The organism is Candidatus Zixiibacteriota bacterium (genome assembly GCA_035574315.1).
Lineage (GTDB): Bacteria > Desulfobacterota > Binatia > UBA9968 > UBA9968 > DATLYW01.
The window spans coordinates 57,672-113,807 of sequence record DATLYW010000028.1 but is presented as its reverse complement, the minus strand read 5'-3'; the positions used below and the strand labels follow the sequence as shown (position 1 = coordinate 113,807).

The 56,136-nt window shown below is 65.7% G+C and carries 54 protein-coding genes (2 of these 54 running past the window's edge); 33 read left to right on the top strand and 21 right to left on the bottom strand.

Going from position 1 to position 56,136, the window contains the following annotated elements:
* Window positions 1-480, top strand: partial view of a fumarylacetoacetate hydrolase family protein gene (locus VNN77_09255; GenBank protein HXG51576.1) — the 3' portion only. It extends 408 nt beyond the left edge of the window; 480 of the gene's 888 nt are visible here — the last part of the coding sequence; the start codon falls outside the window, past its left edge; the stop codon is at window positions 478-480.
* Window positions 481-494: 14 nt separating this feature from the next.
* The gene (locus tag VNN77_09250) at window positions 495-1,604 is read left to right on the top strand and encodes an alanine--glyoxylate aminotransferase family protein (GenBank protein ID HXG51575.1); all 1,110 of its coding nucleotides are present in this window, start codon (window positions 495-497) and stop codon (window positions 1,602-1,604) included.
* An 82-nt stretch (window positions 1,605-1,686) separates the two neighbouring features.
* On the opposite strand, the gene VNN77_09245 is transcribed toward VNN77_09250, so the two are convergent.
* Window positions 1,687-2,622 (bottom strand): AgmX/PglI C-terminal domain-containing protein, encoded by a 936-nt coding sequence (locus VNN77_09245; GenBank protein HXG51574.1) that lies wholly within the window; start codon window positions 2,620-2,622, stop codon window positions 1,687-1,689.
* A 701-nt stretch (window positions 2,623-3,323) separates the two neighbouring features.
* Here VNN77_09245 and VNN77_09240 point away from each other — a divergent pair.
* Complete coding sequence (locus VNN77_09240; protein ID HXG51573.1) at window positions 3,324-4,151, top strand: alpha/beta hydrolase; 828 nt, start codon at window positions 3,324-3,326, stop codon at window positions 4,149-4,151.
* Between the two features lie 444 nt (window positions 4,152-4,595).
* Window positions 4,596-5,714: a HAMP domain-containing protein gene (locus tag VNN77_09235; protein HXG51572.1), complete on the top strand. Its 1,119-nt coding sequence runs from the start codon at window positions 4,596-4,598 to the stop codon at window positions 5,712-5,714.
* Window positions 5,715-5,956: 242 nt separating this feature from the next.
* Here VNN77_09235 and VNN77_09230 read toward each other — a convergent pair whose 3' ends face one another.
* The 5 genes from VNN77_09230 to VNN77_09210 form a co-directional block, all read right to left on the bottom strand.
* Entirely contained in the window at window positions 5,957-7,057 is a 1,101-nt protein-coding gene (locus VNN77_09230) for an NAD(P)-dependent oxidoreductase (protein ID HXG51571.1), read from the bottom strand.
* 11 nt (window positions 7,058-7,068) lie between these two features.
* Window positions 7,069-7,608, bottom strand: a complete 540-nt coding sequence (locus VNN77_09225; GenBank protein HXG51570.1) for a carboxymuconolactone decarboxylase family protein — start codon at window positions 7,606-7,608, stop codon at window positions 7,069-7,071.
* A gap of 27 nt (window positions 7,609-7,635) precedes the next feature.
* On the bottom strand, window positions 7,636-8,484 hold the full coding sequence (locus VNN77_09220; GenBank protein ID HXG51569.1) for an alpha/beta hydrolase: 849 nt from the start codon (window positions 8,482-8,484) through the stop codon (window positions 7,636-7,638).
* Between the two features lie 58 nt (window positions 8,485-8,542).
* Complete coding sequence (locus VNN77_09215; protein ID HXG51568.1) at window positions 8,543-9,535, bottom strand: ABC transporter substrate-binding protein; 993 nt, start codon at window positions 9,533-9,535, stop codon at window positions 8,543-8,545.
* Between the two features lie 92 nt (window positions 9,536-9,627).
* The gene (locus VNN77_09210; protein ID HXG51567.1) at window positions 9,628-10,809 is read right to left on the bottom strand and encodes an MFS transporter; all 1,182 of its coding nucleotides are present in this window, start codon (window positions 10,807-10,809) and stop codon (window positions 9,628-9,630) included.
* Between the two features lie 471 nt (window positions 10,810-11,280).
* On the opposite strand from VNN77_09210, the gene VNN77_09205 reads away from it, so the two are divergent.
* The 3 genes from VNN77_09205 to VNN77_09195 all read left to right on the top strand — a co-directional run bounded on the left by VNN77_09205 (window position 11,281) and on the right by VNN77_09195 (window position 14,560).
* Window positions 11,281-11,985 carry an alpha/beta family hydrolase gene (locus tag VNN77_09205; protein ID HXG51566.1) on the top strand — a complete coding sequence of 235 codons (705 nt, stop codon included), beginning with the start codon at window positions 11,281-11,283 and terminating at the stop codon, window positions 11,983-11,985.
* A gap of 114 nt (window positions 11,986-12,099) precedes the next feature.
* Entirely contained in the window at window positions 12,100-13,134 is a 1,035-nt protein-coding gene (locus VNN77_09200; GenBank protein HXG51565.1) for a tripartite tricarboxylate transporter substrate binding protein, read from the top strand.
* Window positions 13,135-13,291: 157 nt separating this feature from the next.
* The gene (locus VNN77_09195; GenBank protein ID HXG51564.1) at window positions 13,292-14,560 is read left to right on the top strand and encodes a HAMP domain-containing sensor histidine kinase; all 1,269 of its coding nucleotides are present in this window, start codon (window positions 13,292-13,294) and stop codon (window positions 14,558-14,560) included.
* Between the two features lie 231 nt (window positions 14,561-14,791).
* On the opposite strand, the gene VNN77_09190 is transcribed toward VNN77_09195, so the two are convergent.
* Genes VNN77_09190 through VNN77_09180 form a run of 3 tightly spaced genes read right to left on the bottom strand, consistent with a single transcriptional unit; the run spans window position 14,792 to window position 18,087 of the window.
* Window positions 14,792-15,610: an enoyl-CoA hydratase/isomerase family protein gene (locus tag VNN77_09190; protein ID HXG51563.1), complete on the bottom strand. Its 819-nt coding sequence runs from the start codon at window positions 15,608-15,610 to the stop codon at window positions 14,792-14,794.
* A 51-nt stretch (window positions 15,611-15,661) separates the two neighbouring features.
* Complete coding sequence (locus VNN77_09185; GenBank protein HXG51562.1) at window positions 15,662-16,870, bottom strand: CoA transferase; 1,209 nt, start codon at window positions 16,868-16,870, stop codon at window positions 15,662-15,664.
* Between the two features lie 2 nt (window positions 16,871-16,872).
* Window positions 16,873-18,087: a CoA transferase gene (locus VNN77_09180; GenBank protein ID HXG51561.1), complete on the bottom strand. Its 1,215-nt coding sequence runs from the start codon at window positions 18,085-18,087 to the stop codon at window positions 16,873-16,875.
* Between the two features lie 158 nt (window positions 18,088-18,245).
* Between VNN77_09180 and VNN77_09175 the strand changes: the two genes are divergently transcribed.
* The 3 genes from VNN77_09175 to VNN77_09165 all read left to right on the top strand — a co-directional run bounded on the left by VNN77_09175 (window position 18,246) and on the right by VNN77_09165 (window position 22,145).
* Entirely contained in the window at window positions 18,246-19,289 is a 1,044-nt protein-coding gene (locus VNN77_09175) for an ABC transporter substrate-binding protein (protein HXG51560.1), read from the top strand.
* A gap of 129 nt (window positions 19,290-19,418) precedes the next feature.
* On the top strand, window positions 19,419-20,861 hold the full coding sequence (gene glmL, locus VNN77_09170; GenBank protein HXG51559.1) for a methylaspartate mutase accessory protein GlmL: 1,443 nt from the start codon (window positions 19,419-19,421) through the stop codon (window positions 20,859-20,861).
* Between the two features lie 276 nt (window positions 20,862-21,137).
* On the top strand, window positions 21,138-22,145 hold the full coding sequence (locus VNN77_09165) for an ABC transporter substrate-binding protein (protein ID HXG51558.1): 1,008 nt from the start codon (window positions 21,138-21,140) through the stop codon (window positions 22,143-22,145).
* 21 nt (window positions 22,146-22,166) lie between these two features.
* Here VNN77_09165 and VNN77_09160 read toward each other — a convergent pair whose 3' ends face one another.
* Window positions 22,167-22,637: a hypothetical protein gene (locus VNN77_09160; protein ID HXG51557.1), complete on the bottom strand. Its 471-nt coding sequence runs from the start codon at window positions 22,635-22,637 to the stop codon at window positions 22,167-22,169.
* A gap of 133 nt (window positions 22,638-22,770) precedes the next feature.
* On the opposite strand from VNN77_09160, the gene VNN77_09155 reads away from it, so the two are divergent.
* The 4 genes from VNN77_09155 to VNN77_09140 all read left to right on the top strand — a co-directional run bounded on the left by VNN77_09155 (window position 22,771) and on the right by VNN77_09140 (window position 27,398).
* Window positions 22,771-23,862 carry an NAD(P)-dependent oxidoreductase gene (locus VNN77_09155; protein ID HXG51556.1) on the top strand — a complete coding sequence of 364 codons (1,092 nt, stop codon included), beginning with the start codon at window positions 22,771-22,773 and terminating at the stop codon, window positions 23,860-23,862.
* A 204-nt stretch (window positions 23,863-24,066) separates the two neighbouring features.
* Entirely contained in the window at window positions 24,067-25,068 is a 1,002-nt protein-coding gene (locus VNN77_09150; GenBank protein HXG51555.1) for a tripartite tricarboxylate transporter substrate-binding protein, read from the top strand.
* A 343-nt stretch (window positions 25,069-25,411) separates the two neighbouring features.
* Window positions 25,412-26,917 (top strand): tripartite tricarboxylate transporter permease, encoded by a 1,506-nt coding sequence (locus VNN77_09145; protein ID HXG51554.1) that lies wholly within the window; start codon window positions 25,412-25,414, stop codon window positions 26,915-26,917.
* 1 nt (window position 26,918) lies between these two features.
* The gene (locus VNN77_09140) at window positions 26,919-27,398 is read left to right on the top strand and encodes a tripartite tricarboxylate transporter TctB family protein (GenBank protein HXG51553.1); all 480 of its coding nucleotides are present in this window, start codon (window positions 26,919-26,921) and stop codon (window positions 27,396-27,398) included.
* Window positions 27,399-27,449: 51 nt separating this feature from the next.
* On the opposite strand, the gene VNN77_09135 is transcribed toward VNN77_09140, so the two are convergent.
* The 4 genes from VNN77_09135 to VNN77_09120 all read right to left on the bottom strand — a co-directional run bounded on the left by VNN77_09135 (window position 27,450) and on the right by VNN77_09120 (window position 31,699).
* Window positions 27,450-27,926, bottom strand: a complete 477-nt coding sequence (locus VNN77_09135; protein ID HXG51552.1) for a hypothetical protein — start codon at window positions 27,924-27,926, stop codon at window positions 27,450-27,452.
* A gap of 332 nt (window positions 27,927-28,258) precedes the next feature.
* Complete coding sequence (locus VNN77_09130) at window positions 28,259-30,184, bottom strand: TRAP transporter fused permease subunit (protein HXG51551.1); 1,926 nt, start codon at window positions 30,182-30,184, stop codon at window positions 28,259-28,261.
* Window positions 30,174-30,713, bottom strand: a complete 540-nt coding sequence (locus VNN77_09125; GenBank protein ID HXG51550.1) for a hypothetical protein — start codon at window positions 30,711-30,713, stop codon at window positions 30,174-30,176. The genes VNN77_09130 and VNN77_09125 overlap by 11 nt, the downstream gene beginning before the upstream one ends.
* On the bottom strand, window positions 30,710-31,699 hold the full coding sequence (locus tag VNN77_09120) for a TAXI family TRAP transporter solute-binding subunit (protein ID HXG51549.1): 990 nt from the start codon (window positions 31,697-31,699) through the stop codon (window positions 30,710-30,712). Before VNN77_09120 ends, VNN77_09125 begins: the two co-directional genes overlap by 4 nt.
* Window positions 31,700-31,980: 281 nt before the next feature.
* Between VNN77_09120 and VNN77_09115 the strand changes: the two genes are divergently transcribed.
* From VNN77_09115 to VNN77_09090, 6 genes are all read left to right on the top strand, one after another.
* Entirely contained in the window at window positions 31,981-33,108 is a 1,128-nt protein-coding gene (locus VNN77_09115) for a hypothetical protein (GenBank protein ID HXG51548.1), read from the top strand.
* Window positions 33,105-34,154, top strand: coding sequence for an extracellular solute-binding protein (locus VNN77_09110; protein ID HXG51547.1), 1,050 nt, complete (start codon window positions 33,105-33,107; stop codon window positions 34,152-34,154). Before VNN77_09115 ends, VNN77_09110 begins: the two co-directional genes overlap by 4 nt.
* A complete protein-coding gene (locus tag VNN77_09105) occupies window positions 34,155-34,850 on the top strand; it encodes an NUDIX hydrolase (GenBank protein HXG51546.1) in 696 nt (231 codons plus the stop codon).
* A 362-nt stretch (window positions 34,851-35,212) separates the two neighbouring features.
* Window positions 35,213-35,713, top strand: a complete 501-nt coding sequence (locus VNN77_09100; protein ID HXG51545.1) for a peroxiredoxin — start codon at window positions 35,213-35,215, stop codon at window positions 35,711-35,713.
* A complete protein-coding gene (locus VNN77_09095; protein ID HXG51544.1) occupies window positions 35,714-35,953 on the top strand; it encodes a glutaredoxin in 240 nt (79 codons plus the stop codon).
* 138 nt (window positions 35,954-36,091) lie between these two features.
* Window positions 36,092-36,973 (top strand): polysaccharide deacetylase family protein, encoded by an 882-nt coding sequence (locus VNN77_09090; GenBank protein ID HXG51543.1) that lies wholly within the window; start codon window positions 36,092-36,094, stop codon window positions 36,971-36,973.
* A gap of 289 nt (window positions 36,974-37,262) precedes the next feature.
* Here VNN77_09090 and VNN77_09085 read toward each other — a convergent pair whose 3' ends face one another.
* Entirely contained in the window at window positions 37,263-38,435 is a 1,173-nt protein-coding gene (locus VNN77_09085) for a threonine synthase (protein ID HXG51542.1), read from the bottom strand.
* Between the two features lie 135 nt (window positions 38,436-38,570).
* Window positions 38,571-39,290, bottom strand: a complete 720-nt coding sequence (locus VNN77_09080; protein HXG51541.1) for an SIMPL domain-containing protein — start codon at window positions 39,288-39,290, stop codon at window positions 38,571-38,573.
* A gap of 108 nt (window positions 39,291-39,398) precedes the next feature.
* Between VNN77_09080 and VNN77_09075 the strand changes: the two genes are divergently transcribed.
* Window positions 39,399-40,691 (top strand): MFS transporter, encoded by a 1,293-nt coding sequence (locus VNN77_09075; GenBank protein HXG51540.1) that lies wholly within the window; start codon window positions 39,399-39,401, stop codon window positions 40,689-40,691.
* Between the two features lie 54 nt (window positions 40,692-40,745).
* Complete coding sequence (locus tag VNN77_09070) at window positions 40,746-41,570, top strand: ATP-binding cassette domain-containing protein (protein ID HXG51539.1); 825 nt, start codon at window positions 40,746-40,748, stop codon at window positions 41,568-41,570.
* Between the two features lie 12 nt (window positions 41,571-41,582).
* Here the strand turns inward: VNN77_09070 and VNN77_09065 are convergent, their stop codons facing one another.
* On the bottom strand, window positions 41,583-42,329 hold the full coding sequence (locus tag VNN77_09065) for a DUF3750 domain-containing protein (GenBank protein ID HXG51538.1): 747 nt from the start codon (window positions 42,327-42,329) through the stop codon (window positions 41,583-41,585).
* Between the two features lie 108 nt (window positions 42,330-42,437).
* Between VNN77_09065 and ispF the strand changes: the two genes are divergently transcribed.
* From ispF to VNN77_09025, 8 genes are all read left to right on the top strand, one after another.
* On the top strand, window positions 42,438-42,920 hold the full coding sequence (ispF, locus tag VNN77_09060; protein ID HXG51537.1) for a 2-C-methyl-D-erythritol 2,4-cyclodiphosphate synthase: 483 nt from the start codon (window positions 42,438-42,440) through the stop codon (window positions 42,918-42,920).
* Window positions 42,921-42,989: 69 nt separating this feature from the next.
* Window positions 42,990-43,337, top strand: a complete 348-nt coding sequence (locus VNN77_09055; GenBank protein ID HXG51536.1) for a hypothetical protein — start codon at window positions 42,990-42,992, stop codon at window positions 43,335-43,337.
* A 6-nt stretch (window positions 43,338-43,343) separates the two neighbouring features.
* On the top strand, window positions 43,344-43,859 hold the full coding sequence (locus tag VNN77_09050) for a Rieske 2Fe-2S domain-containing protein (GenBank protein HXG51535.1): 516 nt from the start codon (window positions 43,344-43,346) through the stop codon (window positions 43,857-43,859).
* Window positions 43,860-43,869: 10 nt separating this feature from the next.
* On the top strand, window positions 43,870-44,640 hold the full coding sequence (locus VNN77_09045; GenBank protein HXG51534.1) for a cytochrome b N-terminal domain-containing protein: 771 nt from the start codon (window positions 43,870-43,872) through the stop codon (window positions 44,638-44,640).
* 22 nt (window positions 44,641-44,662) lie between these two features.
* Entirely contained in the window at window positions 44,663-45,430 is a 768-nt protein-coding gene (locus VNN77_09040) for a cytochrome C (GenBank protein ID HXG51533.1), read from the top strand.
* Window positions 45,430-45,597, top strand: coding sequence for a hypothetical protein (locus tag VNN77_09035; GenBank protein HXG51532.1), 168 nt, complete (start codon window positions 45,430-45,432; stop codon window positions 45,595-45,597). Before VNN77_09040 ends, VNN77_09035 begins: the two co-directional genes overlap by 1 nt.
* Before the next feature lie 9 nt (window positions 45,598-45,606).
* A complete protein-coding gene (locus VNN77_09030) occupies window positions 45,607-48,294 on the top strand; it encodes a c-type cytochrome (protein HXG51531.1) in 2,688 nt (895 codons plus the stop codon).
* A gap of 71 nt (window positions 48,295-48,365) precedes the next feature.
* Window positions 48,366-49,076 carry a carboxypeptidase regulatory-like domain-containing protein gene (locus VNN77_09025; GenBank protein ID HXG51530.1) on the top strand — a complete coding sequence of 237 codons (711 nt, stop codon included), beginning with the start codon at window positions 48,366-48,368 and terminating at the stop codon, window positions 49,074-49,076.
* Window positions 49,077-49,135: 59 nt separating this feature from the next.
* Here VNN77_09025 and VNN77_09020 read toward each other — a convergent pair whose 3' ends face one another.
* Complete coding sequence (locus tag VNN77_09020; protein ID HXG51529.1) at window positions 49,136-49,822, bottom strand: class II aldolase/adducin family protein; 687 nt, start codon at window positions 49,820-49,822, stop codon at window positions 49,136-49,138.
* A gap of 215 nt (window positions 49,823-50,037) precedes the next feature.
* Between VNN77_09020 and VNN77_09015 the strand changes: the two genes are divergently transcribed.
* Together VNN77_09015 and VNN77_09010 are read left to right on the top strand one after the other, a co-directional pair.
* A complete protein-coding gene (locus VNN77_09015) occupies window positions 50,038-50,307 on the top strand; it encodes a hypothetical protein (protein ID HXG51528.1) in 270 nt (89 codons plus the stop codon).
* Between the two features lie 80 nt (window positions 50,308-50,387).
* Entirely contained in the window at window positions 50,388-51,734 is a 1,347-nt protein-coding gene (locus VNN77_09010; GenBank protein ID HXG51527.1) for an FAD-dependent oxidoreductase, read from the top strand.
* 96 nt (window positions 51,735-51,830) lie between these two features.
* On the opposite strand, the gene VNN77_09005 is transcribed toward VNN77_09010, so the two are convergent.
* The 3 genes from VNN77_09005 to VNN77_08995 are packed head-to-tail and all read right to left on the bottom strand — an operon-like array spanning window position 51,831 to window position 53,946.
* The gene (locus VNN77_09005; GenBank protein ID HXG51526.1) at window positions 51,831-52,523 is read right to left on the bottom strand and encodes a DNA polymerase ligase N-terminal domain-containing protein; all 693 of its coding nucleotides are present in this window, start codon (window positions 52,521-52,523) and stop codon (window positions 51,831-51,833) included.
* Window positions 52,520-53,296: an exodeoxyribonuclease III gene (locus tag VNN77_09000; protein HXG51525.1), complete on the bottom strand. Its 777-nt coding sequence runs from the start codon at window positions 53,294-53,296 to the stop codon at window positions 52,520-52,522. The genes VNN77_09005 and VNN77_09000 overlap by 4 nt, the downstream gene beginning before the upstream one ends.
* Before the next feature lie 50 nt (window positions 53,297-53,346).
* On the bottom strand, window positions 53,347-53,946 hold the full coding sequence (locus tag VNN77_08995; GenBank protein ID HXG51524.1) for an ABC transporter substrate-binding protein: 600 nt from the start codon (window positions 53,944-53,946) through the stop codon (window positions 53,347-53,349).
* Between the two features lie 209 nt (window positions 53,947-54,155).
* On the opposite strand from VNN77_08995, the gene VNN77_08990 reads away from it, so the two are divergent.
* On the top strand, window positions 54,156-56,136 hold the 5' portion of the coding sequence (locus VNN77_08990; GenBank protein ID HXG51523.1) for a mechanosensitive ion channel domain-containing protein. 371 nt of this gene lie beyond the right edge of the window; 1,981 of the gene's 2,352 nt are visible here — the first part of the coding sequence; the start codon lies at window positions 54,156-54,158; its stop codon lies beyond the right edge, outside the window.

Below are 56,136 nucleotides of genomic sequence, written 5' to 3'. Positions count from 1 at the left end.
ATTTCCAGGCTGGTCGACTTCGAATGCGAGCTGTGCGCGGTGATCGGCAAGCGCGCGCGGCGCGTGAGCGAAAGCGACGCGCTGGACATCGTTTTCGGCTACACCATCTGCTGGGACATCAGCCAGCGTGACCCCTGGGGAAGAGGCATGCAGAACACGCGCAACATCCGCAAGGGCTTCGACACGTTCACGGCCCTGGGGCCCTGGATCGTCACGCGCGACGAGATCGACGACCCGCAAAACCTCTCGATCCGCGTGCTCCAGAACGGCCGGGAGGCGATGACGGCGCATACCAGCGACATGATCTGCACCCTGCGCGAGCACATTCGTTTTCTCACCTCGTGCCTCACGCTGCGCCCGGGAGACCTCATCACCACCGGCACGCCCGCCGGCGTGAGCAAGCTCAGTCACGGCGACCACCTCAAGGGCAGCATCGAGAAGATCGGCGAGATGGAGCTCGACGTCAGGGCCGAAGAATAGGAGAAAAGACCGCGATGCCGGCCGCTCCCAAAGCCAATCCGCCGTCGCGCGCGCTGCTCGGGCCGGGGCCGAGCCCGATTCATCCGCGCGTGCTCCAGAGCCTTTCCCTTCCGGTCGTCGGCCATCTCGATCCGGCGTTTCTGCAGATCATGGACGAAAGCATGGCGATGCTGCGGGAGGTCTTTCAGACCCGCAACCGGCTCGCCTTGCCGATGTCGGGCACGGGAAGCGCCGGCATGGAAACCTGCCTGGTCAATCTCATCGAGCCGGGCGATTCGGTGTTGATCGGCGTCAACGGGGTCTTCGGGACGCGAATGGCGGACGTGGCGGAACGCTGCGGCGCCCGGGTCGATCGGATCGAGGCGGAGTGGGGAACGGCGCTCGATCCCGAGCTTTTCCGCGCGGCCCTGAGAGCCAAACCCTACAAGCTCGTGGCGCTGGTCCACGCCGAGACCTCCACCGGAGTCCTCCAGCCGCTCGACGAGATCAGCGGCGTCGTGCGCGAGCACGGCGCGCTGCTCGTGGTCGACGCCGTGACCTCGCTCGGCGGCGCGCCCGTGCGGGTCGACGAGCTGGGAATCGACGCGTGCTACAGCGGCACGCAGAAGTGCCTGAGCTGCCCCCCGGGGCTGGCGCCGGTGACTTTCAGCGAGCGGGCGATGGAGGTGGTGCGCCGGCGCAAGACCAAGGTGCGAAGCTGGTATCTCGACCTGTCGATGATCGAAAAGTACTGGGGCGGGGAGCGGGTCTACCATCACACCGCGCCGATCTCGATGAACTACGCCCTGCACGAGTCGTTGCGGCTCCTCCTCGAAGAGGGGTTGGAGGCGGCATGGCGGCGGCACCGGGAAGTGCACGAGCTGTTCATTCGCGAGATGCAGCAGATCGAGATCGAGCCTGCGGTCGACGCAAAGATTCGCGCGCCGATGATCAATGCCATCCGCATTCCGGAGGGCGCCGACGACGCCGGGATCCGCCGGCGACTCTACGACGAGTTCAACATCGAGATCGGCGCTGGGCTCGGGCCGCTCAAAGGCAGGATCTGGCGGATCGGGTTGATGGGCCACGGGGCGCGCCCCGAAAATGTCGAGCTGTTGGTGAAAGCCTTGAAACGCGTGCTGTGATGGCGACCGGCTGAATCCTGCCTTGCTGCCGAGGCGCGGAGTCCGCGCCCCCGGCGCCTGTGCTGCGAAGCGAGACGCCGAATCACGGGTTCGCGTCGACGGGTACGACGAACTCCTTCCTGAGGTAGCCGGTAAGGCCGCCGTCGTTGTAGCGGACCTCCACCCAGTCGCCGGTTCTCCTGAGCAGCGTGACCTTCGTCCCGATGGTGAGCCGTGTAAGCGACTCGGAGGAGAAGTTGGGCTCCTTGCGCAGAGGGGTCGCGTACTTGATCTGGTAGAGGGCCTCGGGCCTCGATCTTTCGCCTGCCGCGGGCACGGCCCTGGGCTGCGGCTGGGCCGGCGCAGGGAGAACCGGCTGCGGCGCGGCCTTGCGGAGCGCGGCCTGGTTTGCGGGCGCGCTCCCCGCCGGTGCTGCGGCGGCCTGCTCTCCGGCGGGCCGGGCGAGCGCCCTTTCCCAGCTCACCAGCGTCACGATTTCCATCCCTTCGCGGACGAACATCAGCGGGCAGCGAATCACCGCGGGCTCGGTTACGATCTCAGCGAAGTTCCATCCGGAAACCTCCGCGATCGCCGCACGCTTGAACCGGGTGTCGGAGAGGCGGGAAGCGATTTCTTCGACCGCGCCGACCGCGCCGTCCGCGCCCACCCGCAGCTGGAGCACGAGACTGCCCATCAAGATCGGGTTTTTCTCCCCTTCCTCCCGGTAGATCTCGCGCAGCCTCATCAGCTGACTTTCGATCCGGGCGGCGATCTTTTCGATGTCGGGAGGATCGCCCTTCACCGCTCGAACGTCGAGGCCAAGCTCTCTGGCGAGGTAGACGACGTTTCCCAGGGCGACGTTCCATGTCGGTCGCTGCCTTTTCGGAGGAGCCTCCCGCTCCGAGCCGGCCGCAGGAGGACCGGGTTCCTGCGGCGCAACGCCGATCCGGAAAGCGAGAGCGATCAGCGCGAGCCCGAACAAGCCGGCCGCGACCGCGATCGTGACGCGCTTGCTCGAAAACCAGGGTTGTCCGGCCATGTTGTACCTCCGATGCGACGTCCCTCGCGAACGAAGCAACTACCGTACCGCCAGGAGCCGAAGGCGCGCTCGCAGAAGGGAATTCCCCGGCTTTGGAAACGCATTGGGGAGCGCGAGAGCCTTTTAGATCCCGGCAAAAGCCTCGCGCCGCGGATTTCGCGACGCAATTGTCCGTTGCGGTTCGACTGCCGCCAGACGAGAAGGGTCGCCGACGACCCCGCGCCGGACAATTTTCGACCGGCCGGGCGGAATCGACCGCCGCATCAGTGAGTTTCAAGTATGTAGACGGCGTACGTGGCGGCTCGTGGCCGAGGCCCGCTTCGTCGGGTTCAAGTGTTCAAAAGTTCCAAGGTTCAATGTGAAAACCAGAAATCGGAAATCGTTATTCTCCAGCTCCCGGCCCGCGTTCGATGGATGTCCGTCTACCAATGATCTCCTTGGTGAGTTGCGAGGCTCCGGCCCCCCAGCGTTCCGACGACATCCTCGAGATTTTGCTTGATCGACGGCGCGCCTGCAGCCTAAGATCGGCTCTCTCGATACGGGTTTCTCCTGGCGGGGGTCTCCAGAGAGACTCGGAAGGAGCACGCCGTGACCCGCTGCGGAGCGAAATTTTCGGCGGTATCGGTCGTTGCCGATCACCCGGAACATTCACCGACGCGGCGATGACCCGAAGCGGCACGTAAAAGGAGGAAGGAGGTCCCATGCCCATCGCTCAGCTTTTCACGGGCGTCGACCTTTACTACGAGTCCCACGGCAGCGGGGAGCCGTTGATCTTGATCCCCTCGACCGCTTACTCAGCGGAGGTCTGGAAACCGTCGCAAATGCCGCTCGCCGAAACGCTGCGGCTGGTGCTTCACGATCCCCGCGGCTGCGGACGCTCGGTCGCGGCGCAAGCGATCTACACGATCGAGCAGATGGCGGCGGACGTGGCCGCGCTGATGGAGCACCTGCAGATTCCCGCGGCGCACGTTCTCGGCCACTCGATGGGCGGCCGGATCGCCCTCTCCCTGGCGCAGAACTTTCCCGGCCGGGTAAAGAGCCTGATCCTGGCGGCGACCGGATCGGGGCCGGCGGGTCGCGCGGGCTCGGATTGCATCCCCGGGCTGCCGCACCGCTGGGTGCTGGAGCTCGTTGAAAAAGGGTTCGAGAAGTTCGTCTACGAGGAGATCTGCGAGTCGGACACGTTTTTCACGAAGACGTACCGGACTCGTTTCCCCGAAAGGGTCCAGGAGTTCTACCGCCGGGCCTGGGCGACTCACGCAAAGCTGCCCGAGTTCATTCGTCTCTGCATTGCGCGTCACAATTGGGAGGGAACCCACCGGCTCGGCGACGTGAAGGCGCCCGCTCTCGTGGTGGTCGGAGACCAGGACACGGGAGGAAGCGACCACGTGGCGCAATCGGCCGTCCTGCAGCAGAGAATTCCGGGCGCGGAGCTGCGGATCCTTCACGGCCAGTCGCACGGGTTTTTCTGGCAAGCCCCGGAAGAAACCAACGCAATGATCCGGGAATGGGTCGAGCGCCACCGATAGCAAGTAAAAGCAGCTCGTCGGGACGTAAGCGTCGGCCAACAAGGGCCGAGACCCTGGCTACAGACAGGTCCATGTTCAAGCCGTGCAAAGCGTTCAACCGCTTCGCTTCGTTCAGGCCGTGCCGCGCAAAGCGCGGCAGAAGCTCGCAAGTCGTTGCAGCCCCGGTCTTCGGTCCTCTTCGAACCTCGAGCCGCGAACGTCGAGCCGTTTTGGATGCGAGATACGGGCGGCGAAACGCGAGGCGTGCGAGGGGTTGGACGGCTGGAGGGGACACGTGCGTGCCCGTTTGCCCGGCGAGCCGTTCGGTCGGGTAAATGCGCCCGTTTGTGTGCGCGCGTCATGCTTGACCCGCGCTGAAAATGCCCCTATTCTGTGCGTTGTTCAAAGCTGGCACACCACTTGCTCGTGATCGGGCAAATGGTTCCGGCGTCGGGGAAAATAGCCGTGCGTAGGCCCAGAGCCCCCTTTTTCGTCCTCCTCCTTTTCCCCCTCCTGATGACCGCGGCGTTGCTCGCGAGCTCGCTCGACCTGGTATCGCTCCTGGACCTTCTCGCGAGCAAGAAGCCTATCGGCTCGCGGACGCCGTTGCCCTCTCCGTGGAACGACTTTCGAAGCCAGGCCGAAGCGCTCGTGGCCGTGGTCTTCAACTGGAAGCTGATCGTCTTCGGCGCGCTGACGACGGTCGCCGCGGCGATCGCGGGCATCTCCACGTGGAAGGCGATTCAGCTGGCGCGCGAGCTGCCGAAGAGCAGCGCCGCCGCCGCGACGGAGAAGGCGGCCGTCGCGGAAGCGGGGGCGCCCTCCCGAATCGGCAGACAGCTGCTGGGCGCCTCCCTCGCGTTCAGGATCGCCCGTTCGCTGGCGACGTTGCTCGCGGTGGTGGGACTGCTCGTCATCGGCGCGGTCTCCTACCGGGTGTCGGAAGCGATCGAGGCGCAGGTCACCGGGCGTGCGTTGATCACGGCGCGCACTCTCGCGGACGTTGCCGCTCCCCAGATCGCGGCGAAGGACCGCCTCGCCCTGAGCGCGCTCGTCGGCAGGTACGGTATCGGCAACGAGGTGGCCTACATCGTGATCGCGGATCCGAACGGCGACATCCTGGCGCATAACCTGGCGGAGACCCCGCAGGAGTTCGCCCGGGTCATGCCGGTTTTCCCCTCGCCGCAGAGCGCGGTCGATTTCAGGGGCGAATCGGTGATCGAGTCGCGCGCGATGATCGGCGGCGGACAGCTGGGCATTCTCTATTACGGGGTCCGGCGAAGCGCAGTCACTCGTGCCATTCGCAGCACGCTCTGGCCGATCATCGCGCTGGTGCTGGCGCTCTTTGCCGCCGGCATCCTCCTGGCGGCGCTGCTCGCCCGGCGCATCGCGCGGCCCATTGTGGCGCTCAAGGCCGGGGCCGATCGGATCAGCCGGGGAGAGTTCGACGAACCGGTGGGCGTGCAGTCGGCCGACGAAATCGGCGATCTTGCGCAGTCGCTCGAGCGCATTCGCTCGAGCCTTCACGCGGCGATGGTCCGGCTCAACCGCCAGCTGCGCGGTTCGGCGGAGCGCGAGCCGTAACGCGCCGCTGCTACGATCTCATCGGCAGGTAGATATCCATCGAAAGCAGGCCGAGACCTGGAGAATAGCGGTTTCCGGTTCCTGGTTTCCACATAGAACCCCGGAGCTCCTGGCATCTCGGTTTGAACCGCAGCGAAGCGATTGAACGGCTTGAGCGGTTTGAACTTACTTGAACATCTGAACCCCGCCAAGGTCCCGGCCGCGAGCCGACACGATGCGACATCTCAATACTTCCAGAGTCGCTAATAAGCTTCCTGCAGTGCCCGCGCCAGGCGCGTGAGCATCTCTTCGAAGTCCGCCAGCGCGTTGGCGCGTGGCGATCCTCCCAGGTGGGGCGTCACGATGACGTTGCGCAGAGCGAGCAGCGGGTCGTCGGCCCGACCGGGCTCCTCGTAGTGCGTATCGAGCCCGAACCCGCCGAGCCTGCCCGAGGCGAGCGCTTCGATCAGCGCCCGGCGGTCGACGAGGTGCGGCTGCGAGACGTTGACCAGCAGCGCTCCGGGCTTCATCGCCTCGAGCTCGCGCCGGCCGATGATGCCGCGGGTCTCGGGCCCTCCAGGCAGGTGCAGGGTGACGAAATCGCTCTCGGCCAGCAGTTCGCGCAGGTTGCAATAGCGCGCCTGAAGCCGCTCCTCGTCGTCGGCATCCGCGCGCCGGCGCTGGGTGTACAAAATGCGCATGCCGAAAGCCGCCGCGCGCGCGGCGACCTCCCGGCCAATCTCGCCGAATCCGACGATCCCCAGCACGCGACCGTAAAGCGTCTTCAGTCCCGTGATCCGGCCCCAGTTTCCGTTGGGCGTGTGGGCGCGGTCGTAGCGAGTCGGGGAGTATCCCGCCGCGCGCAGCTGCTCGTCGCTCACCCGGTTCGCGGTCTCGGGGATCTTGCGGGCGAGGGCGAGGAGCAGCGCGAACGCATGCTCGGCCGTGGCGATGTTGGCGCGCCGGCGGATCGTGAGCACTCTCACGCCGGTCTGCTCGCACGCGGCGCGATCGATGCCGCGGGTGAGCGTGCCATATTTCTGGATCAGCTTCAGTGTCCCGCCCGCTGCCTGGATTTCCGCGGCGCCGACGGGCAGCCCTTCGACGACGATCACCGCCGCGCCGGGAAGACCGGCGCGGAGCTCGTCGGGATCGCGCGCCAGCCGAACCTCGGCCGGATAGAGCGGCGTCACACGGCGTCGCAACCGCTCGCACCAGCCGGCGAAGTCGGGCTCGTCGTGCTCCATGAAATGGGCGAAGGCCGCCACCCGCTCTGGCGGGGCAAGCGGATCGAGGATCACCTGAAGGAGGCGCAGGAAAGGGTCGTCCTCGACGGCCAGAATCGGGCGCGGCGGCTGAGCCATGGGGTCGAGCGCTACTCGCGTCCGGGCTCGGGATCGACTTCGAGCGCCTTCAAAAATCGGGTGAGCATGTTGTAGGCGCCGACGAGCATCGTCAGCTCGACGATCTGGCGCTCGGTGAAGTGCGCCCGGAGCCGGGCGAACACTTCGTCGGGGACCTCTACCGTGGTGGTCATCGCGTCGACGTAGGCGAGCAGCGCGCGCTCCCGCTCGCTGTAGAGCGACGGCGATCTCTCCCAGTCCGCGAGCCCCTCGACCTGTCGAGGCGTCAGACCCTCCCGCAGGGCGTACGCCGGCGCGTGGGCGCGCACGACGTAGTCGACCTTGTTGAGCAGCGCGATCCGGATCACCGCCAGCTCGCGGCACCGGCCGTCGATCTCGGTGCGCCACCGCACCGCCTGGTTGAGCTCGAACCAGGCCTCCGCGAGCGCCGGGCTGTGAAGCATCAAGCGGTAGATGTTGATCAGCCTCCCGCCGCGTGCGCCGCGGATCTTGTCGATGAGCCCGGCCAGCTCGGGACGACTCCGTTCGTCGATCGAGGAAACGCGCGCCATCGGTCCCTGCCTCGAAACCCGCCCTCTTCAGGCACCCAACCGGCGGGCGATGAAGTTCTTGACGACCTCGACGGCGCGGTCGGTTTGCGGCCCGGGCCTGGCGACCCAGCGATGCTCGCAGCCGAGGAACAGCTCGTATTCGATCTCGCCGCCGGCCTTGCGGTAGGCGGCGACGAAGCGCTCCTGAACCTCCGGCAGCACGTTGTCGTCCAGCTCTCCCTGCATGATGAGCATGGGCGGCAGCGCGACGGCTTCTCCGCGTTCGAGGATCTTCTGGGGATTGCCGTCCAGGATCGTCTCCCAGGGGTTGAAATAGATTTCGCTGTTCCGGATCAGGTTCTCGCGCTGCATCTTCTTCGCCTGCTCGTAGCGCGCGAGCGGATCGCTGATCGGAGAACGCGCCACCGCGTATCTCAGCGTCGCATCCATGGCCGGGGCTTCCGGCAGCGGCAGCGCCGCGTAGGCCGGGTGGCGCGGCCGCATGGCGCAAAGCTCGATCACGTGTCCGCCGCTCGAGCTCCCCAGGCCGCCGAGCGTGGCCGGATCGCCGTTCCACCCGGCGGCCTTCGCCTTGAGCCAGCGGATGCCGTAGTGAGCGTCGGCGACCGAAGCGGGATAGGGCGCTTCGTCGGCCAGACGCAGGTCGATCGCCACGACCAGGATGCCGCTCGCGGCCAGCCGCTCGTCCATGGGCTGGTTCGCGGTGCGGTCCTGGTCGTTCCACGCGCCGCCGTGCAGATCGATCAGCACGGGGAAAGGCCCGGCACCCTGCGGCTGGTAGATGCGCGCCATCAGCACCCGCGAAGGACAGCGCCGGAACTCGACGTCCCACGTTTTGACCTCGAATCGCCCTGCCGGATCGTAGCTCGCCGCCATGGCTCCCCTCGCTTTCGAATCTGCGAACTCGCGAACGCTCACGCCTGTTTCCCCGTCGCTAGCGCCGCCCGTAGAGCTTGTCGATGAAGCCGCTCTTGCGCATCTCGTCGACGAAGCGGAGGTCGACGAGATCCTCGGCTTTCGCCTTGCCGGCGCGCGGGTCGGCGAGCGCCTGGATCTCGAGAGTGTTTCTGAGCCCCTCCACGGTCGGGTAGGTATCGTCGACCAGCAGCTGGACGTTGGCCGCGTAGGCCCCTTCGAGCACCTCGCGGCCGAGTCCCCTGGTGTACTTTTGCATGACGCGGATCGACTCTTCCTTGTGGGTCTTGTAGTAGTGGCCGGATTCCGCGAGCGCTCGCACCACCCGGCGCACCTCGTCGGGTTTCTCGCGGATCCTTTGCCGGGTGGTCACGCTGCAGTTGAACTGGAACGGAACCTTCAGTTTGGCCATATCGATGATGACCTTGAGGCCGGCCTTCTCCGCCTGGATGCGCTCGCCGTCGGTGACGACGGTGAAGTCGGTCTGGCCGTTCAGCACGGCGGCGAGGCGGGCCGGCGCCCCGCCGACGGTCACGGCCTTGATGCTGTTGTAGGGAATCCCGACCTTCATCAGGGCCAGCCGCAGGGCGAAATCCGCCGAGGTGCCCGGGATATGGACCGCCGCCGATCGCCCTTTGAGGTCTTCCGGGGAGCGGATGCTCGCGCTCCCGACGATGAAGTAGGGCAGGGTGTTCATCTGGCTCTGGATGATCGCGATCTCGGCGCCGGCCAGTCTGGCGTTGATCACGGCGGTCCCCACCGCGCCGCTATAGCCGAGGTCGCCGGCGATGAGGCTCTGGATGCCGCGCACGCTGCCGTTGATGAAGACGAGGTCCAGATCCAGACCGTGCTTCTTGAAGATCCCCGCCTCCTTCGCGAGCCAGTAGATCACCGACGAGCTCGTGGAGTCCGAGATGTAGGCGATGTAGGTCTTAGCCTCGGCGCCGGGGGGCCTGGCCGAACCGAGCACGAGCGCCGCAACCACGCACCACGACACGAGCCTGAATCTCATTTCCGCTCCTCCTTTCCGGTGCCGCGAACCGAGTCCAGCCGATCCTTATCGCATCTCGAACCGCGCAACAAGGCTTTTCCAGCCACGCCTCCTCACTTCAGGCTGCGCCAGTTGGCGATCGCCACCCCCAGTCCCGCGAGGGCGAAGCCGGCCATGAGCAGATACATGCGGGCGTAACCCAGGGTCTCGACCGCCGCCCCCGCTATGAAGCCGCCTGCGCCGTAGCTCAGCGGATAGGCGATGGAAAAACTCGCCATGGAGCGGCCGCGATGGCGCGGGTTGGCGCGTTCCATCGCGAAGGCGAGCGTCGTCGAGCTGCCGATCGCCACGCCGAGGATGTAGAGAATTCCGCTGATCAGCAGCCCCGCGAGGCTGGAAGCGCTCACGACCAGGAGGAAGGCGAGGATCTGAAGAATGAAAGCCGAGAAGAGGGCCGTGCTCCGGCCGATGCGGTCGGAGAGGCGGCCGAGCAGCGGACGCGAGAGCATGCTCGCGGTCCCGCTCACCACGTAGAAGAAGCCGATCGATCCGAGGCCGATCTCGCGCGCATAGAGAACGATGAAGCTGTTGATCGCCGGCATCGTCAGCTGAAGGCAGAAGTGCAGCGCCGACGGCAGCAGCACGTCGCGCTCGACGAGTCCGAGCAGCGCCCGCGGCCCGGGCTCGATTTCATCGGCTTGCGTCTCCGGCTTTCCGGAGCCGACATGGCGCCGGAGCAGGGCTCCGCAGCCGGCGGAGACGGCCGCGAGGGCGGCGGCTCCGATGAAAACCGCCCGGAAGCCGCCGAACGGAGCGTCGAGCAACCACAGCGCGGCCGCCGGAAAGAGCACGGCGGCGCTGTTCTGCACGCCGCTGTAATAACCCGACGCCTCGGCCCGCCGGGAGCGCGGTGCCGCCCGCGCGAGCAACGAGTAGCCTCCGGCATTGAGCCCGGCCCAGCCGATTCCGCGCAGGCCGTTCGCGAGCATCGTGACGGCGACAAAAGGCACGAGGCAGAGGAGTACGCTCGCGGTCTGGAGCAGGTTTCCGCCGACGATGACGCGCGCCTCACCCCGGCGATCCGCCCAGTGGCCCATCAGGGGTCGGACGACAACGCTGGTAACGGCGAACGACGCGAGCACGAGCCCGACGGTGAAGGGGGTCCCTCCCAGATGGGTGATGTAGAGCGGCAAGGTCGGCAGCAGCGTGAAGTGCTGCGCATAGCCGAAGATCTGCGCGAGGCAGAGAAGCGCAAAGGCAGCCGTCCAGATCGATTCGGAAGATCTCGCCGGCATGGCTCATTCGTGTGTCTGTGACTATGGAGACGACGTATCGTAGCGGCTCGTGGCCGAGACCCGCTTCATCGGGTTCAAATGTTCAAAAGTTCCGGGGTTCGATGTGAAAACCGGAAACCGGGAACCGAAAGACGGAAATCGTTATTTTCCAGGCCGCGGCCACTTTCAGTGTGAGAATGCTCATGCCGGCCGCCCGCTCCGAGGGCATGGGGCATCCTGGGCTCAATAGCCAAGGGCCGCCGGGATGTCAAGATAAGAAACAATTGTTGAACCGCCGCGCAGGATCGACTAGATTCAAGCTGCCTGACCGCGATGTTCCCGGAGGGACGTCGGGGCGGCCGCGATCCGCCGGCGGATGGAACGTCGTGAGAGAGTCGGCGGTTCGGACGACGGAAGCAGCGCTGGCCTTGCCAAGAGGATGCGCCGAGGAGATCGCTGGAGCGAAACGCGAACGCGCGGGGCTCTCGAGCCGTGAACGCTGCAGATCGTTCGGCAGGAAAAGAAATCCAGTTCATCGTCAGCGAAGCGGCGGGCGCGGTGTCGGGGCTTCTCCTGAAGCCGGACGGCGCAAGCTCGCTGCTCGTTCTCGCGCACGGAGCGGGCGCAGGGATGCGCCACAAGTTCATGGAGGGCATGACGCGCCGACTGGCCGCGCGCGGGATCGCCGTCCTCCGGTATCAGTTTCCCTACATGGAAAGGCGCGCCAAGCGGCCCGATCCGGAATCCGTGCTGCTGGACACGGTGCGCGCCGCAATAACCACCGGGCGCAAGTGCTCGGGGGGGCTGCCGCTCTTCGCCGGCGGCAAGTCGATGGGGGGTCGCATGGCTTCGCTCGTGGCCGCGCGCGACCGACCGGAGGACGTGCGCGGGCTGATCTTCTTCGGCTATCCCTTGCACCGCGCGGGAAGACCGTCCGGCGACCGGAGCCGCCACCTGTCGGAGATCCAAACGCCGATGCTTTTCCTGCAGGGCTCGCGTGACGCGCTCGCGGATCTGAAGCTGCTCCAGCCGGTTTGCGCGGGCCTGGGAAAGCGAGCCGAGTTGTTCGTTCTCGAAGGCGGGGACCACTCCTTTCGCATGCCAAAAAGCGCCGGGCGATCCGACGAAGAGGCGCTCGATACGGCCGCCGCCAAGACCGCGTCCTGGATCGCCGCGGTGCTCGCGCGGTCCCGCTGAACTGCCACACCGCTGAACTCTGCCGTTGACACCGGCAAAGCCCATCGGTTACGCTCGGCGCGGCGTGCGGTTGAGGCACGGCAGGACCGGTTGATCCGGGCGGGGGGAAAAGCGATGAGCGCCGGAACGTGGATTGTTGCGCTGCTCGCGGCGGCGCTGGCGGCGGCCGCCGAGGCCCAGACTCCTTATTACCAGGGCAGGACCATCCGGATCGTCGTCGGCTATCAAGCCGGGGATACGCACGATCTCTGGGCGCGGACCTATTCTCGCTACATGGGAAAATATCTGCCCGGCAGTCCCGATTTCGTCGTGCAGAACATGCCGGGCGCGGGCTCCATGGTCGCCGCCAACCACATCTACAACGTGGCGAAACCCGACGGCCTGACCATGGGGCTGATCGCGCCGGGGCTCTACCTGGCGCAGATCACGGGCAACAGGGAAGTGAAGTTCGACTGGGGCAGGTTCACCTGGATCGGCACCCCGGAGCACAACGGAACCCTGTTGTTCATGCGCGCCGACGCGCCCTACCGGTCCATCGAGGACATCCGCAGAGGCAAGGAGCCGCCCAAGTGTTCGGCGACGGGGGTGGGCACGAGCGGTCACCTGATCCCGCGCCTGCTGGAGGAGACGCTCGGCCTCAAGTTTCAGCTCGTCACCGGCTACCCGGGGGGTGCGGAGCAGGATCTGGCGCTGGAGCGCGGCGAAGTGCAGTGCCGCGCGATCACCGTGGCCGCCTTCTTCGGGCGCGAGCCGTTCATCGGCTGGCACAAGAGAGGGTTCGTGCGCATCTTGATTCAAACGTCGCGCAAGCGCCATCCGAAGATTCCCGACGTGCCGACGCTCTGGGAGCATATGGAAAAGGAGAAGACGGGCGACGGCGCGCGCCGGCTGGCGACGATTGCGCTCGGCGCGGGCGGTTTCGGCTCGTGGCCGGTCGTCTCTACGCCGGGCCTTCCTCCGGACAGGGTGAAGATGCTGCGCGATGCTTACGCCAGGACGCTGCAGGACCGAGAGCTGGCCGAGGAGGCGAAGAAGCGGGGATGGGAGCTGCGGCCCGTTGCGGGAGAAGAGCTGGAGGAGCTGGCGCGGGAAGTGAGCTCCCAGCCGGCGGACGTGGTCGAGCGGATGAAAAAGCTCATGGGCCGCTGACGCGCTGGGATTCGGCGCGGTGGGGGAGGCCTGCCGCGGAGCCGCGGTCCACCCTGTTCAACCCGGATTCCGCAGTCAGTCTCGCATTGACGCGGGCCGCGACGGGCAGCGCCTTCCGGGAGCTTCACCGCGCCACGCAGGACGAGATCTACGTTCGATGAACGACGCGAGAATCGATCTCTTTCCGTTTACCGCGGAGGTGGTCGCGGCGCGCTTCGGCATGCCGGTCAAACCCACCGTCATCTTGATCCGGTGGCCGGTGGTGATCGTCTGCTGTTACCTGGTTCTCTATCCGGCGACGCCGCGAATTCCCGAGGCCGCCCTCTACGGCTTCATCGTCGCCTACATCGCTTCCAACGTGGCGCTCTATTTCGTGTCGGAGCGCCGCTTCGAGCAGGCCGCGTTCTACTCGCCTCTGGTGATCGCGGACACCGCGTTGCTCACGTTGTCGCTGGTCATCAACGGCAACGTCGAAGCCGAGTTCTACCTCACCTATTTCTTGCTCATCATCATCTGCTGCATCTTCGAGGACCCCAAGATCCTCGCCGCGATTTCCGTTCTGGCGCCGGCGGTCTACATGTTTCTGCTGTTTCGTTCGCCCCGGGATTTCCAGCCCGACGTTTTTCTGCGGCTGCCGTTCCTGTTCATCGTGGCGCTTTTTTACGGCTATTTCACGCAGCTGGTCCGCGCGCAAAGGGCGCTCAAGGAGGAGGCGGAAAAGCGCGACCAGGGAAAGAAGGAGGCGCTCGACATCGTGTCGCACGAGTTTCGAACGCCGCTCAATCTGATCAGCGGGTACGCGCAGGCGCTGAAGCGCGGCACGCTGGGCCCGGTCAATTCCGAGCAAGCCGAGGCGCTCGCCAAGATTCTCCGTCAGTCCGATAACCTGCTCTACATGGTGAACAGCATCCTCGAGCTGGCGCGCCTGGAAGCCGGCGAGCTTTCGGTGCAGCCGGAAGAGATCCCGCTGGCGGAATACCTGAACGAGATGAAGGTCGCCTACGAGGTGCCGCTTTCCAAGCCGATCCTGTTGACGTGGTCGATCCCGCCCGATCTCCCGACCATTCGCTCCGACCGGGCCAAGCTGACGGTGATCCTGCAGAACCTGATCAACAACGCGATCAAGTTCACCGACGCAGGCAACGTCTGGGTTTTCGCGCGCCACGACCGGGACAGGGGGCAGGTGGAGATCGAGGTCAGAGACACCGGGATCGGCATCCCCAGGGAAGCCCACCGATGGATCTTCGACAAGTTCCGCCAGCTCGACCCGTCTTCCACGCGCACCCGCTCGGGAGTCGGGCTCGGGCTTCACATCGTAAAGGTGTTTACCGATCTCCTGGGCGGAACCATCCGGTTGGAAAGCCATCCGCAGCGCGGCTCGGCCTTTACCATCGCTCTTCCCCTGTCGGCCCCGCCGTCCGCATGAGAACCGCCTTCGGCGGCCGTTCAAGCCGTTCGAGCCATTCAATCGCTTCGCTCCGTTCAAGCCCTTGGCGCGAAGGGCGCGGCGGAAACGCGAGACTCCGGACCCCCTGGACTCGGGACGCCGGCGAAACCGGACCAGGCCCGGCGTTCTTGGCGCGCTGAGGTTTTTCTGGTCACGGCTCGCGCTGACGCCGAGGGCCTCGAGCCTCGACCTTCGACGGAAACCGGAAACTTACGGTACCCCCGGAGGCTTGTCCTTGGGATCGTAGTATTCCTGCGTGAACTGCGGCTGGCGCTTTTCGGTGAAAGCCGCGGAGCCCTCGTCGTAGTCCTTGCTCTGGCGCAGGTGCTGGTAGAACTGGCGGTGCAGCTCGAACCCCTTTTCCCAGCCCTGAATTTCGTAGAGCAGCTTGTAGATGTACTCCTTGGTATGGGCCGCGATGAGCCGGCCGTTGCGGTTGATCGTCGCGCACAGCTCCAGACAGTCATCGATCAGGCGGTCGGGCTCGCAGATTTTTTGCACCAGGCCCAGCCGGAAAGCGGTTTCGGCGTCGATCATCTGCCCGGTGAGCGCGAACCAGAAAGCCCAGCCGGTCGGCAACTGGCAGACGTAGCTCGGCCACGCGGCCATGTGGGACCAGCGGACCTCCGAGCAGCCGAACCGGGCCGACGGGACGCAGTAGCGGATGTCGCAGGCGAGCGCGAGATTGAAGCCTCCGCCCACGGCGTAGCCGTTGATCGCCGCGACGATCGGTTTGTGCATCTCCAGGGCGCGCAGGTTGGCGTACTGGCGCGGTCCCGAGCGCGGTCCCTTCATCTCGCCGCGCGCGAACGCGAGGTTTTCCTTCAAGTCGCCGCCGACGCAAAACGAATCGGCCGTCCCCGTGAGGATGATCGTCCACACGTCGTCATCCTCCCTGGCCCGCTTCCAGGCGTCGTCGAGCGCCCAGTAGAGGTCGCGGCCGATCGCGTTCTTCTTCTCCGGCCGGTTGAGGCGGATGAGCGCGGTGTGCGGCTCCCGTTTTTCGTAGACGACGATCGGTTCGGACATGACTCCTCCTCGTGCAGGCCCCGGCGCGATCGCCGCGCCGCGCGCGCCGGTTCAGTAGAGCACTCTTTCCTCTTCGAGCCGGGCGATCTCCGCGTCGCTCAGCCCCAGCAGATTCCTCGCGATCTCGCGCGTATGCTCGCCCATGAGCGGCGCCGGGCCGCGCACCCGGCCCGGTGTTTCCGACAGGCGAACGGGGACGCCTTCGGTTACGACCTTGCCGGCTTCCGGCTCGTTCAACGCCACGAGGAACCCGGTCGCGCGGTACTGCGGGTCGCGCTCGAACTGATCCTCGACGTCCTGCACGACCGCGGCGCAGACGCCGATCGCTTGCAGCGTCTCCATCACGTGATAGGGATCGTGCCGACTCGTCCACGAGGTTACCCAGCGGTCGAGATCGTCCCTGTGGCGCACGCGCCCGAGGTGGGTCGCGAATCTCGGGTCGGGCTCGAGCCCGGCTCGTTCGAGAAGCGCGGCGAACCGTTGCCACTCGTCCTCGCGCTCGACCGAAATCACGCACCAGCGATCGTTTCCCGCGCAGCGGTAGGCGCCGTAGGGCGCCGCGACGAGGCTGTGGTTGCCCGTGGGCCGCGGCTCGGTCCCGTTGACCGAGTATTCGAGGTAGCGGGGCCCGAGCAGCGACGCGCCGATCTCGACCTGCGCGCTGTCGATCCACTGGCCGCGCCCGGTCTTCTTGCGGTGGATGAGGGCGAGCACGACGGCGAACGCGCCGGTGACGCCCCCCATGAAATCGGGGTGCTGTGTGCGCGGCTCCGCGGTCGCGGTTGTCGCGCCGGGGTAGTTCCACAGGTAGGTGGTTCCCATCGTGTTGCCGACGTTGGGGCCGTACGTGAGGTCGGCGGCGTGCGGCCCGGTGCAACCCATGCCCTTGACCCGGATCAGGATGCAGCGCGGGTTGATCTCCCTCAGCCGCGGATAATCGAGTCCCCATTTCTCGAGAACACCCAGGCCGAAGTTTTCCACCAGCACGTCCGCCTTCCGCAGAAGCTCGCGCACCAGCTCGCGCCCCTTTTCGGTCTGCATGTTGACGGTGAACGATTTCTTGCCGCGCTGGAGCTTGATGAAATCCGGCTTCTTGTTCCAGAGCGCCGGGTCCTCCCCGCGGTGGCCGTCCCCCCGGAGACGGGTTTCGCAGCGGATCACCTCGGCGCCGAACTCGCACAGTACGCGCGCAACCGTCGGGCCGGCGGCCCCGGTGGTCAGCTCGACGACCCGAATTCCCTCGAGCGGCAGTCGCGTCATCGTCAGATCACCCCCTCGGCCCGCAGGGCAACCAAGTCCTCCTTGTTCATTCCCAGCTCGCCGCAGTAGATCTCTTCGTTGTGCTCGCCGACGAGCGGAGCGGTCCGCGTCACGCGGCCCGGGCTCTCGCTCAGCCTCGGAACCGGGCCGAAGTGGAGGTACCTGCCCACGGCCGGGTGCGCCATCTCGGTAAAGATGCCGCGCGCCTTCACCTGCGGGCTGTTCATGAACTCGCCGACCGTGTTGATCGGCGTGACGCTGATGCGCCGCTTTTGTCCTTCCTCGTAAAGCTCTTCCTTGGTATGGCGCAGGCAGAATTCCGAGATCGCCTTGTGCACCGGCTCCGGGTGCCTGCGCCGGTAGGCCATCTTCTCGAATTCCGGCCCGGAAATCGACGGCGGGCGGCCCATCCAGTCGACCAGACGGCGCCACTGCTCCACGGGGATGATGAAGATGCGCGCGTAGCCGTTCTTGGTCGGATAGGGATCGTAGAGATCGGTCTCCTCGCCCTTGCGCGACGCGCGCGCCGGCTTGGCGCCGCTGTGGCTGTAGTGGGGGACGAAGTAGCCGGCGATGTGCGCCGCGCATTCGTGCATCGAGACGTCGACGTGCTGCCCCCGGCCGCTTTCCAGCCGGTGGTAGAGCGCCACCGCGATGCCGAAGGCGCCGTACGTCGAAGCCATGCCGTAGGCGATCTCGCCGGGCGGCTGCAGGGGCGGCTCTCCGGGCTCGCCCGCGAGATAGAGCAGGTTGCCCAGCGCCAGGCCGGCGATGTCGTTGGCCTTGTAGTCGCGCCAGGGGCCGCTCTGCCCGAACGGCGTGATCGAGGCGACGACGAGACCGGGATTGACCGCGCTGAGCTCGGCGTACGTAAGGCCCAGCTCGGCGCAGCGCGCCGGACGGAGCGTCTCCAGGACCACGTCGGCGCGGCGCGCGAGCTCCAAGAAGATGGCCCGCCCGTCCGGATGCGCGACGTCCAGCGTGATGCCGCGCTTGTTGGTGTTGTAGTGGAGAAAGTAGAGGCTCTTTTCGGGATGAGGCACGCCGTCCTTGAAGGGGGGGATACGCCGCGCCTCGTCGCCGCCCGGCGGCTCGACCTTGATCACGTCGGCGCCCATGTCCGCGAGCAGCTTGCCGCAATGGAAGCCGAGCGGGCCCGCGAGATCGAGAACTCGATAGCCGGTCAACGGAGGAGCTGTCTGCTCGAGATCGGTCATCGGCGGCTCGCGCCGGGCTTGCCGGCGAATCGGTGCCGCCACTGTTACTCGGATCGAGCGACCGTGTCAAGGCGCGAAGCTTTCTTGACGAGCGGGGCACGGGCCTGCTATAGGGGCGCGAGACCGCTCGCGCGCCCCGCGGCGCGGGAGAGCCGATCGTGCTGAACGGAAAGCTCCGCATCGCCCCTACCTGCTATCACGTCCTTCACCAGGTGCCGGTGAGCGTCGCGCACGAGATGAGCTATCTTTACGACGAGGGGTTGCACGACGCCGAGGGCGGGCCCGCCTACGAGCTGCTGCACGACTCGATCGTTCCTTTCGGCCTGGAAAAGCTCGGCATCTCGCAAGCGATGAAAGAGAAGTCGGTCGACATCGCGCTCGACGTTCAGTCGCGCACTGTTTTTTTCCAGCGTGCTCGGGGCGCCGATCTCTACATCATCGCGGGCTGGAGAAACCAGCACACCAACGTCTGGATCGCCCCGCCGGGCATCCGCTCCCTCGCCGATCTCAAGGGAAAGCGCGTCGGCATCAGCGACTTCAACAGCATTCGCCACTGGGCGATCCAGATTCAGCTGAAGAAAGCCGGGCTCGACCCGGAGCGCGACGTCGAGTGGGTACGGATCGGGGTCGCTCCCGTGCTGCACATGGAGGCGATCCGCAGCGGGCGTGTCGAGTGCGCCCCGGTGCCGACCTGGCGCGCCGAGGAGCTCCGGCGGGACGGTTGCAACGTTCTCGTCGCGCCGGCGGACCAGTATCCCCGGGGCCGGCCCGAGCGGGTCATCGCCGCGACGGGGCGGATCCTCGAGCAGCGGCCGGACATGGTCAAGAGCTTTCTCAAGGGCATGATCCGCTCCTACTGGTTCATCCGCGACATGCCGCGCAACCACGAGTACGTGACGCTGCTCGAAAAGAGGCTTCGCCTTTCGAGCCCCGATCCCGAGGAGCGCGATGTCGACCGCCCCGCGCGCACCGCCGTGGACCTCGAGGCGATGCCGTTCCCGATCGACGGGAAGGCCACCGGGTTCGAGGAAATGCTGCAGGAAGAAGAACGGCTCGGAGAGCTGAACTACGACGTTCCGCCGATCCGGGAGGTTTGCGCTCAGGACCTGGTGAGCGAGGCCTTTCGTGAGCTGGCGGAGCGCAAGGAGCTCGAAGCGGAATACCGCCGCGCGCGCGCCGTCGCGGAAAAATGGGGGTACTGACGCCGCCCGAACTTCGACGTCCCAGGTCGCCGGTCCAGCGCCCTCGGTGCGAGAGCCCGGTGCTCAAGCTCCCGGTTTGAAAGCTTGCGCGGCTCGAAACTCGGGACGCCGGACCCCAGACCCGAATTCTTGAAATCACCGGTCCTCCTCATCGATTTCGGCAGCACCTATACGAAGGCGGTCGCCGTGGACCCGAAAACCGCTGCCGTGCTCGGCGAAAGCCGGGTCCCCTCCACCGTCGAAAGCGACGTGGGCGAGGGACTTGTTGAAGCGCTCAGCCTCTTGCACGAACGCCACGGCGTCTTTTCACGCAGGCCCGACAGCCTCGAGGTCCTGGAAGAATGTTCGGCGCTCGCGTCGAGCAGCGCGGCGGGCGGCTTGAAAATGGCCGTCGTCGGTCTGGTTCCGGGACTGACCGTCGAGGCGGCACGCGCGGCGGCGCTCGGCGCGGGCGCCAGGCTGATCGGAGCCTGGTCGTTCAAGCTCGATGAGGCAGCGCTCGCCGAGATCGAGAGCCGGCGCCCCGATATGATCCTGCTCACCGGAGGCACCGACGGGGGCGATTCAGCGACGATCGTTCACAACGCTCGCCTCCTCGCCCGCTCTTCGCTCACCGCCCCGGTGGTCCTGGCGGGAAATCGCGCCGCCGCGGGCGAGGTCCGCAGCGCATTCGAGAGCGTCGGGAAAGAAGTCCGGGTCGTGGCCAACGTGATGCCGCGTCCGGGCATGCTCGACGTCGAGCCGGCACGGCAGGAAATCCGGCGTCTCTTCATGGAACACATCATCCGGGCGAAGGGGCTCGACCGGATCCGTCCGTGGATTTCCTCCGTGACGCCGACACCGATGGCGGTCCTCGAAGGGGCGAGAATCGCCGCCGAAGCGATCGGACGCGGCGAGCTGCTCGTCGTCGACGTCGGCGGCGCTACGACCGATGTTCACTCCGTCGGCTGGGGCAAGGCCCCCGGGCCGGGGCTGGTCGAAGCGGCTCTGCCGGAGCCGTTCGCCAAGCGCACCGTCGAAGGCGACCTCGGGATTCGGTGTAACGCCCGGACGATCGTCGAGCGCGTGGGATGGGCGGATTTCGAGGGCATGCTCCGGGCCGCTTTTCCGCAATACCCGTGGTCGCGGGAGCGGCTTGCCGCCTACGTGGATGGCGTCAGCCGCGAGACCGCGCGGCTCCCCGAGGAGCCATGGCAAGAGGCGGTGGATGCCGGTCTGGCGCGCGCAGCGGTCGATCTCGCGGTCGAGCGCCACGCGGGCCGGCGGGAGCGGATCGTCGCTCGGGAAGGCGAAGCGTGGGCCTACTACGGCAAGGACTTGAGCGAGACGCGCACGGTCGTCGGCACCGGCGGGATCTTCGTTTACAATCCATACGCAGCCTATATTCTCGGCGGGGCTCCGGACCGAAGCCGCCGCGCTCAGGTGCTGCGTCCGGCGAATCCGGAGCTCTACGCCGATTCGTCGTACCTTCTCTACGCCGCGGGCCTGCTCTCGCAAAGCCACCCCGAGGCGGCTTCGAGGATCTTTTTGAGCTCGACGAAGCGGCTGGCCCCTTTACAAGCCGGCTTGTGAATTGCGAAAAGCCGGGGTTTCTGGTTTCCGGTTCGAGGTTCGAAGTTCGGGAAGGGCGAGCGGTCAACAGTGAGCAGAAAGGCGTTAGCGCGCCGAGAACGCCCGGCCTGGTCCGGTTTCACGGCGTCCTGCTTCCACGGTCCCGAACCTCGCGTTTCTGTCGCGCTCCGCGCGGCAACGGCCTGAACGGAGCGAGGCGGTTGAACGTTTTGAACGGAAGCGTAGCGACTTTTTCCTGGACGGCGCGCGGCCGATAGGCCGCAGCAGGAGGCCCCCATGATCCGCGTCTGCTTTCCGGTCTGGTTGTGCACGTTGTTCGTTTCGCTCGCCGCCGGGCGGCCGGCGCTCGCCGCGCCGGAGCTCGAAACCCTGACCATCGGCTATTCGTCTTTCTCGGGCGCTTACGTTCCTCTCTGGATGGCGGTGGAAGAGCGGCTCGGGATCAAGCACGGCCTGGACCTCAAAGCGATCTATGCGGGCAGGATTCGTCCTCAGCAGCTGCTCGCCAGCGGCGAGGTGCCTTACGTCGTTGCAACGGGGACCGGAGCGCTCACCTCACACGTGCTCGGCGTCAAAGACCAGGCCATTATTCTCACGTTCATCAACAAGGTGGGCTCGGGGCTCTTCACACGGGCCGAGATCAGGAGCGCTGAGGATCTGCGCGGCAAGACCATCGCCACCGGGCGCCCCGGAGCTTTCGCGGATACCATGGTACGGTACGTGCTGCGCGCCAAGCTGGGGCTCGTGCCGGACCGCGATGTCAGGCTTCTGCCGGTCGGCGAGGCGGCCTTGACCTTTCCGGCTCTCGAGCGCGGCATCGTGGAGGCTGCTTCCCTGACCATGCCGTATACGCTCGTGGCGAAGAAGATGGGTTACCGCGAGCTGATCGACTACGACAGAGCGGGCGTCGTCTATCCGTACAATACCGTGACCACGCTGCGGCGCACGCCCGAGAAAAACCCGGATCTCGCGGAAAGGCTGCTCAAGACGCTGATCGAAGGCATCCACGTCTTCAAGGCGAGCAAGCAGAAGAGCCTCTCCGTGATGGGGAAGTACATGCGCGGGGCGAGCGGCGAGATCCTCGAAGAAACCTATCGCTACACGCGCCCGAACATCGAGGACGTTCCGCTTCCTTCCGTGGAAGTAATCAAGGCGGCTCTGGAGATCTTATCGCACCAATACCCGCAGGCAAAGCAGGTCGACCCGGCCTCGATCATCGAGCCGTCGTACGTGCGCCGGATCGAGCAGAGCGGATTCATCCGCGCGCTCCAGCGCCAGAAGTAAAGGGCGGCCCCGGGAGAAAAATCAAATGCGGTCGCGGGCAGTGGTGCGGGAGCGCTCCTTGTACATGCGGACGCAGTGCTGGTAAAGCGCCGCTGGAGTAAGCCGTTCGACTCGAAAGTTGCGGTCGCGGGTCTGATACTCGAGTCGCAGCGCGTCCCCGGAATCGGCGGTTTCTTCGCTGCAAATCCGCCTCAGCGTTCCGCCCACGGAGTCGATTCGCTGGCCGAGCGCCCGCAGCGTCTCCGGCAAACCCTCGAAGTTCACGGTTTTGAAGGATCGGCCGCGCTTCGCCTGGCCCTGACTTTCGAGCTCCTGGATGTCATCGCGGGAATAGCGAAGCTCGAGAAGCGCAAGATGGGGAGGCTCCGGATCGCCGCACTGCAGGAGAAACTCGTCGCCGGAGCAGACCAGGTCGAAGATGTCGATCCCTTTTTGCTCCAGCGCCTGCCCGATGCAGCGCAGCGCGGCGGAATATTTTTCGGAAGGAGGCATGGCCTGTCGCCGTCCTATAGCGCAAAAGCCGAAGCTGCGCAACCGCGCCTCCGGGACGTCCCGGGACCGTTTGCCTGTTCTGGGCGAAGTGACATAGGGTGGAAAGGACGGCTCGCCCGGGCCGGGTTTCGTCATGATCGCAACCTCGCAGCGCCGACCCGTTTTCGTCGTGGAGGACGATTCGTTTCTCCGCGTCATCAAGGTCGTTCTCGATCCGGCCGCGCCGGCCGCGCTCGCCGCGGCGTTCACTCACTTCTGCGCCCACGATCTCGATTTTCCGGCCTGGCGCGAGCGGGTACGAAGCCGCGTCGGCCGGCTCTATCCGGCGGAGGTCAGGCTGGCACGCAGCCAGGCCGATCTCCGCGCGAGTCTTTCGGGAGCCGTGGGCGCCGTGGTCGAGGCGCTTGCCGTCGGCGCCGACGAGATTGCGGCGGCGGGCGGCGCTCTGGCGCTCGTTCAGAAATACGGCACGATCACGTCGCGGATCGAGCTCAGCGCCTGCGATCGCGCGGGGGTGCGGGTGCTTACGCTTCGGCGGCGCGCCAACGTCTCTGCCGCGGAGCAAGCCCTGGCGCTGATGCTCGCGCTCGCCCGCAAGCTCCCAGCGGTGGCGAACCGGGTGAGCGTCGAGCAGCTCGAGGACGGGGGCTTCGAACCAACGCGCTTCGATCGCGCCCACACGCCGAACGGCAACTGGGCGCGGATCGGCGGGTTGCGGACGCTTTACGGCCGGCGGCTCGGCATTATCGGGCTGGGCGAGATCGGGCGGGAAGTCGCCCAGCGGGCCCTGGCTTTCGGGATGGAGATCGCTTACACGCAGCGCCGTCGCCTTGCGGCCGCGGAGGAGGAGAGGTACGGGGCGGTCCACTGTTCCCTCGCCGAGCTGCTCGAAACCTCCGACTGCGTGAGCCTCCATTTGCCGCGGAGCGCCGAAACCCGGGGATTCATCGGGCGCGCCGAGTTGCGGCTGATCAAGCCTGCCGCGCTGCTCGTCAACGTCTCACAGCCCGCCCACGTCGACCGCGAGGCGCTGCTCGAGGCGCTGTCGTCGGGGAGGCTGGGCGGGTTCGCGATGGACGGGTTCTACGAAGAGCCGGCCGGGCCGGACGATCCGCTGCTCCGGCTTCCCAACGTCATCGTCACGCCGCGTCTCGGCGGATCGCCCCGCTCCAATTCGCTCGACGACATCGAGGAGATCCTGGTCAATCTGTCGCGCGCAGTGTAACGGGGAGACGGCGCGGGCGTGTTTTGGTCTTCTGCAGCTCACGCGCGGGGGCATCGGGACACGGCGCCGGCGCGTACCGACCAGGGCTCCGGGCGCCTCTTGACTCCCGGGCGCCGATTCCAATAACCTTCGACCGTTTTCAAAAGGAGAAGTGCGGGTATGTCGTAGCCGGGGCGGTTGCAAACCATGAGTAAGGAGGAAGCCATGAAGAAGGCTGGGGTACTGAGCGTCGCTTTCCTGGTGCTGTATGCGGGACCTCTCTGGGCGCAGGCGGACTTCTACGCCGGCAAAACCGTCACGGTCTTGATCGGCGCCAAGAGCGGAAGCCTCGCCATCGGCGCCCAGATCGTCGCCCACCACCTGGGCAAGTACCTGCCCGGGAAGCCGGCCGTGGTCGTTCAACACATGCCCGGCGCGGCCCATCTGCTCGCGACGAATCATGTGTTCAACATCGCGAAGCCGGACGGACTGACCATTCTCGCCGCCAATCCCAACGTCGCCATCGCGCAGCTTTCCAAGGTGGAGCAGGTGCGCTTCGACGTGCGAAAGTTTCAGTGGCTCGGTTCCTCCGGCGCCGACGGCGTGGCGTTCTCGATCAGGGCGGACCTTCCATATCGCACCTTCGAGGAATTGAAGAAAGCCAATCGCGAGTTGATCGCCGGGACCACCGGACCGGGGTCGAACGCCCACGATTTTCCCCTGCTCCTCAAGGAATTCGCCGGGCTCAAGCTGAAGCTCGTCTCCGGATATCCGGCCAACAGCGACGTCTTGCTCGCTCTGGAGCGCAAGGAGGTCGATTCATGGTCGGCGCTCGCCACGACCGTCAAGCTGGCCGCGGATCGGGGAGTGGTCCGGCCTCTGGTTCGTGGCCGCGTGGCCATGCCGGGTTTCGAGAACCTGCCGGTCGACGAGGATCTGGCGACCAGCCAGGTGGGCAAATCGCTGATGGCCATCAAGGCGATTCCGATGGCGGTCGGGCGAGCGTTCGCGGCCGCGCCGGGCACGCCCGCGGATCGTCTCGCCATGCTCCGCGAAGCGTTCGCCAAGGCGTTGAAGGACCCGGAGTTCCTGGCTGAAGGGAAAAAAGCCAAGATCCTTTTCTCCTACATCCCGCACGAGCAGGTCTTGCGGGATTTTACCGCCCTCATGAACCAGACGCCCGAGACGTTGAGGGAGATGGGGAAGTACATCAAGGCGGAAGGGTGATCGAGCGCCGGGGGGCTCCGCCGCTCTGCGCCTCCCGGCGCGCGCCTCGCCGGCATCCTTCGCTTGCCGCAAGGTCGAGCCGCCGGCAGGGGGGTCGGACGCTTCGCGGCCGCGTGCCGGCTTTGAGCGGGCCCGGACGCTCTTTCAGCTTCGACGGATCGGACCTCTGCGGGCAAAGCGAGACCTGCGGGCGGAGCCGCCGGTCCACCGAACGACTCGAAGGAACCGCAACGTCCGCGAACCTCCGGCTCGCTTTCTTGACACGTCGTTTTTCGATCTCATATAGTCGCGCCCGGTTTGCCGGGCAGGCTCATCGATTTCCGGTAACGCGGACGGCGAAACGATGTTCGAAGCCTTCGTCGAGGGTCTTTCTCTGATTTTGCAGTGGAAGGCCCTGAGCCTGATGCTCGTCGGCATGGGCCTGGGCTTCTGCGTCGGATTGCTCCCCGGCATCGGCGGAGCGGCCACGCTCGCGTTGATGATCCCGTTCGTTTTCAAGATGAGCCCGGTCGAGGCGTTCGCATTCCTTTTGGGGATGCACTCGGTGGCGGCGACCACCGGGGATATCACGTCGATCCTTTTCGGGGTTCCCGGGGAAGGCCTTTCCGCCGCCACGGTCGTGGACGGTTATCCGATGGCCAAAAGAGGCGAGGCCGGCCGGGCGCTCGGAGCGGCGTTGATGAGCTCGCTCGTCGGCGCGTTAATCGGCGCTGCGACGCTGGCGCTGGCCATTCCCATCGTACGGCCGCTGGTCCTTACTTTCGGCTCACCGGAGCTTTTCCTGCTGTCGATGATCGGAATCGCCTGTATCACATCGCTGAGCGGGCTGACTCTCCGGGGCCAGATTCGCGGTTTTGCGATGGGTCTGTTCGGTCTTCTGCTCTCGACGATCGGGCAGGAGCGACAGTCGGGATCGCTCAGGTTCGACATGGGACTCATGTACCTTTGGGAGGGGCTCGACCTCGTGCCGGTGCTCGTGGGAATTTTCGCGATTCCCGAGATCGTGGACCTGGCGGTGCGGGGCACCTCGATCGCGGGCGACCGGCCCGCCGAAAATCTCAATGAAGGGGTCATGGAAGGAATCCGGGACACGTTCCGTCATTTTTGGCTGGTCGTCCGCTGCTCCGCAATCGGAGTGTTCGTCGGCATCATGCCCGGTGCAGGCGGAGGCGTGGCGCAGTGGATGGCCTATGCCCATGCGGTGCAAAGCTCCCGGGATGCCAGGGATCGAGAGCGCTTCGGCAAGGGGGATGTGCGCGGAGTGCTCGGGCCCGGCGCCGCGAACAATTCGAAGGAAGGGGGGGATCTGGTGCCGACCGTCGCCTTCGGCGTTCCGGGAAGCGGCGCGATGGCAATTTTGCTCGGGGCCTTCATGATCATGGGTCTGGTCCCGGGTCCCGACATGCTGAGCAAACACCTGGCCGTGACTTATTCCATGGTCTGGACTCTGGTGCTCGCAAACATCATTACGGTCGCGCTCTCGCTGGCGGTTCTCAACCACCTTGCAAAAGTGACCTATGTCCGGGGCGGATTGATCATTCCTTTCATCCTGCTGCTGGTTTTCGTCGGCAGCTATACGGCGAACGGACAGATCGCCGATCTCATCGTCACTTTCTGCTTCGGCGTTCTGGGATATCTGATGGTGCTTTGGGGCTGGCCCAGGCCGCCCCTGGTGCTGGGCTTCGTTCTCGGGAAGCTCGTCGAGACCTACCTTTTCATATCGGTTTCCCGCTACGGCTTCGCCTGGCTGGCTCATCCGATCGTGGTCCTGCTGATCGTCCTGCTGGTGATCGTTATCGTTTATCCCTTCGTGCGCGAGAGGGCCGCGCGGGCTGGCGGTGGAGAGTGATATGAACCGGCGGGGCCACATCTATTTGAGCCTGTTTCTGATCTTCGTCGCCGGGTACGCCATTCATTCCGCCTCGCAGTGGCCGTTCAAGGCAGGTTTTTTTCCCCTGGCCGCGGCGATTCCTCTCCTGATCCTGGCTCTGGCGCATCTGTTGTTGCAGCTTTACGGCAAGCCCGAAGCCGCCGCCGGTGCGGCGGTCGAGGCGGAGTTCTCCGCCGAGGTCCCCCCCGAGGTGGCGCGGCGCAGAGCGGTGACGATCTTTGGCTGGATGGCGGGGTTCATCGCCATGGTTTATCTGGCGAGCTTCCCGGTTGCGGTGCCGCTGTTTCTCTTCCTTTTTCTGAAGCTGCAAAGCCGGACGAGTTGGCGCAGCTCCTTTGTCCTTACGGCCATCACGTGGGGCTTTTTTTACGCGCTCTTCCAGCGAATCGTCCACCTCCAGTTCGAGTCCGGGCTGATACAGCTCCGGTTGGGGCTGTAAGCGGGCCGGCCCGCCCCACGGCAGGCTACAAAAGCGGAGCGGGGGGTGCCGCTAGTCGGCGGCGCGTCGCTGCGAAGGCGGACCGATGTGGATGTGCGCCCCGGTCGACGCGCCGGCGACACGTCCGCGGAAGGCGACGTGAGGGATGCCCGAGCGGCGCAAATATTCGGTCAGCGCTTTTCCCTCGGGGCTGTCGGGGTGGACCGCGACGTCGATGGCGTTTCGGTGATCGAAGCGCATCTGTCTGTGTGTGGGCGTCTGGCCGTAGGCCGTAACCGGCAGGCTGCGGCCGAAGCGTTGGGCGTAGAACTCGCGGACCGCGGCGGCATCGCTCACCGACCAGCGGGTGCCGCTGAAACGGAAGGCCGGCGCCCCGGGCCGGGAGCGCGAGGCCGGCGTCAGCGACGGGGGCGGCGGCAGAAGATCGTCCCGGGCTCCCGTGAGCGCCACCTCGCGACGCAGGACGGCTCCCCTCGCCTCGTAGACGCGCCTCAGCGACGCAATCAGGGCTTGCTCCGCCTCCCGCACCTCGGCCTCCGAGATTTTGCCCTCTCGATGAAGACGGCGGCGGTCGATCACCTGCTGCCGCAAGAGCGACTGCTCGCGCTCGTACGAATCCAGGAGCGCGCGGTCGTCTGCCGGAACGCCCGCTGAAGCCGGCTCGGCGGAAGGGGGCCCGGAGCGACCGGTCGGCTCAGCGCGCGTTCCGCTGAGCGCAACCCACGACAGGACGAGGAGGGCAGCGGTCGAGAGTGCCAGAAAGTGCTTCAATTGCCAGGGCCTCGAATCGAGCGCAAGGCCGGAGTGTAGGCGTTTACCGCGGCGGCGTCAAGGTATGAGACCGCCCGGCGGGCGGTCGTTCAAGCCGTGCGGCGGCGGAGAAATTGAATGACGAGGCCGACCGCGAACAAGCCGAAGCCGATCGCATCTTGCAGCCATCCCGGGTAGACGAGAACGAGGCCCGCAGCGCAAAAGAGCGCCCGCTCGAGAAGCGGCATCGCGGTCAGGAGCCAGCCGGTGAATCCGGCGCCGAGCGCGGTGAGCCCGGCGGCGGCGGTGATCGTCGTCCAGACGATGTTGGTCCAGTCTCCTTTGAGCAGCAGCCCCACTCCGTTCGGATGGAGGGTGAACATGAAAGGCACGAGGAAGGCCGGCAGGGTGTACTTCCACGCCATCATGGTGGTGCGGTACGGGTTGCCCCCGGTGATGGCCGCGGCGGCGAACGGCGAGAGCGCGGTCGGCGGGGAAACTTCGGAAAGCACGGCGTAGTAAAAGATGAACATGTGGGCCGCGTAGTCGGGTATTCCCAGCTTGGTCATCGCGGGAGCGGTGATCACCGCGGCGATGATGTAAGAAGCCGTGACGGGCATCGCCAGGCCGAGGATCCAGAGCGCGATCCCGGTATAAGCCACGGTCAGGAACAGATTGCTGCCCGCCAGGTCGAGAATGATCATGGAGAACTTGAGGCCGAGACCGGTGAGCGTAACCACACCGACGATGATTCCGGCCACGGCGCAGGTGGCCGCGACCGAGAGGACGCCGGTTCCGCCGTCTTCGAGAACCTGCCACAAGCGGGCCGGCGTGAGGGCCGTCTCCTTTCTGAGATAGCTCAGCGCCGCCGCCAGGAGGGTCGCGTAGAAAACGGACAGGATGGCGGTAAAGCCCCAAACCATGAAAGCCACGATCGCGAACAGCGAGATGAAATGGTAGCCGTACTTGCGCGTGAGCGACCAGACGCTTTCGCCTTCGACGGCCACCGGGCGCGCGCCGAATTTGTTCGCGTCCAGCTCGACCATCGTGAAGATCGACCAGTAATAGAGAAGCGTCGGAATCGCCGCCATCGCGATCACTTCGAGATACGAGATCTTCAGGAACTCGGCGATCAAGAAAGCCGCGGCGCCGAGAACGGGCGGCGAGATGATAGCGCCGATTCCGCCGGCCGAGAGCAGGCCGCCGGCGGAATCGCGATCGTAGCCGGCCCTGGAGAGCAGCGGCCATGCCACCGATCCCAGCGTGATCGTGGTCGCCACTCCCGAGCCCGAGGGGCCTCCCAGGAGGAACGACGCCAGCGTGACGGTCCGGCCCGCTCCCGCTGGCTTGCCGCCGGTCGCCGCAAGCGCGAAATTCACGTAGAACTCGCCGGCCCGGGAATGCTCCAGGACCGCGCCGAAGATGATGAACAGGATGATGAAGGTCGCCGCCACGTCGAGCGGCACGCCGAAGATTCCCTCGAGCGTCATGTACATATGGCCGACGAGCCGGTCGATGCCATAGCCCTGGTGCGTCCAGGGAGGCGGCAGCCAGGCGCCGAAGACCGCATAAGCGAGGAAGCCGACGGCGACGGCCGGGAGAATCCAGCCGGAGGTCCGGCGCCCCGCTTCGAGCACCAGGACGATGCAGAGCGCGCCGAAAAGCTGATCGAGTTCGCTGGGCAAGGCCGCACGGTAGATGAACTCCTCGAAGTCCCAGAGCGCGTAGCCGACCGTCAGGACGCTCGCCAGGATCAAGGCGAGATCGATCGAAGAGAGGCGAGCGGGGCGCGCTCTTCGGCGGGCGGGATAAAAGAGAAACGTGAGAACGAGCGAAAAAGCGAGGAAGACCAGCCGCAAGATCTGGGTGGTGACCGTCGCCCATGCCCAGTAGAGAAACAGAAGCGACATGGCGACGGCGAGAGCGGAAGCGATCCGGCCGGCCGCGCCCGACAAGCGCCTTCGCGGCCCTTCTTCCCGCTCGGCGATCTCCCTGGCGGCATCCAGGCGCGCGCGGTCGATGACCTCATCGGACATCGTGCTCGTCCCCGGCCGGCACACCGCTGCGGCGCTCGTCGGCGTTTTTTCTCGCGCGGCCGAGGAACGGGCCGTCCGGACACTCGCCGACGGCAAGCCGGATCCCGTCCGCCGGCCGCGCGCCGTTCAACGGGATCGTTCGTCCGTCCAGTGCGAGATCTATGAGATCGTCGGCGGTCGCGCGCAGATCCAAAACGGAGAGCCGGCGCGGCGGCGGCTCGACCGCCCACCACCCGTCCACCGGCCTCGCCGTCTCGTAGCCGTAGAACTCGGCGAGCCGCGCCTCGGAGTAGCGCGCCGACAGCAGCCGCAAGCCGCGGGGATCGACGGCAAAGGTCTCCTCTACCCTGGAACCGTAGACGGAATTGGTGAAGCGCAAACGCAGGCGGCCTCCCGGCGCCACACGGTAGCCGTCGGCGCCCTCCCGGGATTTCACGAGGACGCAGACGCCGCCGGCGCTGGAGACGCCTGGAGCGAGCACGCCGACGAGAATCAGGACCGCCGGCCAGCCGTACTGTCGTGCTCTCACCTTGCGCCCGGAACCGCTATCCCTTTTTCCTTGTAGAAACGCAGCGCCCCCGGGTGGAACGGGACGGGAGAACCGACCACCGCGCTCTTCAAGGAAATCTCTTTGGCGGCCTGATGCACGGCGACGAGCTCCGGCTGGTGCTCGTGGAGCGCGCGAGTGATCCGATAGGCGAGCTCTTCATCCATGCGCTCGTGGGCGAGCAGCAGGTTGGTCACGGCCGCCACCGAAACGTTGGTGTCGACTCCGGCATACGTCCCCTTCGGAATGGTCCCGACGAAGTAGAGCGGGCCGTATTTGGCGGTCATCTTCGCGACCGCGTCGCCGTGCGGCACAAGGTGAATTCGGATTCCCGGGGTGGCTGCGAGATCGAGTATCGCGGCCGTCGGCAGGCCGCCGTCCCAGATGAAGGCGTCGATCTTTCGGTCCTTGAGCGCTGCGGCGGATTCGGCGACGCCGAGCCGGTCCTGGCTCTTGAGATCCCGGGGAGTAAGACCGTAGGCCTCCATCACACGCAAGCCCTTGACCTCCGTGCCCGAGCCGGGCGCACCCGTCGAGACCCGCTTGCCCTTGAGATCGGGGACGCTCTTGATGCCGCCGCCTTCGAGGGCGACGATGTGCATGAAGTTGGAATAGAGCGCAGCCAGCGCGCGCACCTGCACTTTCTCGCCGAGCCCTTTGAGTTTTCCCTGGTAGGCGTCCCACGCGGTGTCCGGAAGCGTGAAGGCAAGAGCCACGCGGTTGGCGTGCAGCAGCTTCATGTTGTCCACCGAGGCGGTGGTCACCTCGGCGGTCGCTTCGACGCCGGGAAGATACTTCGAGATCACTGCGGCAAGTCCGCCGCCGAGCGGGTAGTAGACGCCGCCGGTTCCGCCCGTGGCGATGGAAATGCGGGTCTTCACCTGCGCCGTCGCGCCGCCCGGAAAGAGAGCGGCGAGAAACAGCGCGGCGAGACCGAAAAAGCTGAAAGCGCGGCCCCGAATTTTCATCTTCGCCTCCTGCGCCGGGCGCCCTCTCGATAACCGACCGAAGACCGGGACGGGCGTCGGACGCCTGACCTTTCTATCCTTCCCCGGGCCTTCTCTTGCCGACCCGCCGTAAAATACGAATACGTTCCGCGCGCCGACTATGTCAACCCCGAGTCTCCCGCAGGTTTGACTGTCCCGGCGCTTTCACATATTAGTTCGTCAGTGGGTAACGCGGCGATGAATGCCTTGCCAAATCGGAAACGCGCGCTCGAAACGGCGTGCGCCGGAAAGGAGAAAGGGCCATGTTCGTCTGTCTGTCGCCCGGAGGACAGGGGTTGACCGTCGGGGAAACGCCCCGGGAACGGCTCCTCGTCGGCACCGTCGACGGTATTTTCTCCTTCGCCAAACAGGGCGGGGTCTGGAACCGGCAGGAAACAATGCTCGCCGGAGAGCATATCAGCGCGATCCACTTCGAGCCGATCACCGGGACGCTTTTCGCGGGCAGTTACGGCGGCGCCCTGTACGCGAGCGGGGATCTGGGGAAAAGCTGGATATCGCGGAACAGCGGGCTGGGAGGACGCGAAATCTACTCGCTCGCGAGCCGCGCGATCCGGGGGCGCGCTCGCTTGTACGCCGGGACGCAGCCGGCCCACCTGTTTTACAGCGACGATCTCGGGGAACGCTGGACGGAGCTGCCGGCCCTGCGGGAGGTGCCCGGCGTCGAGAAGTGGACCTTTCCCGCACCGCCCCATCAGGCCCATGTCAAGGATATCGCCTTTCATCCGGACAATCCCGACGTCATTTACGTTGCGGTGGAGGTGGGCGGCTTCCTGAAGAGCAGAGACGGCGGGCGGAGCTGGACGATCGCGCCGGGCTTGAATCCGGACGCGCACCGCGTCTTTGCTCCGGTAAACGACCCGGAGCGGATCTATCTCGTGATGCCGACGACCAACTGCGGGCCGGAGGTGACCGCGGGAGTGTGCCGCAGCGACGACGGCGGGCGGAGCTGGACGAGTCTGACTCCTAGAGAGTTCAGGATCGGCTACGTCGATCCTTTCTTCGTCCATCCCGCCGATCCCGACCTCCTGTTCGTCGCGGGTGCAAAGACCGGCCCGGGCACCTGGCGCAAGCTCCACACCGCGGACGCTCGCATTGCCCGCAGCCGGGACGGCGGAAAGAGCTGGGAAGTGCTCAACGGGGGACTGCCCGACCACATCCGCGCGAGCATCGAAGCCATGGCGATGGACACGTGGAGCGGCGGTTACGCGCTCTTTCTCGGCACCACGGACGGGGACGTTTACTACAGCGACGACGAGGGCGAACACTGGCAGAGGATCGCAAGCGGCATCGGCGCCGTCTCCAAGTCACACCACCATCACAACCTTGCCGGCGGATCGCAGGAAGAGGAGTCGAGGAGATCTGCAGGATGACGAGGCTTCTCGGGTTTTTGCTTTCGATCGTCGTATTGGCCGTTCCCCCTGGAACAGCGGCGGCCGGCCAGGCGCGCTCGACGTCGGAGCTGGCCGCCTACAACCGGCCGGACCGCGAAAAGGTGCTGCTCGAAGGGGCGCAAAAGGAAGGCAAGGTGCTCTGGTACACTTCGCTCACCGGCGGGCCGAATCAGGCGGTGCCGAAAGCGTTCGAGGCGAAATATCCGGGCATCAAGGTGGAGGTCTATCGCGCGTCGAGCGAAGATCTGGCGGCCAGGGTTCTCCAGGAAGCGGAAGCGAAACGGTACCTCGCCGACGTGATCGAGACCACCTTTCCGGTGCTCAAGGTCATGAGGGACCTCAAGCTCCTTGCGCCTTATTTCTCTCCCCAGCTGGCGCGTTATCCCAAGGAGGTCCAGGAAGCGGCGGGGAAGGATCTCGTCTACTGGGCGACCGATCGCGAATCGTACATCGGGCTCGCCTACAACACCTCGGTCGTCTCCGGCGCCGCGGCGCCGAAGTCCTTCGACGATCTGCTCCATCCGGGCCTGAAAGGCAAGATCGGCTTCGCCACGAGCGACACAGGGAACCGCATGGTGGGCGCGATGCTCGCCGTCAAAGGGCAGCCGTATCTCGCGCGGCTGAAATCGCAAGAGATCACGCTCCATGCGGTTTCGGGCCGGGCGATCCTCGACATGGTCATCTCCGGCGAGCTCGGCGCCTCGCCCACCGTTTTCCTCAGCCATTCCCGCGTGTCCGTTTCCAAGGGCGCGCCGATCCAGTGGGTGCCCCTGGACGTCGTGCCGACCAACGCGGGCGGCGTGGCTTTCCCGGCCAACGCGCCGCACCCTCACGCCGCGCTGCTCTTCGCCGATTATCTGTTGAGCCCCGAGGGGCAGAAGCTGCTGGAAAAATTCGGTCTCGACAGCCCGGTCAACAAACCCGCCTTCAAGCGCTGGTATCCCGAGCAGGGCAAGAGCGTCGAACAGTACGAAAAGGAAAACGTCCGCTGGGAGAAGCTGCTGCGGGACCTCGGTAAGAAGTAATTGGTCCGCGCGCGTCTCGCCTCGACGGTGGTTCTGTTGAAGCCGCGCGAAGCGGGCTTCGAGGTGCTGCTCACCCGCCGGCCGCAGCAAATGAAATTTCTCGGGGGCTACTACGTCTTTCCCGGCGGCGCCGTGCGCGAAAGCGACGGCGCGCCGAGGACCCTCGGACGTTGCCTCGGCGTCGAAGGCGCGCAGGCGCGCCGCCTGCTCGGGGGCGCTCACAGCGCGGAGACCGCGCTGGCTCACTGGGTCGCCGCCGCGCGCGAGCTTTTCGAGGAGGTGGGCGTGCTGCTCTGCGTGAACGGGGACGGGAGCACGCCGGGCTCCGACGGCGCCGGACGGCTCGAGGCGAAACGGCGGGCGCTGGCGCGCGACGAGCTGGAATTCGGCGAGTTCCTGGAATCGGAGGATCTCTACTGCGATCTCGGCCGCCTCGCGTACTTCTTCCACCGGGTGACGCCGGAGTTCTACCCGACCCGGTTCGACACGCGCTTCTACCTGGCGGCGCTGCCGGAGAACCAGACGGCGCTGGAGCGGTCGGAAGAGGTGGCCGGCAGTCTCTGGATCGATCCGAAAGAGGCCCTCGCGAGGGCGCGCCGGCACGATTTTCCCTTGCTGCCGCCGACGACCACCGTGCTGCAGGAGATCTCCCGGCTCACCTGGGCCGAAATTCGTTCGCGCTACCGCCTGCGTTAGCCGGCCCGGCGGAAAGAAATCTTCTCGATGCGCGGGCGATGTTTGAAAACCGCCGGCTTTTGGTTATAGTGAACACGCCGTCAGCGAGCTCATGCAGATGCCGCATCACGGTTGCTCGGGCTGCAGCGCCGCGGCGGTTCGAGATGGAATGACCGAAGACCGAGGACCGGAGGCCGGCACGAACAAGAGACATCGGACATTGGACGCCGGACTCCGGACGCTGGCCTGCCCACGTCGTCCGGCAGTGGTGCGAGCGGTCGGACGTTGAATGCCGGGCGCCGCTGACCGCGCCGGGAGCCGCAGACGGGCCGGTGCGGCGGAAGTCGGCAAGGGAAACTTTTCAGGAGTTCGTTCGAGATCCCATGGTACAAGGAGGAACGATCGTCATGATCGAAGTCGGAAAACCCGCGCCCGATTTTGAGCTGGTAAGCCATCTCGGGGGAACCAAGTTCACGCTCAGCCAGTTCAAAGGGCAGAAAAACGTCATGCTCGTGTTCTACCCGCTGGACTGGACGCCCACCTGAAGCCGGGAGATCCCGGGCCTGCAGTCCCTGCTGGACGAGTTCAAGGCCTGTGACACCCAAGTCTTGGGTGTGAGCGTCGACAGCCGGTTCTCCCACGACAACTGGGCCAAATCCCTCGGCGGAGTTTCGTTCCCGCTGCTGCAGGATTTTCATCCCAAAGGCGAAGTAGCGAAGAAATACGGCGTTTATCTCGAGGACAAGGGCATCGCCGACCGGGCCACGGTCATCATCGACAAGCAAGGAATCGTGCGCTACGCGGTATCGGTTACGCCGGCGGGCGAGCGGAATCCGAAAGAGCTTCTCGCGGAGTGCCAAAAGATCAACGCGTCGAGCAAGTAGGTGGCACTGGAACTTTACTTCTACCCCGAGTGCGGCTTTTCTCAAAGCGTTTTGAACTGCGTCACGAACTTGAGGATCGAGGACCGGGTCGTCAAGAAGAACATTCGTGAGAACCCGGAATTCGAAAAGGAGCTGGTTGCGCTGACCGGCGCAAAAACCGTTCCCGTGCTGGTGATCGACGGCAAGCCGCTCGCCGGCGCGGAAGAGATCAACCGCTATCTCGTGGAAAAGTTCCTCTAGCCGCCGCCACGAACCGTGTGCGAGTCGAAGGCCCGATCCGGCGTCCGGATCGGGCCTTTTTTTGAGCCGGGCTTGACCCTTTTTCACGCGGTGCCGTAAGCTGGGAAAACCGCGGCCGCGGAAAGGAGACGTGGAAAGATGGACCATCGCCGATACGACTATTCGCCGATCTTCGCTCGACCGAAGATCGAATGGCCCGGGGGCGCGCGCATCGCCCTCTGGGTCGCGCCCAACATCGAGTATTTCCACTTCGACATGCCGATTCGCGGCTCGGGAAGCGCCCGCGTGCCGGACGTTCCGGGCTACACGCTGCGGGACTACGGCTCGCGCGTCGGCGTGTTCCGCATCATGGAGGTGCTCGATCGGCACGGGATCCGCGCGAGCGTGCTCCTGAACGCCGAGGTCTGCGAGCGCCATCCCCCGATCATCGAGCAGGGGAACAGGCGGGGATGGGAATGGCTCGGACACGGCCTCACGAACAGCGTCTCGATGGCCGATTATCCCGCCGACCAGGAACGCGAGGTCATCCATCGGGTCAAGGAGATCATCGCGTCCGCCACCGGGAAACCGCCGAAGGGCTGGCTCGGCCCCGGACTGGGCGAGACGTTCGATACCCCGGATCATCTGGCAGCCGAGGGGTTCGAGTACGTCTGCGACTGGGGCTGCGACGAGCAGCCGGTGCCGATGCGGGTCAAGAGCGGCCGGATGATCGTGGTTCCCTACGAGCTCGGGATCAACGACATCCGCGTCTTTCTGCGCGAGAACCGAAGCGCGGAGGAGTACTGTCGCATGGTTTGCGACCAGTTCGACACGCTCTACCGCGACAGCCGGAACGGCGGGCGGGTTCTCTGCCTGCCGCTCCATCCGTTCGTGATCGGCATCCCCCACCGCATCCAATACCTCGACAGGGCGCTCGAATACATCTGTTCACACGAAGGCGTATGGCGCGCCACCGGCTGGGAGATCGCCGACTGGTATTACAGGCACTACTACGAGGACCCCGGCCGGCACAGAGGATGACCTCCGCGCCGTCGGCGGCCTCGACGACGCTTTCTTCCGTCAGCCCGTGCCCCTCGACCAGCGTCGCACCGAGCGGAGCGAGCAGCCGCCGCTCCACGTCGAGGTCGCCGAAACGGGCTCCGAGAACAGCGACTTTTCTCCGTCTCGGCTGCACCATCGATCTACTCTTTCGTGTCGCGTTTATGAAACAGTTCGAGATTCGAGGTTCGAAGCACGACTTGAAAGGCCCGCGTTCCGCGCGGCCGCTGCCGGAACGGAGCGAAGCGATTGAACGGCTTGAACGATCTTGTCACCGCGCCTCCGGCAGGACGTCGAGGTACTTGAGCCCGGAGGCAGTGTTGAAGATCAAGACCTCTTCGTCCGGCGCGATCCAACCTTGCTCGAGCAGGCGGCGAAGCGCCGCTATGCAGGCGGCTCCCTCGGGACAGAAGAAGATTCCTTCGGTCCGCCCGGCGCGCGCAATTTCCGACAGCATCTCCTCGTCGCCGACGCTCAACGCCGTTCCGTTGCTGGCGTAGATCGCCCGCAGGATCAGGAAATCGGCCACGGCCTGGGGCACGCGCAGTCCCGCCGCGATCGTCTTGGCGCCCGCCCAGGGCTCCGCCCTCTCCTCGCGCCGGGCGAAGGCCCGGACGATCGGCGCGCAGCCGCCGGCCTGGACCGACACCATGCGCGGCCGCTTGTCGCCGATCCAGCCCAGCTCGCCCAGCTCGGAAAACGCCTTCCACATGCCGATCAGCCCGGTTCCGCCGCCAGTCGGATAGATGATCACGTCGGGCAGCCGCCACCCGAGCTGCTCGGCGATTTCGTAACCCATGGTTTTCTTGCCTTCGACGCGGTACGGCTCCTTGAGGGTCGAAACGTCGAACCATCCCTCCGCCGCCTTCTTTTCCGCGATCAGCCGTCCGCAATCGCTGATCAGACCGTCGACCAGGGTCAGGCGGGCGCCGTAGTGGACTGCCTCGGTCCGGTTGGCCGGCGGTGCGTCCCTGGGCATGAAAATGTAAGCCTCGATCCCCGCGCGCGCCGCGTAAGCGGCGAGAGAGCCTCCCGCGTTTCCGGCCGAAGGAATCGCCGCTTTGGTCACGCCCAGCTCCTTGGCGCGCGAGATCGCCACGGAAAGCCCCCGATCCTTGAAGGAGCCCGTGGGGTTGCGGGCCTCGTCCTTGATCAACAGGCGCCGGAGGCCCAGGGCGCGGGCGAGCTGCCTCGCTTCGAGGAGCGGCGTAAAACCTTCGCCCAGTGAGACCAGGTGGGCGTCGTCCTCGAGCGGCAGCAGCTCGCGGTACCGCCAGAGCGACGGCGCGCGATTTTCGAAGACGCTCCGGGCGAGAGCGGCTTTTGCCTTCTCGAGATCGTAGCTCACGAGCAGCGGCGAGCCGCAGTCGCAGAGGTTGAGCAGGCGGGAGCGGGCGAAACGCTTGTCGCAACGAGCGCAGGCGATCTCAGTGGCGAAGGTCATGATTGATCAATGATCGCTCGAACGGTCCAAACAGTTCAACCGCGTCGCTCCGTTCAAGCCGTGCGAGACGGCGGGCCGAGGGTTGGAGAAAAGCCGGCCCCCTCCCGGCGGTCGTTCAACCTGATCCACCGGACGTTAGCGCGGCGCGATTTCCGCCTTGAGCTGAACGGTAGAGCGGACCTCGACCGTTCCCGCCTCGATCGGCGTGGGCGCCTGGGCAGCCATGACATCGACCTGCACGCCCCGCGCCTGCGGGATCACCGGGCGCATGCCGCGCTCGACCTCGGTGACGGAAAGGACCCTTACGATCTTCAAGCCGAGAGCGGAGGCCATCTCCTCGGCTTTGGCCCTGGCCTTCTGCGCAGCCAGCCGCAGCGCGCGCAGCTGAGCGCCCTGCTCGTCCTTCAAGGTGAAGGCCAGGCGGTTGATCGCGTTCGCGCCCGCCTGCATCGCCGCATCGATCAGCCTGCCCACCTTCTGCAGGTTGGCGGTCCGAATGCGCACCGTATTGGCCGCGGTGTACCCCGTGATCTCGGGCCTGCCTCCCTCGCGCGGGTAGCGATAGTTGGGGTTCAGCGAGTAGCCCACGGTCCTCAGCTCGTCGTCCCTGTCGAGAAGCTTCTTGATCTCGGTCCTGACGCGCGTGAGCTTTTCCGCGTTTTCCCGCGCCGCGTCGGGAGCGGTGCGGGCCTGCGTGATGACGCCGATGTCGATCTCCGCCTGGTCCGGCTCAGCGGCGATGATCGCCTCGGCGTTGGCGGTAACGGCAGGCGGCGTGACCGACCGCTCCACCTGTTGGGCCTCGACCCTTCCGGCAAGAAGGAGCGCCAGGAGCAAGGTCTTCGGTTGGCGCATGGACAACCTCCTCGTTCGAGCCACACACGGAAGGCTACAGCAAAAGCGCCCCGCCCGCCACCCCTGCAGCGATTGCGTGCGGCGGCAAATCCCTGCTAAAGCTGGCGCGTGGAGTCGACGGCGACGGCGCGCAACTCGGTGGAGCGGCGTTTTTTCTACGGCTGGGTCATCGTCGGCGTCGGGTTTCTCGCCAACGTCGCATCCTCGTTCGCCCTCGCCAGCACCCTCGGGATTTTCCTGAAGCCTCTGACGGCCGATCTCGCGGTCTCGCGCGGCGTCTTTTCGCTGCTGCGGTCGGGCGAAGGACTGATCGGCGCGGTGGTTGCGCCGCTCGTCGGAACGCTCGTCGACCGCTTCGGAGGCCGCTGGTTGATCGCGCTCGGGGCTGCGATCGCCGGCCTGGGCTACTTTCTGCTCGGGCGCGTCGAGAATTTTTCCCAGTTCGCCGCCGTGCGCCTGGGCCTGGTCACGACCGGCGACGCCCTCATGAGCTCGATGGTGGTCAACGTGGTCCTTGCCCGCTGGTTCATCGCGCGGCGCGGGCGGGCGATGGCGGTCTCCAGCATGGGCGTGGGCTTCGCCAAGGTCTGCATGCCGGTGGTCGCCGCGTGGCTGCTCACGCGGCTCGACTGGCGCGAAACCTGGATGGTTTTCGGCGCCGCCACGATCGCTCTCAGCGTCGCTCCGGCGCTACTCCTTGTCCGGCGCTCGCCGGAAGAGATCGGCCTCCTGCCCGACGGCGGGACGGGCCCGGTCGAGGCCGGCGGCCGGAGCCAGCGCGTCCCGACCGATCAGGACGCCGTGTGGAGCCGAGCCGAGGCGATGCGCACGAGCGCCTTCTGGCTCCTGGTCGTGACCTTCGGCATCTCCAGCGTCGGGGTGACGGGGCTCAATCTGCACGTCTATCCCTACGTTTCCGATCTCGGCTACTCCCCGGTAATCGCCGCCACCGTGATGAGCGTGATCGCCTCCACGCAACTCGCTTCGCCCCTCGCGTGGGGGCTTCTCGCCGAGCGGGTGGATGTGCGAATCGCCGCGATGCTCAGGTTCGTGGTCCAGGCGCTGGGCCTCGGGCTCGCGATTACGACGAGCGACGTCGTCTTCCTGTACGCGGGCTTCTTCCTGTACGGCATCGGCCTGGGGGGCAACATGGTGCTGCCGGAGATTCTCTGGGCCAACTATTTCGGTCGCCGCTCGCTCGGCAGGGTGCGGGGCCTGGGGCTGCTCGCGAGCCATGGCATGGCGGCGTTCGGGCCGCCGTTTTTCGGTTTTCTGTACGACTGGACGAAAGGCTACGGCCTGTCGTTCGCGATCTTCGGCTGCGCCCTGATCACATCCGCTTTCCTGAGCCTGCTCTTGAAGCCTCCCGTCCGACCGCGGCTTTCGAGCGGCGCGGCTTGACTTCGAGGTCTTTTTCTTCTTTTCTCCTCGGAAACATCGCCTCGCAGGACTACCATGCGCGCCCGAATCAGACGACCTCGCGCCGCCCGGCGCGTCCCCGCGCTCGAGCTGCGGGGAGTCTCCTACCGCGTGGCGGGACGGAGAATCCTCGACTCCATCGACTGGACGGTGCTGCCGGGAGAGCACTGGGCCATCCTGGGACCCAACGGCTCGGGGAAGACCACGCTCCTCAAGGTCGCGTTCGGCTATCTTTGGCCCAACGACGGCGGGAAGGTCCTGCGGCGGGGTCGCGAGCGCGTCAATCTGCCGCGGCTGCGGCGCAGCGTCGGCTGGGTGACGTCCACGCTCGCGGCGCAAATCCCGCCGCGCGAAAAGGTGATTCGTACCGTGATCTCCGGCCGCTTTGCGCAGATCGGCTACATCGAGGCTTTCGCAGGGCCCGCCGTAGCGGGCGATTATCGGGCCGCCCGACGCTACCTGAAGGAGATCGGCTCCGATCATTTGAGCGAACAGGAGTTCGGAACGCTCTCGCAGGGCGAGCAGCAAAAGGTCCTGATCGCGCGGGCCCGCATGACGCGGCCGTACCTGATCATTCTGGACGAGCCCTGCGCCGGCATGGACCCCGGGGCGCGCGAGGCGTTCCTGGCGAGCCTGCAGAAGCTCGCCCGCGAGAAACGGTTCCCTTCGCTCCTCTACGTGACGCACCACGTCGAGGAGATCCTGCCGCTGTTTCGCAAGACCCTGGTGCTGAAAGACGGGATGGTGCTCTACGCGGGCCCGACGCCCGATGCGCTGACGCCCGCCGTCCTCGAGCGGATCTACGGCGTCTCTCTTCGCGTGATCCGCGCCGGGGGACGCTACTGGCCGATCGTCGGGTGAGTCGCGATTGTTTCAGTGGTTGGAGAGGCCGACGCGCCCGACGAAGGGGAGCTTCAGGGCCGGACGGGCCAGGTCGAGGCCGAAACTCAGGCCCAAAAGGTTAAGCTCGATCCCTTCCTCGCGCGACAGCATCACGCCGAACAGCCCGTACACCGAGGCCTGATATCCCGTGCCGCTCGGGGCGTGATCGATCAACGAGCCGTTGATCGGGAAATCCTTGCCGATCGCGGTGACGGGCAGCTCGAGCCGCAGCTCGGGCACCTGCCGGGCGACGTAGGCAACGAAGGTGTTGCTGTTCGGTCCCGGCCAGAGCTGGTACTCGCCGGCATAAGGATAAGTCGCAACCGCGCGCTCGATCTTCTCGATCGCGCGCTCCGCTTCCTCGCCCCTCAGCTCGGCGAGCAGCTCGGGCAGATTGCCGAACCACTTTCCGTCCGGAGTTCCCGGGGCGGAGACGACCACGGGGAGGTTGCGGTACTGCCGCCAGCCGATCACGTGGTGCACGGTGTAGTGATCGCCGTTCTTCGGCTTGGTGGCGATCCAGGAGTGCACGCCGAAGATGCCGCGCCAGTTGAGGGCCCGGGCGGCGTAAACCTGGACCACGGCCTCGGGGGCGGCTTCCGGGGGCGGGGCGATCCCCGCGCTCGAGCGGTCGGCGCGGCGGTAGTCCCGGCCGAGCTGAGCGGCTCCCGAGAAGATCACGAAGAGCGGCAGCGCCAGCAGAAAAACCAGAGCCAGCAGGACGATCCGGGAGCCCATCGCGAGCGGATTATAGCCGAGCGCCGACCCTGTTGCCAGAGCACCGGGTCCCGGGGCGTTGATTGTCGGCGCGGTTCGGGCAATGATGAGCTATTCGCGAGATCGGGCATGACGCTTCAGCTTCGTATCGGGCACGGCGTCGACGTCCACCGCTTCGCGCCGCGGCGCCGGCTGGTTCTGGGCGGCGTCGAGATTCCCTATCCGCGGGGGCTTTCAGGCCACTCCGACGCCGACGTGGTGCTGCACGCGGTCATGAACGCGGTGCTGGGCGCGATGGGGGAAGGCGACATCGGCCTCCATTTTCCGGACAGCGATTCCCGGACCGAGGGAATCGCGAGCACCGAGCTGCTGAGATCCGTTACCTCGATGATGAAGCGGAAGCGGTTTCGGGTGGTCAACCTGGACGTGACGGTGCTCGCCCAGGGACCGCGGCTGGCGCCGTACTATCCGGCGATGAGGAAGAAAATCGCGGCCTTGCTCGGGACGCGGCCGGGCGCGGTCAACCTCAAGGCCGCCACGCCGGAAAAGCTCGGCGCGCTCGGCGCGGGCAAGGGGATGGCCGCCTTCGCAGTGGTTTTATTGAGCAAATGAAGCAGGTTATGCGGGGGACCGGTGGTTGACAAAGGGCTGTTTCTATAATAATCACCAAATTTAATCTGAGTGGCACCCGACCCTCCCGACCTCGCGCAGCAAGCGCGTGAACAAGAGATTGAAAAGCTCGCTCAGGAGATCGGCCGCCTGATTCAACGCGGTGATCCGCGACGGCGGGAAGATCTCAAGGAGCTGGCGTTCACCCTCATCCGCGAGGAGCTGATTCACGAACCCGAGGGTGGCGGAAGCGTCGCGGGAACAGCGCCGGCTCCGTTCAATCCGCTGGGTACAGGGGTCTTGATCTTTTGTCTGGGGGCGGGTCTGTCGTTCGTTTTCGGGCCGGTCGGCCTCATGTTGATGGCCGGCGGCGTCTTTTTCGTCGTTTGGGGAGCGTTGATTAGCTGGCTCAAAAGGTAAGCGTTCATGGCAGAGGAAAAGGTCAAGCGCGGTATCTGGTCTCGGCGGGATTTCTTCACGCGGCTCGGTTGGGGCGGATTCGGAGTCTTCGGAGGGTTGAGCCTGCTGGGTTTCGTTCGCTCCGCTTTTCCGCGGGTTCTCTTCCAGCCGCCGAGCACGTTCAAGGCGGGGTTCCCCTCGGACTACGCCATCGGGGAGGTGAGCGAGAAATACAAGCAGGAGCAGCGGGTCTGGATCGTTCGCGAGGAATCCGGGATCTACGCCATCTTCGCCAAGTGCACCCACCTCGGCTGCACCCCCCGCTGGCTGGCGGCGGAAAACAAGTTCAAGTGCCCCTGCCACGGCAGCGGCTTTTTCAAATCGGGCCTGAACTTCGAAGGGCCGGCACCGCGGCCGCTCGATCGCTTCAAGGTCACCATCGGCGAGGACGGGCAGCTCGTGGTCGACAAGAGCAAGGTTTTCAAGATGAATCCCGGCGTCGAGCCCGACGAGCAGCACGCCGACAGCATCCTCAAGGTTTGACGGTACACCCATGGGTATTTTTGACAAGATCAAGAACGACGTCGTCGAGAGCCAGGTGTGGAAATCCATCTTTCGCCACGGCTACGAGGATACGCCTCGCAACCGCGTCATGATGGTGACCTCCAACGTCTTTCTCCACCTCCATCCCGCCAAGGTCCGCCGCCACGCGGTGAGAATGCGATTCACCTGGTGTATGGGGGGGCTGACGTTTCTCATGTTCCTCGTCACCGTGGTCACCGGCATCTATCTGATGTTCTACTACCGCCCGGTCGCCGAGTACGCCTACGCCGACATGAAATACCTCGAGTTCGACATGCCTTTCGGCATGTTGATGCGCAACATGCACCGCTGGGCGGCGCACGCGATGGTGGTGTTCGTCTGGCTCCACATGTTCCGGGTGTTTCTCACCGGGTCCTACAAGCCGCCGCGCGAGTTCAACTGGGTGGTCGGCGTGCTGCTGCTCGTGCTCACGCTCCTGTTGAGCTTCACGGGCTATCTCCTGCCGTGGGACCAGCTCGCGATCTGGGCGGTGACCGTCGGCTCCAATATGGCGCGGGCGACGCCGCTGCTGGGCTACGAGGGGCCGTTCGCCGAGTTCGTGGGCGTCAACCCGATCTACGACGCCCGGGCGTTTCTCTTCGGGGGCGGCGAGATCGGGCCGCATACGCTGTTGCGCTTCTACATCCTGCACTGCATTTTCATTCCGCTGGTCGCCAGCATCCTGATGGCGGTCCATTTCTGGCGCATTCGCAGGGACGGATTCTCCGGGCCGCCTCTGTAGCCCCGGCGCGAGGAAAAGGACGATGGCTGAGGTCACGCGCGAAAGAAGATTGCCCGTCGACGACAAGATTCACACCTGGCCCCACCTGGTGCGGATGGAGTTTCTCGTGGCGCTGTTCGTCATGGTGGTGCTCGCACTGTGGGCCATGACGGTCGACGCGCCGCTCGAGGAGCCGGCGAACCCCACCCGCACGCCCAACCCCTCCAAGGCCCCGTGGTACTTCCTGGGGCTGCAGGAGATGCTGGTCTATTTCGATCCCTGGCACGCGGGCGTCGTGCTGCCGAGCCTGATCATCGTCGGTCTCATGGTGATTCCCTTCATCGACATCAACCCCAAGGGCAACGGCTACTACTGCTTCAAGGAGCGCAAGTACGAGATCCTCACGTTCGTCTTCGGCTTCCATGTGCTCTGGGTGACGATGATCATCATCGGGACGTTTTTCCGCGGTCCGGGCTGGAACCTCTTCTGGCCCTGGCAGCGGTGGGACCCGCACAAGGTGGTGGCGCTCACCAACGTCGATCTCCCCTACCTCTTCGGGTTCCGCGACTACTGGTGGTCGGCGGCGTTCGGGCTGTTCGTGATCGCCGTTTACTTCGCCGTCGGGATCGCGCTTTTCTATTGGTGGGTGCTGCGGGTCAAGGGGCGGGAGTTCCTCGAGCGCTGGGGCATGGTGCGCTTCACGATCACCGCAGTGCTGTTCGTCCTGATGCTTTCGCTGCCGGCCAAGATGTTCCTGCGCCTGGCCTTCAACGTCAAGTACATCCTGGTCACGCCGTGGCTTAACATCTGATGTTCTACCTCGCCAAGATTTTGCAGGCCGTGGGGCTCGCCGACGTCGGCTACGCCCTGTTCGTGGGAGTCATGAAGAATTTCTCGATGGCGGAAGAAATCGTATTGACCTTGATCGGTCTCGGGGTCTTTTCCTTGGGCCGCGCCCTCGAACGCAGGGCGGCGTGAGGTGGGGGCATGGCGGAACGAGGGATCGATCCACAGGAAGAAAAGAAATCGTACGGCAGCGTCTTCGTGCTCGGCGTGGCCATGCTCGTGGCGCTGTCGTTCTGGGCGTTCTGGGACGACAACATCACGCGGCGTCCGTGGAAGGCTTTTCAGGCGCGTTTCTACCGCCTCGATTACGCCAAGGCAAAGGCGGCCTACGACGAGGAAGACAAGAAGCTGCGGGCCGAGCCGAAGTATCAGGAGCTTTCCAGGAAGCTCGCGGCGGCCAGGGCGAGCCTGTCCCGGGGGCAGATGGCCGAGCGGCTCGCCGCCCTGGAGCGCCAGGAGAAGGAAGCCGACGTGCGCTTCCGGGAGATCGATCAGGAGGTCAAGTTCATCAAAAGCGAGCTGGAGGAGGCCTGGTACGAGCACGACCACGCGGTACAGCAACGGCGCAATCCCAAGCCCTACCTCGAGGTGATTCGGGAGCTGGAAAAGGAGCAGCAGAAGCTCGAGCCGCAGCTGGCGGCGGCTCGAGCGAAGCGGGAGCGGATCAAGGAGGAGATCAAGAAGATCCACGCGGGCGTCAAGGAGCTGGAGGACGAGCTCGCCAAGCTCAGCGCGGAACGCGACAAATGGCGGCGGGTGATGGAGAACGCCACCTTCCAGCTGGGCCCGGTTTCCTTTTACCGGATTCCGAAGATCCTGCAGGTCTCGCTCGATGAATTCGACCGTAACCGCTTCGACCAGCCGATCGCGCGCGTGGACCGCTGCCAGACCTGCCACCTGGCGATCAACCGTCCCGGCTTCGAAGACCAGCCGAACCCCTTCAAGACGCACCCGAAGCGCGAGACGCTGCTCGGCGACAACGCGCATCCCCCGGAAAAGTTCGGGTGCACCTCCTGCCACGAAGGGCAGGGCGTGGCGGTGAACAGCGTCAAGCAGGCCCACGGCGAGGTGCCGCTCTGGGAATTTCCGCTCTTGCGCGGCGCCAAAGCCCAGTCGAGCTGCGTTTCCTGCCATCTCGACGTGCAGAAGTTCGAGCAGGAAGCTCCGCTGCTCGCTCAGGGGCAGAGGATCTTCGAGCAGATCGGCTGCACCGGATGCCACCTGGTCAAGGGCTACGAGAACATCCCCAAGATCGGCCCGAGCCTGCGACGGATCAGCGCCAAGGTCGACCCGAGCTGGATGGTGGGATGGATCGAAAACCCGCACAAGTTCCGGCGGCGAACCCGGATGCCGAACTTCGACCTCAAGCGCGACGAGGCGGTGGCGATCGCGGCGTTCTTGTGGTCGCTGTCGAAGGACGACGGGGAGAGCTGGCTGCAGCAGCATCCGCTGCCCGCCGCCTTCCGTGAAGGCGACGCCGCAGCGGCGGCGCGCGGCAAGAAGCTCGTGGAGACCGTGGGCTGCAAGGGCTGCCACGGATTCGCCGAAGGGGAGTTCACCACCGTCGTCGGCAAGGAGAAAGACCTGGTCCCCAATCTCAAGGACATCGCGTCGAAGACCAACCCGCGGTGGATTTACCACTGGATCAAGAATCCCAAGGACTTCGCGCCCGACACCGCGATGCCGAGCCTGCGCTTGACGGACGACGAGGCGCTGGCGATCACGAGCTACCTTGCGACCCTCGGCAGCAAGGCCGAGCCGATTCCCGGAATCGAGCAGCAGCTGAGCGACGCCAGGAACATCAAGCGCGGCGAGTCGCTGGTGCGCAAGTACGGCTGCTTCGGCTGCCACGACATCGAGGGAATGGAGAAGGAATCGCGCATCGGCGTCGAGCTCACCACCTTCGGCTCCAAGCCCCTCGAAGAGCTGTTCTTCGGCAACCGCACCGACATCAAGCCGACCTGGGACGACTGGACGTACAACAAGCTCAAGACGCCGCGCATCTACGCCACCGAGCGCGTGGAGCAGGTGATGCCGCAGTTCAATCTCGCCGACGAGGACATCCGGGCGCTGCGGATTTTGCTCGCCGGATTCCGCGAAAAGAAGGTCGGCGAGCGCTACCTGGCGGACCAGAGCCAGCGGGTGGTGCAGGTGGTCGAAGGCCGCCGGCTGGTGCAGCTCTACAATTGCGTGGGCTGCCACGAGATCGAGAAGCGCGGGGGCTTCGTGAAGAAGTACTACGAGGCTCCCGAGGCGGCGCCGCCGCCGCTCAACGGCGAAGGCGAGAAGGTCCAGTCGAACTGGCTGTTCGGGTTCCTGAAGTCGCCGGTCCCGCTGCGTCCCTGGCTCCAGATCAGGATGCCGACGTTCGGCTTCACGGATCCTCAGGCGAACCTGCTGGTGAGCTACTTCAACGGGTTGTCCAAAGTGGAAATTCCTTTCGCCTGGGTTGACGATACGAAAATTCCACGGGAGAATCTGGAAGCGGCCCGCGTGCTCGCCTCCAGGGACTATTTCAACTGCTTCAGCTGCCACCAGCAGGGCGGCAAGACTCCGGAAGGGCCGCCGGAAGGCTGGGCGCCGGATCTGGCGCTGGCGCGTCAGCGGCTCAACCCGGCCTGGATTCTCAAATGGTTGCAGGATCCGCAGAAGATCCAGCCGGGTACCAAGATGCCGTCGTTCTACCCGGGAGGGCCGGACAATATCCTGGGGGGCAAAGACGACAGGCAGATTGAAGCCCTGCGCGATTACGTGATGACGCTCGGCGGAAACGGGAGCCGGCCCGCCGCCCCTGCCGCGCCGGGAGCCAGAGCGGCGGCGCGGCGCTGAATAGACACCCTGGCGGGAGCGTCCAAAAGGAGGGGGTGTCCATGAGTCAACGAGCGAAGGAGGTTTCTATTATGAGGAAATTGGGATCGATTGTTTTATCCGCGGCGCTGCTCGCCGGACCGGCGGCAGCGGGAGCTTACGAGGGCGTCGACGTCAAGGACGGCGGCACGATCTCGGGGACGGTGAAGTTCAAGGGCACCGCTCCCGCGCCGAAGAAACTGGAGGTCAGCAAGGATAAGGAAGTCTGCGGCAAGACGCCCAAGGTCGACCAGTCGCTGGTGGTGAACGGCGGTAATCTGGTCAACGCCGTCGTGACGATTACCGATATAAAGAAGGGAAAAAAGATCACCACGCAAAAGGTCACGCTCGACCAGAAGGGCTGCGAATACCAGCCGCACGTGCTGGCTTTTCCGGCGGGCACCACGGTCCAGATCCTCAATCCCGACGGCATCCTTCACAACGTCCACTCGTACAGCAAGGTGAACAGCCCGTTCAACCTCGCGCAACCCAAGTTCAAGAAGAGCATGGAAGTCAAGATCGCCAAGCCCGAAGTGATCGAGGTGAAATGCGACGTTCACGGCTGGATGCAGGGATGGCTGGTGGCGACGGAGTCACCCTACGTGGCGGTCACGGATAATTCCGGCGCGTTCAAGCTCACCGACGTGCCGCCGGGGACCTACACCGTCGAGGTCTGGCACGAAAAGCTCGGCAAGACCAGCCAGAAGGTCACCGTCAAGGCCAAGGAAGACGCCAAGGTGACATTCGAGATGGCCGGCAAGTAAGCCACAGGCCGCCGCCCGCAGTCTGCACGGCGCCGTTTCGGCGCCGTGCTTTTTTGGGCTCAGGAGCAGCCCGAGCGGTGCTTGAAGTAGTTCCACGCGCGCTCGAGGTCGACGGGCGGCAGGGCCTCGACCCGGCGTGCCGCGGCCTCGTCTCCGGTGAGCCGCGCCGGAGCGCCGATCTGCAGGGCGCCGAAGAGAATTTCCGCCGCTTCTTCGAGATAGATCGCCATCATGACCGCTTCGGGAACGGTCGCCCCGACGGTTACCTGACCGTTGCCGCGCAGCAGCACGGCAGGGCGGTCGCCCAGAGCTTCCGCGACCTCGCGCCCGAGCTGCGGCGTCGAGATCAAATCCGGCTTGGGAAAGACCGGCACTCCGCCAGAGAAAAAGCTTCCATGGTTGTGGACGGGCACTAGCGGCCGGTCCGTCACCGAGAACATGTTGGCCACGCGGGCGTGAACGCGCGCGATGGCCCCGACACGCGGCATCGTCTGGAAGATCGCTAGATGGAGGGGCGCCTCGAAGGGGGGCGCGTGGCGCCCCTCGACCACTTTTCCCGTCAGGTCGATCGTGAGAAGGTCCTCCGCTCCGACGAGCGCCAGGCTCACCCTCGGAGTGAGCAGGAACCGGTCGGTCCCCGGAATCCTGCAGCTTACGTGACCGAAGCCCTGGATGAGCCGCTCCCGGTCGAGAATCCGACAGGCACAGACGATGTCGTCCTTGAGCCGGCGAATCTCCGTTTCCATAAAGGGTCCTCCTGTCAAGTCAGTGTAGTGCCTACCTGTCAATGAATCCCTTTCAATAAGCTGCGCCGCCGCAGCAGGTGGGGTTTCCGGGTGTGTCGACATGGACGTTGAAGGTGTCCGGGAACGAGGAGACCCGCTGGGGATCACGCTCCTTTGTTATTTGGCGGGATTTGGGCTATAGTAACGTTTCGCCTCTCGGGAGAAAAGGGAGCCGTGTGAAGATCAAGGTCGAATCCTTTTCCGACGCCAAGGGACACGAAAGCCCGTCTCGTTTTTTGCTCGGCAGCCGGGCGGTCCAGGTCGCGGCGGTCGTGGATCGCTGGTTCGGAGAGCACTCCTGTTATTTCCGGGTGCTGGGGGACGACGACAACTCCTACATTCTCAAGGGACCTCTGGGCGACGGCAGCTGGGAGCTGGTCTCGTTTACCCACAAGGACTCGCGCGGCACCGAGCTCGAGTTCGAGGGCAAAAGGGAACTCCAGTAAGCCGCGACACGCCCCCGGTCTCGCTTCGGCCCGGCCGGCCGTTTCAGCGTCCATCGCAGGCAGGAACAGGAAGTGAATCGATGAGCAAGCAGCATCTCGTCGCGGTCATCGGCGCCGGTCCGGCCGGGATCTACGGCACGCGGAAGCTGGTCGAGGCCGGCCATCGCGTTCTGCTGATCAATCGGGACATCAAGCCGGGCGGCCTGGCCGAGTACGGTATCTTCTTCGACAAGCAGAAAATGAAGGAAGGGCTGCGCAAGCAGTTCAAGAGGATCCTGGCGGACCCGAGAGTTTTCTATCTTGGCCATGTGACCGTGGGCGAGGATCAGGCGCTCACTTTGCAGGACCTTCGCGACACCGGCTTCAGCGCGATCGTCGTGGCGGCAGGGGCCCAGGGCACCAAGAAGCTCGGCCTTCCGGGCGAGGATCTCGCCGGCGTCTATCACGCCAAGGACGTCGTCTATCACTACAACAAGCTCCCGCCGTTCAGCCAGCGACGGTACGAGCTCGGGTCGCGCGTCGCCATCATCGGGATGGGAAACGTGATGGTGGACGTCGCCAACTGGCTGCTCAACTATCAGCGGGTCGCCGAGGTGACGGTGGTCGCCCGGCGCGGCCCGAAGGAAAAGGCCTACGACGATAGCGAGTTCGAGGTGATCGAGAAATATCTGGACAACGCCGATCTGCGCGGCGAGATCGAGCGGATCCGCCCGGATCTCGAAAAGGTCGGGCAGAACGTCGATGAAATCATCCGTGCCTTCGTCAAGGACAGCACGCCCCCGCCGGGCCAGAAATTGCGCTTTCGCTACCTCTGCTCGCCGGTGCGGGTGCTCCCCACGCCGGAGGGCAGGGTCGCCGGGCTCGAGGTGGAGCATAACATTCTGGCGGTGGAAAACGGCCGGACGGTGGCGAAAGGAACGGGGCGGTGCAGCCGGCTCGACCTGGATTCCGTGATCTACGCGATCGGCGACCAGGTCGACGCCTCACTCGGGCTTCCCTTCGCGCGCGGCGCCTTCATCACCAGCCCCGCGCAGTCGTCGAGCGATCCGAATGCCGCGCCGTACCAGCCCTACGACCCTCAGACGAAGCAGGTGCTCGAGGGAATTTTCGTGATCGGCTGGTCGCGCAACGCGAGCGTCGGGCTCGTCGGCGTGGCCAAGCAGGACGCCGAGCGCGGCATGAAGGTCGTCAACCAGTATCTCGCCGGGAAAGAAGGCTATCCGCCGGAGCTGGTCGAGCAGAAGATCGAAGCGGTGCTCGACAAGCTCGAGGAAAACAAGGTCCCGTTCGTGACGAAAGAAGACATCGAAATCCTGGAAGCGGCGGAACGAGCCGAAGCCCGCAAGCGCAACACCTGGGAATACAAGTTCGCAACGGACGAGGAGATGCTGGCGATCATCTCCGCGCCCAAAGCCGTCGCGAACTGATCGAGTCTCCTTCGCCGGGCCCTTCTCCAACGCGGCCGAGGCTTCGAACGCCGGCCGCGTTCGTCGGAATTCACCCCGCCGCCTGCGAAGGGGATGTCAGCGGCGTCGCCGGGCTCCGGGCGCTCCGCCGCGGGTTGCGCCGGAGCGGAGAGCGGCGTGTTGCGCGTCGGCGGCGCGGGCTCGGGCGATCTGGCGCGGGGACGCTCCCTCCGCCTCCGCGATCTCGGCCAGCGTTCTACCGGAAAGCACGGAACGGGGCTCGGTTGCGGTGATATCGGTCGTCGAGGCCTGCTCGTCCCGGTGCTTGATCAGGAGCCACTGGCGGTCGCGCATCCGCACCATGGCCCAGGAGCCCTTCAGCTTCTCGCCGTAAAGCGTGAACTTGATTTCTCCCTTCTCCAGCGCGGCGTCCACGTCCGCGGTTTCAGGCTCCCATACGCCCCGGTCCCACACCATCACCGTGCCGGCGCCGTATTCGCCCTCGGGAATGACGCCTTCGAAGCGGTTGTATTCGATCGGGTGATCCTCGGTCTGCATCGCAAGGCGTTTGACCGCCGGATCGAGCGCCGGCCCCTTGGGTACCGCCCAGGACAGCATGACTCCGTCGTGCTCGAGACGAAAATCGTAGTGGAGATGACCGGCGCAGTGCTTTTGCACCACGAACTCACGCCGTCCGGAGGACCGCCGGCTCCCGCCCTCCGGCTCGGGCGTGACGTCGAAGCGCCGCCTGCTGCGGTACTCCGAAAGCCGCTCCGGGCCGCCGGGCGACCGACGCGAGCCCGCTTTCACGGTGCGGCCGCCGCTGAAGCGGCCTCCAGATCGAAGACGGCGACGACCGGCGCGTGATCGCTCGTCCCGAACTCACGCTGGACCACGCAGGTTTTCGCCCTGGCGGCGAGCCTCGGGCTCGCCAGGATGTAGTCGAGCCGCCAGCCGATGTTGCGCTCACGCAGCCGGCGCCACGGCGGCCACCAGGTGAAAAGGTTTTCGTTCTCGGGATCGAGGGCGCGGCCGACGTCGACCAGACCGCACGCCAGGATGCGCTCGAACATCTCCCTTTCGTCCGGCCGCTGCCCGTAGAGCATGGGGTTTCGTTCCTTGGGGTGGACGTCCCTGTCCGTGCGGGTGATGTTTATGTCGCCGCAAATGATCAGGTCGGCGCCGCGACCGCAGACCGCAGCCGCGTAACGTTCCAGTTCCTCGAGGAAGCGCATCTTGGCCGGGAAATCCTTGCCGCCGTTCGGAACGTAGACCGACGCCACCGTGAGCGCGCCGATCTCGGCCGCCACGATGCGGGTTTCGCAGTCGAAAGGAGGGTGGAAAAAGCGCGGCTCCGCGGCGAACGCCTCGCGCCGGATGTGCAAGCCCACCCCCGAGTAGGCGCGCTCACCGTGCCAGTAGCAGTGATAGCCCCGGAGCTCGCAAAGGGCGGGCGGGATCTTGGACGGCGGAGACTTGATTTCCTGGAGGCAGACGACGTCGGGGAGTTCCCGCTCGAGCCATTCGAGAAATTGGGCTTCGCGCGCGCGAATGCCGTTGACGTTCCAGGTGGCGATCTTCATGACGGATCGCTCGCCGTGCTCCGGACGGCGGCCGCCGGACCCGAACGGTCTCAGCCCGACTTCTGCTCCATCCGCTTGATCAGCTCGTCGAACGACGACCTGGCGAGCACGCGCTGAAACTGCGAGCGGTAATTGTTGACCAGGCTGATATTCTCCGCGACGACATCGTAGATTCGCCAGCGGCCGTCGAGGCGGTGCAGACGATACTCGACCGAATAGGACTGTTCGTCCTTGCCGACGACCCGGGTCTGAACGCGAGCGTAGTTCTGGTCGATGGACTCGCCGACGTAGAGCACCTTCTGGCCTTCATAGAGATCGATCTTGTCGGCGTAGGTCGCTTCCAGGAGCGCGGTGAAGACCGTGACGAACCGTTTTTGCTGCTGCGGCTCCAGCCGGCGCCAGTGCGTCCCCAGCGAGCGCCTGGCCATCTCCGGAAAATCGAAGAGCGGGTAGACGATCCTGCGCAGGCGGTCGAGGGCGGCCGCGCGCGACTGCGCATCCCCGAGCTTGGCGTTCTTCAGGACCTCAACACCCTGGCTGATCGCCGCGCGGATCTCCTCGGTCGGCTCGCCGGCTGCCGCCGGCAAGCCGCCGGCAAGCAGTGCTGCCGCCACAAGCGCGGCCCGAATCCCCGGGAACGTCCCTTTCATGGTCACCTCGCAGCTTCCTAGCTTATACGAAACGCGAAGCGACGCAACGGGGATCGCTTTTCGCGCGCGAACTTTAACGCCGCCGGAGGCGATGCTAGAATGGGCCCCGACCCGATCGGGGCTGGCCCCCGCGCCCGCGCGGATTACACTGGACGAGCATGACCGCACACGAGATTTGCGCACCACAGGCGCCGCGCCCGGCGATTGCGTTGCTCGCAGCACTGTTGTGCTGCGCCCTTTACGGCGCGGCGTTCGCGGAAGCGCCGGCGACTCCCGCGGCGAAAGCGCGGCCGGCGCAGCAGCCGATCCCGCTTTCCGAGGTAGCGCTCGAAGCCGAATTCGTCGCGGCGCGCCTGCGCGACGGGCAGGCGGAGCTGCTTTCCGACGCGGCCGACGACGCGGCGGAGGAGCAGCTGCCCTCGCTCGTCCGCGAGATCGACGCTCGGCTGCGCGAGACGCGGAAGGTCGCGGCCCACCGTCCCTCGCTCGAGACGCTGCGGAGTTTGGACGCGAGCTGGCGCCGGGTTCGCGGCAATCTTTCCGCGTGGACCCGGAAGCTGGCGGACCGGGCGGAGGCGCTCGAGCGGGAACTGGGGGAGCTGCAGGCGCTCGGTCAGGTCTGGGAGCTGACCCTCGCCGCCGCGAGGCAGGGTAACGGCCCGCCGGAGATCGTCCAGCGCATCGAGACGACGCTGGGCGAAATCCGGGAGGCCCGCGCAGCCATCGTCAAGGAGCAGGCGCGGGCGCTGGCGGTGCAAAGTCGGATCGCGTCGCAGGACGCGCGCGTCGGCGAGGCGCTGGCGCTCGTGGACCGGGCCCACCGGCGGATCCTCGATCACCTGCTGGTCAGGGACGGAGCCGCGATCTGGAGCCGGGACGCGTTTGCCCGCTCGGGACAGGACTTCCAGGAGGAGAGCCGGTCGTCGTTCGCAGCGCAATGGACCGCCGTCCGGCTCTATGCGGAACGGCAACGGGCGGAGTTCTTCCGGCATGTCCTCGTCTTTTTGCTCTTCTGGATCGTTCTCGCCTGGGTCCGCCGCCGCCTCTCGCCGGCGCTCGCCCCCGGGGGGGAAGCGGAACGCGCCGGGCAGGTCCTGAAGACTCCGGTCGCAGTCGCGTTCCTGCTCTCGTTCTTCCTCAGCCGCTGGATCTATCCGGAGGCCCCGCGCCTCCTCTGGGCGGCGCTCGAGGTGTTCGCTCTGCTTCCGAGCGCTTTGATCCTGCGGCGGCTGATCGGCCGCGACCTGCACCCCGCGGTTTACGCCGTGATCGGCTTTTACTTCCTGGACCGGCTGCGGGCGGTTCTGGCCGCGGTGCCGCTGCTGCCGCGGCTGGTGCTCTTGCTCGAGATGCTCGGGACGGGCTGGCTGCTGCTGTGGCTGGTCCGCTCGCTGGGGCGAGCGCGCGCGGCGGAGACGCAGCGCGACGGGCTGCGACAGGCGGTTCGCATCGCCTGCGGGCTCGCTCTCGGCTTGACGGCGGGGGCCTTCGCGGCAAGCGCGCTCGGCTACGTCACGCTCGGCAATCTGCTCGGCAACGCGCTGCTCGACGGCGCCTACCTCGCCCTGGTCCTCTACGTCGCGGTGGAGATCGCCGAGGGCCTGTTCGCGGCCCTCCTGCTGGTGCGCCCGGCCGCGTTGCTTGGCTGCGTGAGCCGGCACCGGCCTTTGCTGCGGCGCAGAGCGCGCCGCGGGCTGCAGTGGCTCGCGGTGGCGCTGTGGAGCGTCTTCCTGCTCGAGCGGCTGCTGCTGCGCGAGCGGGTCTTCGACGCGACCGCGAAGCTGTTGGCCGCCGAGCTGGCGATAGGCTCGCTACGTCTCTCGCTCGGCGACGCGCTTGCCTTTGCAGCCACGGTGTGGGGCGCGCTCTGGTTCTCCCGCTTCGTGCGCTTCGTGCTGGAAGAGGACGTCTATCCGCGCGTCTCGATGGCGCGCGGCCTGCCCTACGCCATCTCGACGGTGATCCATTACCTGCTCGTTTTCGCCGGCTTCTTCGTCGCCGTGGCGGCGCTCGGCGTCGACATGACCCGGTTCACGATTCTCGCCGGCGCGTTCACGGTCGCCGTCGGCTTCGGCCTGCAAAACATCTTCAACAACTTCGTCTCCGGCCTGATCCTGCTCTTCGAGCGCCCGGTCAACGTCGGCGACGTCGTGCAGATCGACGATACCCCCGGCGTGGTCGAGCACATCG

Bases quoted from the DNA above. Each gene is read 5' to 3' on its own strand.
- VNN77_09250 (HXG51575.1), top strand. From the start codon at position 495: ATGCCGGCCGCTCCCAAAGCCAATCCGCCGTCGCGCGCGCTGCTCGGG.
- VNN77_09245 (HXG51574.1), bottom strand. From the start codon at position 2,622: ATGGCCGGACAACCCTGGTTTTCGAGCAAGCGCGTCACGATCGCGGTC.
- VNN77_09240 (HXG51573.1), top strand. From the start codon at position 3,324: ATGCCCATCGCTCAGCTTTTCACGGGCGTCGACCTTTACTACGAGTCC.
- VNN77_09230 (HXG51571.1), bottom strand. From the start codon at position 7,057: ATGGCTCAGCCGCCGCGCCCGATTCTGGCCGTCGAGGACGACCCTTTC.
- VNN77_09225 (HXG51570.1), bottom strand. From the start codon at position 7,608: ATGGCGCGCGTTTCCTCGATCGACGAACGGAGTCGTCCCGAGCTGGCC.
- VNN77_09220 (HXG51569.1), bottom strand. From the start codon at position 8,484: ATGGCGGCGAGCTACGATCCGGCAGGGCGATTCGAGGTCAAAACGTGG.
- VNN77_09215 (HXG51568.1), bottom strand. From the start codon at position 9,535: ATGAGATTCAGGCTCGTGTCGTGGTGCGTGGTTGCGGCGCTCGTGCTC.
- VNN77_09210 (HXG51567.1), bottom strand. From the start codon at position 10,809: ATGCCGGCGAGATCTTCCGAATCGATCTGGACGGCTGCCTTTGCGCTT.
- VNN77_09200 (HXG51565.1), top strand. From the start codon at position 12,100: ATGAGCGCCGGAACGTGGATTGTTGCGCTGCTCGCGGCGGCGCTGGCG.
- VNN77_09195 (HXG51564.1), top strand. From the start codon at position 13,292: ATGAACGACGCGAGAATCGATCTCTTTCCGTTTACCGCGGAGGTGGTC.
- VNN77_09190 (HXG51563.1), bottom strand. From the start codon at position 15,610: ATGTCCGAACCGATCGTCGTCTACGAAAAACGGGAGCCGCACACCGCG.
- VNN77_09185 (HXG51562.1), bottom strand. From the start codon at position 16,870: ATGACGCGACTGCCGCTCGAGGGAATTCGGGTCGTCGAGCTGACCACC.
- VNN77_09180 (HXG51561.1), bottom strand. From the start codon at position 18,087: ATGACCGATCTCGAGCAGACAGCTCCTCCGTTGACCGGCTATCGAGTT.
- VNN77_09165 (HXG51558.1), top strand. From the start codon at position 21,138: ATGATCCGCGTCTGCTTTCCGGTCTGGTTGTGCACGTTGTTCGTTTCG.
- VNN77_09160 (HXG51557.1), bottom strand. From the start codon at position 22,637: ATGCCTCCTTCCGAAAAATATTCCGCCGCGCTGCGCTGCATCGGGCAG.
- VNN77_09155 (HXG51556.1), top strand. From the start codon at position 22,771: ATGATCGCAACCTCGCAGCGCCGACCCGTTTTCGTCGTGGAGGACGAT.
- VNN77_09150 (HXG51555.1), top strand. From the start codon at position 24,067: ATGAAGAAGGCTGGGGTACTGAGCGTCGCTTTCCTGGTGCTGTATGCG.
- VNN77_09145 (HXG51554.1), top strand. From the start codon at position 25,412: ATGTTCGAAGCCTTCGTCGAGGGTCTTTCTCTGATTTTGCAGTGGAAG.
- VNN77_09140 (HXG51553.1), top strand. From the start codon at position 26,919: ATGAACCGGCGGGGCCACATCTATTTGAGCCTGTTTCTGATCTTCGTC.
- VNN77_09130 (HXG51551.1), bottom strand. From the start codon at position 30,184: ATGTCCGATGAGGTCATCGACCGCGCGCGCCTGGATGCCGCCAGGGAG.
- VNN77_09120 (HXG51549.1), bottom strand. From the start codon at position 31,699: ATGAAAATTCGGGGCCGCGCTTTCAGCTTTTTCGGTCTCGCCGCGCTG.
- VNN77_09115 (HXG51548.1), top strand. From the start codon at position 31,981: ATGTTCGTCTGTCTGTCGCCCGGAGGACAGGGGTTGACCGTCGGGGAA.
- VNN77_09110 (HXG51547.1), top strand. From the start codon at position 33,105: ATGACGAGGCTTCTCGGGTTTTTGCTTTCGATCGTCGTATTGGCCGTT.
- VNN77_09090 (HXG51543.1), top strand. From the start codon at position 36,092: ATGGACCATCGCCGATACGACTATTCGCCGATCTTCGCTCGACCGAAG.
- VNN77_09085 (HXG51542.1), bottom strand. From the start codon at position 38,435: ATGACCTTCGCCACTGAGATCGCCTGCGCTCGTTGCGACAAGCGTTTC.
- VNN77_09080 (HXG51541.1), bottom strand. From the start codon at position 39,290: ATGCGCCAACCGAAGACCTTGCTCCTGGCGCTCCTTCTTGCCGGAAGG.
- VNN77_09070 (HXG51539.1), top strand. From the start codon at position 40,746: ATGCGCGCCCGAATCAGACGACCTCGCGCCGCCCGGCGCGTCCCCGCG.
- VNN77_09065 (HXG51538.1), bottom strand. From the start codon at position 42,329: ATGGGCTCCCGGATCGTCCTGCTGGCTCTGGTTTTTCTGCTGGCGCTG.
- ispF (HXG51537.1), top strand. From the start codon at position 42,438: ATGACGCTTCAGCTTCGTATCGGGCACGGCGTCGACGTCCACCGCTTC.
- VNN77_09050 (HXG51535.1), top strand. From the start codon at position 43,344: ATGGCAGAGGAAAAGGTCAAGCGCGGTATCTGGTCTCGGCGGGATTTC.
- VNN77_09045 (HXG51534.1), top strand. From the start codon at position 43,870: ATGGGTATTTTTGACAAGATCAAGAACGACGTCGTCGAGAGCCAGGTG.
- VNN77_09040 (HXG51533.1), top strand. From the start codon at position 44,663: ATGGCTGAGGTCACGCGCGAAAGAAGATTGCCCGTCGACGACAAGATT.
- VNN77_09035 (HXG51532.1), top strand. From the start codon at position 45,430: ATGTTCTACCTCGCCAAGATTTTGCAGGCCGTGGGGCTCGCCGACGTC.
- VNN77_09030 (HXG51531.1), top strand. From the start codon at position 45,607: ATGGCGGAACGAGGGATCGATCCACAGGAAGAAAAGAAATCGTACGGC.
- VNN77_09025 (HXG51530.1), top strand. From the start codon at position 48,366: ATGAGGAAATTGGGATCGATTGTTTTATCCGCGGCGCTGCTCGCCGGA.
- VNN77_09020 (HXG51529.1), bottom strand. From the start codon at position 49,822: ATGGAAACGGAGATTCGCCGGCTCAAGGACGACATCGTCTGTGCCTGT.
- VNN77_09010 (HXG51527.1), top strand. From the start codon at position 50,388: ATGAGCAAGCAGCATCTCGTCGCGGTCATCGGCGCCGGTCCGGCCGGG.
- VNN77_09000 (HXG51525.1), bottom strand. From the start codon at position 53,296: ATGAAGATCGCCACCTGGAACGTCAACGGCATTCGCGCGCGCGAAGCC.
- VNN77_08995 (HXG51524.1), bottom strand. From the start codon at position 53,946: ATGAAAGGGACGTTCCCGGGGATTCGGGCCGCGCTTGTGGCGGCAGCA.